This is a genomic window from Acinetobacter sp. C32I (genome assembly GCF_023702715.1).
In the GTDB taxonomy this organism is placed as follows: Bacteria; Pseudomonadota; Gammaproteobacteria; order Pseudomonadales; family Moraxellaceae; genus Acinetobacter.
Genome location: NZ_CP098480.1, coordinates 2,018,504 through 2,075,319, shown reverse-complemented (window position 1 = coordinate 2,075,319; position 56,816 = coordinate 2,018,504). Strand labels below are relative to the sequence as shown.

60 protein-coding genes, 6 tRNA genes, 1 other RNA gene and 1 riboswitch (2 of these 68 running past the window's edge) are annotated in these 56,816 nt (G+C 41.8%); of the genes, 36 read left to right on the top strand and 31 right to left on the bottom strand.

Annotated features, from left to right (window positions below; translation table 11 throughout):
* The 4 genes in view from NDN13_RS10020 to NDN13_RS10005 are tightly spaced (at most 12 nt apart) and all read left to right on the top strand, a layout consistent with a single transcriptional unit that may run on beyond the window.
* Positions 1–965 carry the end of a M3 family metallopeptidase gene (locus NDN13_RS10020; protein ID WP_251118121.1) on the top strand. 1,054 nt of this gene lie to the left of the window's left edge, so only the last 965 of its 2,019 coding nucleotides appear in the window; its start codon lies beyond the left edge, outside the window; its stop codon occupies positions 963–965.
* 12 nt (positions 966–977) lie between these two features.
* Positions 978–1,916 (top strand): ABC transporter permease, encoded by a 939-nt coding sequence (locus tag NDN13_RS10015; protein ID WP_171549427.1) that lies wholly within the window; start codon positions 978–980, stop codon positions 1,914–1,916.
* Positions 1,917–1,926: 10 nt separating this feature from the next.
* A complete protein-coding gene (locus NDN13_RS10010; RefSeq protein ID WP_251118120.1) occupies positions 1,927–3,069 on the top strand; it encodes an ABC transporter permease in 1,143 nt (380 codons plus the stop codon).
* 12 nt (positions 3,070–3,081) lie between these two features.
* Positions 3,082–4,815, top strand: a complete 1,734-nt coding sequence (locus NDN13_RS10005) for an ABC transporter ATP-binding protein (RefSeq protein ID WP_251118119.1) — start codon at positions 3,082–3,084, stop codon at positions 4,813–4,815.
* Between the two features lie 51 nt (positions 4,816–4,866).
* Here the strand turns inward: NDN13_RS10005 and rluB are convergent, their stop codons facing one another.
* The 3 genes from rluB to NDN13_RS09990 are packed head-to-tail and all read right to left on the bottom strand — an operon-like array spanning position 4,867 to position 7,247.
* Entirely contained in the window at positions 4,867–5,814 is a 948-nt protein-coding gene (gene rluB, locus NDN13_RS10000) for a 23S rRNA pseudouridine(2605) synthase RluB (protein WP_251118118.1), read from the bottom strand.
* Between the two features lie 42 nt (positions 5,815–5,856).
* Positions 5,857–6,456 carry an SMC-Scp complex subunit ScpB gene (scpB, locus tag NDN13_RS09995; protein WP_251118117.1) on the bottom strand — a complete coding sequence of 200 codons (600 nt, stop codon included), beginning with the start codon at positions 6,454–6,456 and terminating at the stop codon, positions 5,857–5,859.
* The gene (locus NDN13_RS09990) at positions 6,453–7,247 is read right to left on the bottom strand and encodes a segregation and condensation protein A (RefSeq protein ID WP_016541723.1); all 795 of its coding nucleotides are present in this window, start codon (positions 7,245–7,247) and stop codon (positions 6,453–6,455) included. Before NDN13_RS09990 ends, scpB begins: the two co-directional genes overlap by 4 nt.
* Positions 7,248–7,488: 241 nt before the next feature.
* On the opposite strand from NDN13_RS09990, the gene NDN13_RS09985 reads away from it, so the two are divergent.
* Both NDN13_RS09985 and NDN13_RS09980 read left to right on the top strand, forming a co-directional pair.
* Entirely contained in the window at positions 7,489–8,205 is a 717-nt protein-coding gene (locus NDN13_RS09985) for a GNAT family N-acetyltransferase (protein ID WP_251118116.1), read from the top strand.
* Positions 8,206–8,258: 53 nt separating this feature from the next.
* Positions 8,259–8,714: a hypothetical protein gene (locus NDN13_RS09980; RefSeq protein ID WP_251118115.1), complete on the top strand. Its 456-nt coding sequence runs from the start codon at positions 8,259–8,261 to the stop codon at positions 8,712–8,714.
* A 41-nt stretch (positions 8,715–8,755) separates the two neighbouring features.
* On the opposite strand, the gene NDN13_RS09975 is transcribed toward NDN13_RS09980, so the two are convergent.
* On the bottom strand, positions 8,756–9,373 hold the full coding sequence (locus NDN13_RS09975; RefSeq protein ID WP_004655282.1) for an L-threonylcarbamoyladenylate synthase: 618 nt from the start codon (positions 9,371–9,373) through the stop codon (positions 8,756–8,758).
* An 87-nt stretch (positions 9,374–9,460) separates the two neighbouring features.
* A complete protein-coding gene (locus NDN13_RS09970) occupies positions 9,461–10,123 on the bottom strand; it encodes an elongation factor P hydroxylase (RefSeq protein ID WP_251118114.1) in 663 nt (220 codons plus the stop codon).
* 96 nt (positions 10,124–10,219) lie between these two features.
* Here NDN13_RS09970 and NDN13_RS09965 point away from each other — a divergent pair, with 96 nt between their 5' ends.
* From NDN13_RS09965 to lysM, 6 genes are all read left to right on the top strand, one after another.
* Entirely contained in the window at positions 10,220–10,780 is a 561-nt protein-coding gene (locus tag NDN13_RS09965; RefSeq protein WP_004655280.1) for a YceD family protein, read from the top strand.
* Positions 10,781–10,855: 75 nt separating this feature from the next.
* Positions 10,856–11,041 (top strand): 50S ribosomal protein L32, encoded by a 186-nt coding sequence (gene rpmF / locus NDN13_RS09960; protein ID WP_004638135.1) that lies wholly within the window; start codon positions 10,856–10,858, stop codon positions 11,039–11,041.
* 197 nt (positions 11,042–11,238) lie between these two features.
* On the top strand, positions 11,239–12,231 hold the full coding sequence (gene fabD / locus NDN13_RS09955; RefSeq protein WP_251118113.1) for an ACP S-malonyltransferase: 993 nt from the start codon (positions 11,239–11,241) through the stop codon (positions 12,229–12,231).
* On the top strand, positions 12,228–12,962 hold the full coding sequence (gene fabG, locus NDN13_RS09950) for a 3-oxoacyl-ACP reductase FabG (protein WP_251118112.1): 735 nt from the start codon (positions 12,228–12,230) through the stop codon (positions 12,960–12,962). Before fabD ends, fabG begins: the two co-directional genes overlap by 4 nt.
* An 86-nt stretch (positions 12,963–13,048) precedes the next feature.
* Positions 13,049–13,285: an acyl carrier protein gene (gene acpP, locus NDN13_RS09945; RefSeq protein ID WP_004655272.1), complete on the top strand. Its 237-nt coding sequence runs from the start codon at positions 13,049–13,051 to the stop codon at positions 13,283–13,285.
* 207 nt (positions 13,286–13,492) lie between these two features.
* On the top strand, positions 13,493–13,966 hold the full coding sequence (gene lysM, locus NDN13_RS09940; RefSeq protein ID WP_004804950.1) for a peptidoglycan-binding protein LysM: 474 nt from the start codon (positions 13,493–13,495) through the stop codon (positions 13,964–13,966).
* A gap of 67 nt (positions 13,967–14,033) precedes the next feature.
* Here lysM and NDN13_RS09935 read toward each other — a convergent pair whose 3' ends face one another.
* Positions 14,034–14,801, bottom strand: coding sequence for a hydroxymethylpyrimidine/phosphomethylpyrimidine kinase (locus NDN13_RS09935; protein WP_251118111.1), 768 nt, complete (start codon positions 14,799–14,801; stop codon positions 14,034–14,036).
* A 93-nt stretch (positions 14,802–14,894) separates the two neighbouring features.
* Between NDN13_RS09935 and NDN13_RS09930 the strand changes: the two genes are divergently transcribed.
* Positions 14,895–15,569 carry an HAD-IA family hydrolase gene (locus NDN13_RS09930; RefSeq protein ID WP_251118110.1) on the top strand — a complete coding sequence of 225 codons (675 nt, stop codon included), beginning with the start codon at positions 14,895–14,897 and terminating at the stop codon, positions 15,567–15,569.
* Positions 15,570–15,618: 49 nt separating this feature from the next.
* Here the strand turns inward: NDN13_RS09930 and ribB are convergent, their stop codons facing one another.
* A complete protein-coding gene (ribB, locus tag NDN13_RS09925) occupies positions 15,619–16,278 on the bottom strand; it encodes a 3,4-dihydroxy-2-butanone-4-phosphate synthase (protein ID WP_004655262.1) in 660 nt (219 codons plus the stop codon).
* Positions 16,279–16,376: 98 nt separating this feature from the next.
* Positions 16,377–16,536: riboswitch (FMN riboswitch) on the bottom strand.
* Positions 16,537–16,721: 185 nt separating this feature from the next.
* Between ribB and NDN13_RS09920 the strand changes: the two genes are divergently transcribed.
* A complete protein-coding gene (locus NDN13_RS09920) occupies positions 16,722–16,937 on the top strand; it encodes a hypothetical protein (RefSeq protein WP_251118109.1) in 216 nt (71 codons plus the stop codon).
* 11 nt (positions 16,938–16,948) lie between these two features.
* A complete protein-coding gene (locus NDN13_RS09915; RefSeq protein ID WP_251118108.1) occupies positions 16,949–18,127 on the top strand; it encodes a hypothetical protein in 1,179 nt (392 codons plus the stop codon).
* 13 nt (positions 18,128–18,140) lie between these two features.
* Here the strand turns inward: NDN13_RS09915 and NDN13_RS09910 are convergent, their stop codons facing one another.
* The 12 genes from NDN13_RS09910 to NDN13_RS09855 form a co-directional block, all read right to left on the bottom strand.
* Positions 18,141–19,931, bottom strand: coding sequence for a patatin-like phospholipase family protein (locus tag NDN13_RS09910; protein WP_251118107.1), 1,791 nt, complete (start codon positions 19,929–19,931; stop codon positions 18,141–18,143).
* A gap of 189 nt (positions 19,932–20,120) precedes the next feature.
* The gene (panD, locus tag NDN13_RS09905) at positions 20,121–20,501 is read right to left on the bottom strand and encodes an aspartate 1-decarboxylase (RefSeq protein ID WP_004655255.1); all 381 of its coding nucleotides are present in this window, start codon (positions 20,499–20,501) and stop codon (positions 20,121–20,123) included.
* Between the two features lie 139 nt (positions 20,502–20,640).
* Positions 20,641–21,222, bottom strand: a complete 582-nt coding sequence (pth, locus tag NDN13_RS09900) for an aminoacyl-tRNA hydrolase (RefSeq protein ID WP_004804964.1) — start codon at positions 21,220–21,222, stop codon at positions 20,641–20,643.
* Between the two features lie 19 nt (positions 21,223–21,241).
* Entirely contained in the window at positions 21,242–21,538 is a 297-nt protein-coding gene (gene rplY / locus NDN13_RS09895; RefSeq protein ID WP_004655250.1) for a 50S ribosomal protein L25, read from the bottom strand.
* A 97-nt stretch (positions 21,539–21,635) separates the two neighbouring features.
* The gene (locus NDN13_RS09890) at positions 21,636–22,589 is read right to left on the bottom strand and encodes a ribose-phosphate pyrophosphokinase (RefSeq protein WP_004655249.1); all 954 of its coding nucleotides are present in this window, start codon (positions 22,587–22,589) and stop codon (positions 21,636–21,638) included.
* Positions 22,590–22,626: 37 nt separating this feature from the next.
* Positions 22,627–22,701: transfer RNA gene (locus tag NDN13_RS09885), tRNA-Gln, on the bottom strand.
* An 85-nt stretch (positions 22,702–22,786) separates the two neighbouring features.
* A tRNA-Gln gene (locus NDN13_RS09880) sits at positions 22,787–22,861 on the bottom strand.
* 18 nt (positions 22,862–22,879) lie between these two features.
* Positions 22,880–22,954, bottom strand: a tRNA-Gln gene (locus NDN13_RS09875).
* Positions 22,955–22,982: 28 nt separating this feature from the next.
* Positions 22,983–23,057: transfer RNA gene (locus tag NDN13_RS09870), tRNA-Gln, on the bottom strand.
* A 1-nt stretch (position 23,058) separates the two neighbouring features.
* Positions 23,059–23,889: a 4-(cytidine 5'-diphospho)-2-C-methyl-D-erythritol kinase gene (gene ispE, locus NDN13_RS09865; protein ID WP_251118106.1), complete on the bottom strand. Its 831-nt coding sequence runs from the start codon at positions 23,887–23,889 to the stop codon at positions 23,059–23,061.
* Positions 23,890–23,903: 14 nt separating this feature from the next.
* The gene (gene lolB, locus NDN13_RS09860; protein ID WP_251118105.1) at positions 23,904–24,485 is read right to left on the bottom strand and encodes a lipoprotein insertase outer membrane protein LolB; all 582 of its coding nucleotides are present in this window, start codon (positions 24,483–24,485) and stop codon (positions 23,904–23,906) included.
* Positions 24,486–24,489: 4 nt separating this feature from the next.
* Positions 24,490–26,208, bottom strand: coding sequence for a tetratricopeptide repeat protein (locus NDN13_RS09855; protein WP_251118104.1), 1,719 nt, complete (start codon positions 26,206–26,208; stop codon positions 24,490–24,492).
* A gap of 79 nt (positions 26,209–26,287) precedes the next feature.
* Here NDN13_RS09855 and hemA point away from each other — a divergent pair, with 79 nt between their 5' ends.
* Positions 26,288–27,571, top strand: coding sequence for a glutamyl-tRNA reductase (gene hemA / locus NDN13_RS09850; RefSeq protein ID WP_251118103.1), 1,284 nt, complete (start codon positions 26,288–26,290; stop codon positions 27,569–27,571).
* A gap of 7 nt (positions 27,572–27,578) precedes the next feature.
* Here hemA and NDN13_RS09845 read toward each other — a convergent pair whose 3' ends face one another.
* Positions 27,579–29,468, bottom strand: coding sequence for a DNA primase (locus tag NDN13_RS09845; RefSeq protein WP_251118102.1), 1,890 nt, complete (start codon positions 29,466–29,468; stop codon positions 27,579–27,581).
* A gap of 128 nt (positions 29,469–29,596) precedes the next feature.
* The gene (locus tag NDN13_RS09840; RefSeq protein WP_251118101.1) at positions 29,597–30,694 is read right to left on the bottom strand and encodes an outer membrane protein assembly factor BamD; all 1,098 of its coding nucleotides are present in this window, start codon (positions 30,692–30,694) and stop codon (positions 29,597–29,599) included.
* A 71-nt stretch (positions 30,695–30,765) separates the two neighbouring features.
* On the opposite strand from NDN13_RS09840, the gene rluD reads away from it, so the two are divergent.
* The 4 genes from rluD (at position 30,766) to NDN13_RS09820 (ending at position 34,111) form a co-directional block, all read left to right on the top strand.
* Positions 30,766–31,815 carry a 23S rRNA pseudouridine(1911/1915/1917) synthase RluD gene (gene rluD / locus NDN13_RS09835; protein ID WP_251118210.1) on the top strand — a complete coding sequence of 350 codons (1,050 nt, stop codon included), beginning with the start codon at positions 30,766–30,768 and terminating at the stop codon, positions 31,813–31,815.
* Positions 31,816–31,962: 147 nt separating this feature from the next.
* Complete coding sequence (gene pgeF, locus NDN13_RS09830; RefSeq protein ID WP_251118100.1) at positions 31,963–32,703, top strand: peptidoglycan editing factor PgeF; 741 nt, start codon at positions 31,963–31,965, stop codon at positions 32,701–32,703.
* An 83-nt stretch (positions 32,704–32,786) separates the two neighbouring features.
* Entirely contained in the window at positions 32,787–33,359 is a 573-nt protein-coding gene (locus NDN13_RS09825) for a flavodoxin family protein (RefSeq protein WP_251118099.1), read from the top strand.
* 308 nt (positions 33,360–33,667) lie between these two features.
* On the top strand, positions 33,668–34,111 hold the full coding sequence (locus NDN13_RS09820; RefSeq protein ID WP_251118098.1) for a DUF5958 family protein: 444 nt from the start codon (positions 33,668–33,670) through the stop codon (positions 34,109–34,111).
* A gap of 150 nt (positions 34,112–34,261) precedes the next feature.
* Here NDN13_RS09820 and smpB read toward each other — a convergent pair whose 3' ends face one another.
* Complete coding sequence (gene smpB, locus NDN13_RS09815; protein ID WP_016543190.1) at positions 34,262–34,738, bottom strand: SsrA-binding protein SmpB; 477 nt, start codon at positions 34,736–34,738, stop codon at positions 34,262–34,264.
* Between the two features lie 129 nt (positions 34,739–34,867).
* Between smpB and coaD the strand changes: the two genes are divergently transcribed.
* The 5 genes from coaD to NDN13_RS09790 all read left to right on the top strand — a co-directional run bounded on the left by coaD (position 34,868) and on the right by NDN13_RS09790 (position 36,487).
* Positions 34,868–35,359: a pantetheine-phosphate adenylyltransferase gene (coaD, locus tag NDN13_RS09810; protein ID WP_099948220.1), complete on the top strand. Its 492-nt coding sequence runs from the start codon at positions 34,868–34,870 to the stop codon at positions 35,357–35,359.
* A gap of 1 nt (position 35,360) precedes the next feature.
* Positions 35,361–35,624, top strand: coding sequence for a YfhL family 4Fe-4S dicluster ferredoxin (locus tag NDN13_RS09805; protein ID WP_005321387.1), 264 nt, complete (start codon positions 35,361–35,363; stop codon positions 35,622–35,624).
* 26 nt (positions 35,625–35,650) lie between these two features.
* An RNA gene (gene rnpB / locus NDN13_RS09800) (RNase P RNA component class A) lies at positions 35,651–36,006 on the top strand.
* 61 nt (positions 36,007–36,067) lie between these two features.
* A tRNA-Met gene (locus NDN13_RS09795) sits at positions 36,068–36,144 on the top strand.
* A gap of 266 nt (positions 36,145–36,410) precedes the next feature.
* Positions 36,411–36,487 (top strand) — tRNA-Met (locus NDN13_RS09790).
* Positions 36,488–36,601: 114 nt separating this feature from the next.
* Here the strand turns inward: NDN13_RS09790 and NDN13_RS09785 are convergent.
* Positions 36,602–37,633 carry a hypothetical protein gene (locus tag NDN13_RS09785; RefSeq protein WP_251118097.1) on the bottom strand — a complete coding sequence of 344 codons (1,032 nt, stop codon included), beginning with the start codon at positions 37,631–37,633 and terminating at the stop codon, positions 36,602–36,604.
* Positions 37,626–39,251, bottom strand: coding sequence for an NAD+ synthase (locus NDN13_RS09780; protein ID WP_251118096.1), 1,626 nt, complete (start codon positions 39,249–39,251; stop codon positions 37,626–37,628). Before NDN13_RS09780 ends, NDN13_RS09785 begins: the two co-directional genes overlap by 8 nt.
* Positions 39,252–40,101: 850 nt before the next feature.
* Between NDN13_RS09780 and NDN13_RS09775 the strand changes: the two genes are divergently transcribed.
* Positions 40,102–40,263 carry a hypothetical protein gene (locus tag NDN13_RS09775; protein WP_251118095.1) on the top strand — a complete coding sequence of 54 codons (162 nt, stop codon included), beginning with the start codon at positions 40,102–40,104 and terminating at the stop codon, positions 40,261–40,263.
* Positions 40,264–40,307: 44 nt separating this feature from the next.
* Here NDN13_RS09775 and NDN13_RS09770 read toward each other — a convergent pair whose 3' ends face one another.
* A complete protein-coding gene (locus NDN13_RS09770) occupies positions 40,308–40,844 on the bottom strand; it encodes a hypothetical protein (protein ID WP_251118094.1) in 537 nt (178 codons plus the stop codon).
* Positions 40,845–40,920: 76 nt separating this feature from the next.
* On the opposite strand from NDN13_RS09770, the gene NDN13_RS09765 reads away from it, so the two are divergent.
* Positions 40,921–41,646: a tetratricopeptide repeat protein gene (locus NDN13_RS09765; protein WP_251118093.1), complete on the top strand. Its 726-nt coding sequence runs from the start codon at positions 40,921–40,923 to the stop codon at positions 41,644–41,646.
* Between the two features lie 55 nt (positions 41,647–41,701).
* The gene (locus tag NDN13_RS09760) at positions 41,702–42,097 is read left to right on the top strand and encodes a hypothetical protein (RefSeq protein WP_251118092.1); all 396 of its coding nucleotides are present in this window, start codon (positions 41,702–41,704) and stop codon (positions 42,095–42,097) included.
* A 63-nt stretch (positions 42,098–42,160) separates the two neighbouring features.
* Here NDN13_RS09760 and hemJ read toward each other — a convergent pair whose 3' ends face one another.
* Together hemJ and NDN13_RS09750 are read right to left on the bottom strand one after the other, a co-directional pair.
* Positions 42,161–42,613: a protoporphyrinogen oxidase HemJ gene (gene hemJ, locus NDN13_RS09755; protein WP_251118091.1), complete on the bottom strand. Its 453-nt coding sequence runs from the start codon at positions 42,611–42,613 to the stop codon at positions 42,161–42,163.
* 21 nt (positions 42,614–42,634) lie between these two features.
* On the bottom strand, positions 42,635–43,864 hold the full coding sequence (locus NDN13_RS09750) for a beta-ketoacyl-ACP synthase II (protein WP_004805136.1): 1,230 nt from the start codon (positions 43,862–43,864) through the stop codon (positions 42,635–42,637).
* A gap of 289 nt (positions 43,865–44,153) precedes the next feature.
* On the opposite strand from NDN13_RS09750, the gene NDN13_RS09745 reads away from it, so the two are divergent.
* The 8 genes from NDN13_RS09745 to rimI all read left to right on the top strand — a co-directional run bounded on the left by NDN13_RS09745 (position 44,154) and on the right by rimI (position 53,290).
* Positions 44,154–45,494, top strand: a complete 1,341-nt coding sequence (locus NDN13_RS09745) for an EcsC family protein (RefSeq protein WP_251118090.1) — start codon at positions 44,154–44,156, stop codon at positions 45,492–45,494.
* Positions 45,495–45,665: 171 nt separating this feature from the next.
* The gene (gene rpsL / locus NDN13_RS09740) at positions 45,666–46,040 is read left to right on the top strand and encodes a 30S ribosomal protein S12 (RefSeq protein ID WP_004638184.1); all 375 of its coding nucleotides are present in this window, start codon (positions 45,666–45,668) and stop codon (positions 46,038–46,040) included.
* A gap of 160 nt (positions 46,041–46,200) precedes the next feature.
* Positions 46,201–46,671 (top strand): 30S ribosomal protein S7, encoded by a 471-nt coding sequence (rpsG, locus tag NDN13_RS09735; RefSeq protein WP_004655203.1) that lies wholly within the window; start codon positions 46,201–46,203, stop codon positions 46,669–46,671.
* A 177-nt stretch (positions 46,672–46,848) separates the two neighbouring features.
* The gene (gene fusA / locus NDN13_RS09730; protein WP_065343487.1) at positions 46,849–48,987 is read left to right on the top strand and encodes an elongation factor G; all 2,139 of its coding nucleotides are present in this window, start codon (positions 46,849–46,851) and stop codon (positions 48,985–48,987) included.
* A gap of 92 nt (positions 48,988–49,079) precedes the next feature.
* A complete protein-coding gene (gene tuf, locus NDN13_RS09725) occupies positions 49,080–50,270 on the top strand; it encodes an elongation factor Tu (RefSeq protein ID WP_004656295.1) in 1,191 nt (396 codons plus the stop codon).
* 476 nt (positions 50,271–50,746) lie between these two features.
* Complete coding sequence (locus NDN13_RS09720; protein WP_005210941.1) at positions 50,747–51,628, top strand: metal-dependent hydrolase; 882 nt, start codon at positions 50,747–50,749, stop codon at positions 51,626–51,628.
* Positions 51,629–51,850: 222 nt separating this feature from the next.
* Entirely contained in the window at positions 51,851–52,735 is an 885-nt protein-coding gene (locus tag NDN13_RS09715; RefSeq protein WP_241304117.1) for a metal-dependent hydrolase, read from the top strand.
* 93 nt (positions 52,736–52,828) lie between these two features.
* Positions 52,829–53,290: a ribosomal protein S18-alanine N-acetyltransferase gene (gene rimI, locus NDN13_RS09710; protein ID WP_251118089.1), complete on the top strand. Its 462-nt coding sequence runs from the start codon at positions 52,829–52,831 to the stop codon at positions 53,288–53,290.
* Here the strand turns inward: rimI and NDN13_RS09705 are convergent.
* The 4 genes from NDN13_RS09705 to trxB all read right to left on the bottom strand — a co-directional run.
* A complete protein-coding gene (locus tag NDN13_RS09705) occupies positions 53,276–54,091 on the bottom strand; it encodes an arginyltransferase (protein ID WP_251118088.1) in 816 nt (271 codons plus the stop codon). The genes rimI and NDN13_RS09705 overlap by 15 nt on opposite strands.
* Positions 54,092–54,119: 28 nt before the next feature.
* Positions 54,120–54,851 carry a leucyl/phenylalanyl-tRNA--protein transferase gene (gene aat / locus NDN13_RS09700; RefSeq protein ID WP_251118087.1) on the bottom strand — a complete coding sequence of 244 codons (732 nt, stop codon included), beginning with the start codon at positions 54,849–54,851 and terminating at the stop codon, positions 54,120–54,122.
* Between the two features lie 86 nt (positions 54,852–54,937).
* On the bottom strand, positions 54,938–56,494 hold the full coding sequence (locus NDN13_RS09695) for a methyltransferase regulatory domain-containing protein (protein WP_251118086.1): 1,557 nt from the start codon (positions 56,492–56,494) through the stop codon (positions 54,938–54,940).
* A gap of 116 nt (positions 56,495–56,610) precedes the next feature.
* Positions 56,611–56,816, bottom strand: the end of a protein-coding gene (gene trxB, locus NDN13_RS09690; protein ID WP_005273370.1) for a thioredoxin-disulfide reductase. 745 nt of this gene lie beyond the right edge of the window; the window shows 206 of its 951 coding nt (coding positions 746–951); its start codon lies off the right edge, out of view — the gene reads right to left on this strand; it ends in the stop codon at positions 56,611–56,613.

The following is a 56,816-nucleotide window of genomic DNA, read 5'->3' as shown; positions in this document are numbered from 1 at the left end:
AAATTGACCAAGAAAAACTGCGTGATTATTTCCCAACCTTAGCCGCACAAAAGTGGCTATTTGCGATTTCTTCTGATCTTTATGGCATCGAATTTAAGCCAGCCAAAGTTGGTGCATGGCAAGATGAAGTGGAATATTACGACGTCACTGATAAAAAAACAGGTGAAGTCCTTGGCAGTCTATACATGGATAAATTCCCACGTGAAGGCAAGTACGGGCATGCTGCGGTCTGGGGGGTATATGGCGGCAGTACGCTGAGCAAACGTAAACCCATTTCAGTGTTGGTCACCAACTTTAACCGCAAAGGTTTAAATAGTGACGAGCTGGAAACCTTTGTACATGAGTTTGGTCATGCCCTACATGGCATTTTATCGAAAACCCGTTATTCAGCTCAGTCAGGAACTTCGGTCGAACGCGACTTTGTCGAAGCACCATCACAAATGTATGAAGAGTGGGCGCGTCGTAAAGAAACCTTATCTAAAGTGGCCGATTATTGTGACCCTGCTTGTCCGCGTGTTGATGATGCATTAATCGAGCGTCTTAAATCGGTACATAATTATGGACGTGGTCTGCGTTATGCACGTCAAACCCTATATGCACAATATGACATGGCTTTACATGGTGCGGATGCACTCAAAGTACAGCCGATGGATGTCTGGAAAAAAATGGAATCGGCAACCGCATTGGGTTATGTACCGAACACCGAGTTCCCTGGACAGTTTGGACATTTGATGGGCTATCAAGCGGGCTATTATGGCTATATGTGGTCTGAAGTCTTGGCTTTAGATATGTTGTCTGCTTTTGGCGATAACCTGAATAATCCAGAAGTGGGACAACGCTACCGTCAGGCGATTTTGTCACAAGGCAGTCAAAAGAATGCAGCGCAACTGGTCAAAGACTTCTTAGGCAGAGAGCCAGATAACAAAGCCTTCTTTAATGAAATTACAGGTCAACGGGTCAAATAAGGATTTGCCATTATGCTTGCTTATGTCGTGCGTAGACTATGGCAAATGATCCCGACCATGTTGGGTGTCATTTTGCTGATTTTCTTCTTGTTTAACTGGGTGGGGGGCGATCCTGCATATATTTTGGCAGGAAAAATGTCCAACCCTGAGCAAATTGAAAACATCCGTAAACAGTTGGGGGTCGATCAACCTTATTATGTACAGCTGTGGATTTTTATTAAACAGATTCTGACTTTCGATTATGGTGCTAGTTGGAGTACAGGTGAATCTGTCTCACAGATTATTCTGACCCGATTAGGCCCATCATTGACCTTATTGATTCCATTGACCATTTTACAAACCGTGATTTCAATCATCTTGGCATTGGCGGTTGCATCAGTGCGTGGTTCATTGACCGATCGCATGGTGATGATGCTGTGTACCATTGGCATGTCGATCAGTATCTTGGTGTATATCATCATCTTCCAATATGTTTTGGCCTATCAGTTAAGTTGGTTCCCAGTACAGGGCTGGAGCGATAACTTCAGTCAAAATTTATTCCATTATGCTTTGTTGCCGATCTTAATCATGTTGGTGGTGAGTATTGCTCCAACACTACGTTTATATCGAAGTTTCGTGCTCGATGAAATTAACCAAGATTATGTGCGGACTGCGCGTGCCAAAGGTGTAGGCGAGTCTAGGGTACTGGGTGTGCATGTATTGCGTAATGCCTCGATTCCTATTGTCACCGAAGTGATGGCCAGTCTGCCTGCCTTATTGATTGGTGCTTTCCTGATTGAACGTTTCTTTGGTATTCCAGGCATAGGTCGGGAAATTATTATTGCGGTTGAACGCAGTGATTTTCCAGTGATTAAAGCCATTACCGTATATATCGCTGCAGTCACCATGATTTTTAACTTGATCGCCGATCTGATTTATAAGCTCCTCGATCCTCGCGTGCAGTTGAAATAGGAGGATGACGATGCTCAGTACAATTTTTAAAAGCAAAGCTGCCTCGAATGAATCTTCTGCATCAACAGGATTGTGGCATTTGGCCTTGAATCGATTGAAGTCAGATCGAATCGCCGTGGTGTCTTTTTTGGTGGTGTTATTTTATTTCATCCTGCTCGCTTTATCGATGACAGGGGTGATTGCCTCAAACTGGAATAAAGAAGTTGCAGTCAGCTATGCACCACCCACTTTCTTGGGTGCGGATACAGAGTCAGATCAAATTAAATCCAATAGTGAAAGCACAGCCGCTTTGCCTGAAAATCCAGTCGATCCCTTAAAAGACGTGATTCAGCAGCTGAATGCGGAAATTCAGGCTGAACAGCAAGGTGGTTCAGTCATTGATAATTATGGCGTGGTTGATCCTTTGGCTGAAGATATGCAACAGATTGATCAACAACTCGGTGGGCATTTACTCGATCAAAAACAAGAGCTCAAAACCACTTTGCCTTTTGGGGCGGATAAGTGGGGACAAGATGTGTTGTTAAAAACCATTAAGGGCGCTGAAACCTCAATTCTGGTCGGTTTATTGTCTGCGTTATTGGCAGTGGTGATTGGTACTTTTTTGGGTGCAATTGCAGGCTATTTTGGTGGCTGGGTCGATGATGTTTTGAACTGGTTCTATAACATTTTTACCTCGATTCCTTATTTGTTATTGGTTCTGGCTATTGCAGCAGTCCTGCAACAAAAAGGCATTCTGTCGATTGTGTTGATCTTGGGTTTAACTGGTTGGACAGGGGTATTCCGTTTGATCCGTGCCGAGTATATGAAACATAAATCACGTGAATATGTACTTGCCGCCAAAGCCATTGGGGTGAGTCATCTACGCCGTATGTTTGTACATATCTTCCCAAACGTGAGCCATATTGCCTTGGTACAGATTTCGATTTTGGTGGTGTCATTCATTAAATCCGAAGTCATTCTGAGCTTCCTTGGTTTTGGTGTACCTGTCGGCGTGGTGTCTTGGGGCAGTATGTTGAATGAAGCGCAAAGCGAATTGATCTTAGGTAAATGGTGGCAATTGGCTGCGGCATCTATCGCAATGGCGGTGTTGGTCACTGCATTCTCGATGTTTACCGATGCCTTACGTGATGCTTTAGATCCTAAGTTGAAATAGTGGAGAGACAAAATGCAATATCAGAATGAAACAACGCTATTACGTGTCGATGATCTCCGTGTCAGCTTTAAGGGTGAAAATAAGCAGTGGATTGAAACAGTCAAAGGGATTTCATTTTCAATTCCTAAAAATAAAACTGTAGCACTGGTTGGGGAATCGGGTAGTGGTAAATCGGTCACTTCCCTAGCGGTGATGGGGCTGTTGCCAAAAGGGCAAAGTCAAATTGCCGAACAGAGTCAAATTTGCTTTGAAGGTAAAGATTTACTCAATTTATCGGCCAAAGAGATTCGCAAAATTTGTGGTAAGGATATTGCCATGATTTTTCAGGAACCGATGTCCTCGTTGAATCCTGTCTTTACCGTGGGAGATCAAATTGCTGAAGTGTTATGTATTCATTTAGGCATGGGACGCAAACAGGCCAGAGCACGGGTACTTGAGTTGCTGAAAGAAGTTGGTATTCCTGCACCAGAAACCAAGATCGATGCTTATCCGAGTCAGCTTTCAGGTGGGCAACAACAACGGGTCATGATTGCGATGGCAATTGCCTGTGAGCCGAAGTTGCTGATTGCCGATGAGCCAACCACAGCCTTAGATGTCACCATCCAAAAGCAGATCATTGATTTATTAGAGTCATTACGACAACGCCATGAAATGTCGATGCTGTTTATTACTCATGATTTAGCCTTGGTGGGTGAAATCGCAGATGAAGTGATCGTGATGCGTCATGGTGAGATTCGGGAAAGTGGTTCAGTTGAACAGGTGCTGGAACAACCAAAAGATGTGTATACCCGTGCTTTGTTGCACTGTCGTCCACAGCTCTCGACTCGTCCATACCGTTTGCCTGTGACCAGTGATTTTATGCAGTTGGATGAAAATGGACAACTGATCGAAGCTACCCATCTATCTGATTTAAACCTGAAACAACGTGCGCGTGGTCTGACTGGCGATGAACAAATTGTTTTAGAGGTCAAAGACCTGAAAAAGTCATTTTATAGTCGTAAGGGCTTGTGGGGGCAAGAAGAATTTGAAGCGGTTAAAGGTGTTTCTTTTCAGTTGGCCAAAGGTAAAACCTTGGGGCTAGTTGGGGAGTCTGGTTCAGGTAAAACCACGATTGGTTTACTGTTGATGCGTTTGCATGAAGCCACAGGCGGGCAAGCCTTGATTGGTGGAAAAGATATTCTGGCCATGAGTGAGAAAGAGTTTTGTCAGTACCAACGCAAAATTCAAATCATTTTCCAGAACCCTTATGCTTCACTCAATCCACGCTTTACCATCGGGCAGATTTTATTGGAACCGATGCGGATTCATGGCATAGGTCAAAATGATGCTGAGCGAAAAAAGATGGCCTTGGAACTGTTAGAGCGCGTCAGTTTGCCTGTGCAAGCCTATGATCGCTATCCACATGAATTTTCAGGTGGGCAACGGCAGCGGATTGCGATCGCACGTTGCTTGACCCTAAAGCCTGAAATTTTAATCTGTGATGAATCGGTTTCTGCACTGGATGTCTCTGTACAGGCGCAAGTACTGAACTTATTACAGGATTTACAGGACGAGTTTGGTCTGAGTTATATTTTTATTTCGCATGACTTATCAGTGGTGAAATACATTTCTGATCAAGTCATGGTCATGAATCATGGCGAATTAGTTGAAATTGCCAACTCGGATGAACTGTATTTACATCCACAGCATGAATATACCAAAAAGCTGCTGAATGCGATCCCGCAAGGTATGGTTCAGTATGCTTAAAGCCAATAAAAAACGCTCTTATTAGAGCGTTTTTTATTTCAGGATTAAGAATTAGAACTTCTTAAAGCCTTTATTGAAACCAATGGTTTTACGACCATTGTTATTATTTGCATTGCCACTAGGACGTTGTTGCTGTGACTGATCTTGTTCATCATCACGACGTTGTTGACGCAAGTAACCACCACGACGTGCTGCCATCGGCTTTTCAGACATACGTTCAGTACGACGTTTTGCCATACCAAATAAACCTGTGCCTTGACGTGGTTTTAACTCCACTGATTTTGCCAAGTTGTCGATATCGCTTTTATCCAATTCCATCCAACGACCTGTACGTAATTCACGTGGCAAAATGACAGTGCCGTAACGAGTACGTAATAAGCGGCTGACTTTCAAACTTTGTGATTCAAAGATACGACGGACTTCGCGGTTACGACCTTCTTTAACCACCACCTGATACCAACGGTTGATGCCATCACCACCGATTTCAGAGAATGATTCAAACTTGGCTGGACCATCTTCAAGCTCAACACCTTTTAGCATGTTATTGCGAATTTGTGGTGTTACTTCGCCCATGACACGAACTGCGTATTCACGCTCAACTTCGTTTGAAGGGTGCATTAAACGGTTAGCAAGTTCACCATCATTGGTGAATAACAATAAACCGGTACTGTTAATATCCAGACGACCCACCATGACCCAACGGTCATTGGCGATTTGAGGTAAATGATCAAATACAGTTGGACGTTTTTCAGGGTCATTGCGTGAGCAAATTTCACCTTCAGGCTTATAGTAAATTAACACGCGACGACGAATTTCGTCTTCAATTTGGAATTGTACTTTACGACCATCGATACGGAGTTCATCACCTGGTTCGATACGTTCACCGACTTGGGCAATACGGCCATTAATGCTGACACGACCAGCAGCAATGACTTCCTCCATATAGCGACGCGAGCCTAACCCGACTCTCGCTAAAACCTTTTGTAATTTTTCACTCATGACAGCACAACCTTAGACATAATGATCAACAGTTCACCTTTCTCAGGACTTCGGCGCATGTGCGTCGAGTGTCATGAATGCTTCCTTGGCGTTCTGCAGGGGAGGCAATTGACCTAGCGAAGCTAGACCAAAAGCATTTAAAAATTGGGGCGTTGTGATTAACAACGCAGGTCTTCCAGGTAAATCTCTGAAACCAGCTTCTTTAATCCAGTTCCAGTCGAAAAGCGTTCTTAAATTTTGGCTATTGTTGGATACACCACGAATCTGCTCAATATCGGCACGTGTGACTGGTTGATGGTAAGCAATCACTGCGACAGTTTCGAGTAATGAAGGTGACAACTTGGTTGGGCGCTCTGGCCAAACCTGTGCAATAACATTTCGATATTTGGCACGTACCTGAAAGCGAAAACCTTGTGCCGTTTCAATTAACTCGATTGAACGACCATGTTGTAACATCGCCAGTTGTTGTAAAAACGTGCGTAATTGCTGTTTATTATATTGGTTTTGAAAGGCTTCTTTTAGACGTACAAGCGAAACTGGGGAGTCACTGGCAAATAAAATCGCTTCAATTTGCAATAATACTTCATGATGAATGTCCTCAAACGACATGCCTTCATTTTGCTCAAATTGATCTAAACTCATGCACTCACTCCTTGAATGGTTAAAGGAGCTTCAATGCCTGTATGGATAATCTGAATTCTTTGTTGACGTGTCAGTTCAAGCACCGCCATAAATGTAACCACCATCCCCATACGACCTTGCATGGGATTTAATAATTCAATAAAACTCAATGCCTCACCTGATGCGAGCTGGCTTTCAATAAAGGCAATACGTTCTTCTAATAACACAGGCTCTTGCGCCACCACGTGGGTGATGGGTTCAGGGCGGTTAAATACACAAAATAAAGCATCATGTAAGGCGGCAACATCATAGCCTTCATAAATCGGAGCGATGTGCCCAATACTGACATTAGTGCTAAAAGTATCACGCTCGAAGATTGGCATCTGTCCCAATCGTTCCGCAGCCTGCTTAATACGTAGATAAGTTTCCAAACGATCAATTAATTCTTGTTTTGGATCTTTCTCGAATTGATCAACAGCAGCTGGTTTGGGTAAAAGTAAGCGTGATTTTAAATCCGCAAGCAATGCGGCCATCACCATATAATCAGCCGTCAGCTCAATATTCAGCGATTTCATACTATCCATATAGGACAGATATTGAGTGGCAATCGGAGAGATATCGACCTGTAATAAATCAAAGCCATTTTTTTGAATCAGGTAAATCAGAAAGTCTAGCGGGCCTTCAAATTGTTCCAGCAAAATTTCAAACGCGGCAGGCGGTATATATAAATCTTCAGGTATGACTTCCTGCCACTCGTCAAGCACGCGAATGGAAGGAGTGGACTCCAAAGTTTGGGGGAGAATTTGGTTCATTACCGTTATAAGCCACGCGAATTTTCAAAAGCATGAAAGATATAATTTTTTGTGCAAAGAAAGGCACATGCTACAAGAGCAGCTCTATTCTAATCGAAATTGCCAATTTAATAAATTACCTACTTACAAAAACCTTAAAGTTCTCAGGGTATTTTCTGTATTTATGCAAGATTACATAGGCCATAGAAAAAACTTATGCTTAAATTAGCAACGAAAACCATTCTTTCTATTATAAATCACGATGAAACATTATTTAAAAACACAACAGAATCAATTTGGGCAAACTGTCGGCTTTGCCATCGATCATCAACCTAACCAACCGATTAAACATAATCTAGATGGGCAATCGGTCAAATTGATTCATATTTCAGGTGAAATCTCTGATCAGGCTGCGAATCAAATTTGGGATGCTGTTGCAACGGAAGAAAATGCAGCCTGTTGGACGTATTTGCCTTATGCAGCACCACAAAGCCAAGTTTCACTGAAACAAGATTTGCAAAATTTATTTGGTTTTAAAGGTTCGGCTCATTTTTTAATTGAAATTGATGGCACGATCCAAGGTTGGATTGCTTTGTTAAACCCGAGGTTAGAGCAGGGTGCTATTGAAATAGGCAATGTTTATTTTTCGCATAAAATGAAGAAATCTAAAGCCTCAACTGAAGTGATATTCCTATTATTGCAACAATGCTTTGCATACGGGTTTAGACGAGTTGAATGGAAATGTGATGATTGTAATGCACCGTCTAAAGCCGCTGCATTACGTTTTGGTTTTCAGTATGAAGGTTTATTTCGTCAAGATCGGATGACTAAAGGGCATAACCGTAATACTGCATGGTTTTCAATCATTGATGAAGAATGGCCTGATTTAGAAAAAATTTATCAGCAATGGCTTAGTCCTGATAATTTTGATGCGCAAGGCTTTCAGAAGCAGCGACTTTCTGATTTTTTTGAAATATAAATCTAGATTGTTATCCGTCATTTTAACGAGCACTATTGCGGTATATCACTTAAATGAAAAGAAACATAATTGTAGGGCTATTACTCATAGTGACTGTGATCATAATTGGAGGCTTTGCCATTTGGCAGCATCCATATGTACAAAAAGAACTTTTAAGACAATATTTAGGTCGAATGATTGTAAGTGGCATCAATCATTATTCGAAGCCTGCAGCAGCTAAATGGGGTCTGGATATGCAGGCGTCTAATCTTTATCCTCAAATTATTGTAACAATGAAACTTAGAGACTATAACAACGATACTGGTGTAAGCGTTGTGCAGCTTCAACAGCAAAGCTGTGCAGTTCTTGAATTTTTTCAGAATCTTAAACAAAGTACCAGAACTAAAGTTTATGGTCTTTTAATTGAAGATAGACTCTCATTTCAAATAGAAGTTTTTAATGAGTCCAACCAGAAAATACAAAATGCGAGTCAAGTTCTGGCGGAATGTCCTAACTTTCCGTATGCCTAATCTAATGCGCGGCTGTAAAAATAATAAATAAATGTCAGTACTTATTCAAAGGCACTGACATCACCGACACCACGACGTACGATTTCAGGATTTTCTCCAGATAAATCCACGATACTGGTAGTGGATAAGGTACCAAAGCCGCTGTCGATAAATACATCTATGCGTTTGCCTAACTGATTTTCAATATCATAAGGATCATCTAGCGGATCTTTTTGGTCAGGCAAAATCAAGGTACTGGTTAACAGTGGCTCACCGAGTTCTTGTAATAAGGCTTGTGCAACAGGATTACTTGGAATACGCAACCCGATGGTTTTTTTCTTTGGATGCATTAAACGCTTTGGTACTTCGCTGGTTGCAGGCAAAATAAAAGTCGTAACCGCTGGCGTATTGTTTTTCAATAAGCGATACATGGCGTTATCGACTTTGGCATAGGTTGCAATATCAGATAAGTCACAACACATAATGGCATATTGATGCTTAGGGCCTAGGCCACGAATTTGTGCAATCCGTTCCATTGCACTTTTATTCCCGATTTGGCAACCAATCGCATAGGCTGCATCTGTCGGATAAACCACAACATCACCCGCACGAATACGCTCAACGGCTTGTGTGATTAAGCGAGCCTGTGGATTCTCAGGATGAATATGTAAATGCAACATCGTTGAACTCCCTGATCTATATGGCTAAATTCAGTATGAAACGTGTTGAGGTCAAGTTGCAAGCACTAGATGTGACAATTTTGTCTTTTAATCAAGGTGTTCGCGTTTAAATTCATTCAGTTGTAACGGTGTGCTATTTCGGGTGCAATGACAGATGTAATCAATGAAATGCGCTGCGTCCCGAGGCAATTTGGCTTCACCAGAAAAATAACGCTGTACTTGTGCATAGACATGGTCTTTAAATTGTTGGCCGTTGCCACCATCACCCGTTAAATTATCTAAAGACACACGAAATTTCCGACCAAATGCAGTCGCAAATAGCCATTCAATCGCTTGCGGTTTGATTTCCACTTGTTCAAATAAAGCTTGCTGTTCGGCCGTTCGACCATCTGGTGCATACCAATAACCGAGATCGGGCAATAAGCGGCGCTTCTCTCCAGAAATACTCCAATGACTAATCTCATGTAGGGCACTATTAAAGAAACCATGGGCAAATTGGATTCTTGCGGCTTGCTCATTGGTCGCTGGGAAATATTCTGGTTCAAAATCACCTTTAACTAGTGTGACATTATGGTGGGAAAACCAGTGATTAAAGTGTAAAATAAGCCAATCGACCTGTTCTGGTTCTGATGTTAACTTTTGCCAAGATGAGCGTTGCACTTGATCTGGTGTTAATACAGGAGCAGAGGTTGAATGGGTGCTTACAAGTAATGAAGTTGTTACTTCAAGTTGCGGCTGCAACAGGTGCATTGCTTAATTTACCCCGAGTTCTGTCTAAAGAAGTGCAAAATTGTATCTTAATCTTTGACAGAGTACCGATGAATTTGTAGAATTGCCGCCTTAATTATGTCAGCAAATACCTTTCCGGCACAGATTGAGCCGTTTAAATGGGCTGAACAGGGCTTTACATGGTCAGGCACACTGCCATTGTCTCGCTTTGCTCGTATCGCTCGTGAAGCTGTTGGATCAATTAATGATCGATTGATCAACGTAGACTGTAAGCTATCAATGGATGCATATCATCGCATTGTATGGCTAGATGGACGTATTGAAACGAAAGTTCCAATGGAATGCCAGCGTTGTCTGGATACTGTTGAAACTGAACTTGTTTCAGATTTTCATTTGGCTTTGATCGATGATGAGTCACTGATAGAGCGCTTGGATGAGGATGCTGATTTCATCGTTTTAGGTGAAAGCGAGTCTTCGAAAAAAGGTGATTTTGATACACCTGCTTCGATTGATTTGCTCGCACTACTAGAAGATGAACTGTTATTGTTGATGCCTTTATCTCCCAAGCATGATGTTTGTGAGCATAAACATCGACCTACCATTCAGGACGTTGTCGAAGAAAAGCGGGATAACCCGTTTGATGTTTTGGCAAGTTTGAAGGGTAAACTTAACTCATAATTTGTGATATAATGTTGAGTTAAGACAACTGAATTTGTTTCTGATCCATTTTTTCGATCTTTGTAAGGAGCCATCATGGCCGTTCAGCAAAACCGTAAAAGTCGCTCTCGCCGTGACATGCGCCGTTCACATGACGCTTTAACCGAGAATGCATTATCTGTAGACCAAACTACTGGTGAAACTCATCGTCGTCACCACGTGACTAAAGACGGTATTTACCGTGGTCGTCAATTATTCGCTAAAGCAGCTGATGCTGAATAATTGAACCATATGCATTAAGCGTTAGCTTAAAGTATAGAAAAAATGGGAGCGAAAGCTCCCTTTTTTGTTGTTTTTCGCAATTAAAAAACGATTTAATCAATGGTAAATTGCCGCATCGGGAAAGAGTCTGTTGTCATTCTCATGTAAAATCATGTGTGTTGATGAAATTGGCGATAGACCATTTTAAGGATTTTTATATGTCGACTAAACGACTTGAGCAGGCTGCTCAAGCAACAAAAACAGCATTTGTTTTTCCAGGCCAGGGCTCACAAAAAGCGGGCATGCTGGCTGAACTTGCAGAGCAGTTTAGTGTCGTTAAAGATACATTTGCAGAAGCATCAGAAGCGCTAGGTTTTGATCTTTGGCAGATTGCCCAAAGCGGTGAGGGTTTAGACCAAACTGAAAATACCCAACCTGTGTTGCTGACTGCAAGTATTGCATTGTGGCGTGTTTGGTTGGAACTGGGTGGTATTGCACCGAAATACTTGGCTGGACACTCTTTAGGAGAGTACAGCGCATTGGTTGCAGCAGAAGCAATGACTTTGGCTGATGCAGTGAAACTGGTTCATTTACGTGGCAAATTGATGCAAAGTGCTGTGCCTCAAGGGACAGGCGCAATGGCTGCAATTCTTGGCTTAGCTGATGAAAAAGTGATTGAGCTTTGTCAAAAAGCCAATGCTTCTGCGGCTGGACAAGGGTCGGTTGAAGCGGCAAATTATAATGCACAAGGTCAAGTTGTAATTGCAGGCAGCACCGCTTTAGTTCAGCAAGTGATGGCGGATGCAAAAGAACAATCAGGGAAGGCGATCGCATTGCCTGTTTCTGTGCCATCACATTGTAGCTTGATGAAACCTGCTGCAGAAAAGTTTGCTGAAGCTTTGGAACAAACTGCCATTGAGCTACCACGCCTTCCTGTAATACAAAATGTCAACGCGGAAATCGCGACAGATGTTGCTCGGTTAGGTCAGGCATTAACCGCTCAATTGTACCAATCGGTACAATGGACACGGACTATGCAATATCTGCAAGATCAGGGTATCCAGTACGTGGTTGAATGTGGACCTGGTACGGTACTGAGTAATCTTGCCAAGCGATTACCGAACATAGAAAAAGCATTTGCGATTGATAGCAAAGCACGTATGGAAGATGCCCTAAACGCAGTGTTAGTGGCAGAAGGAAAAATTGCATGACACAACAACGAAAAGTTGCGTTAGTGACAGGAGCAAGCCGTGGTATTGGCGCAGCGATTGCACAGCAACTCATTCAAGACGGTTTTTTTGTAGTGGGTACCGCGACGTCTGAAGCAGGCGCGCAAAAACTCACAGCAAGCTTTGCTGAGCATGGAACAGGCGCTGTACTCGATGTTCGTGAAGGTGAGGCAATTGACACATTGGTATCAGAGATTGAGCAAAAATATGGTTCAGTGCTGGTACTGGTGAACAATGCAGGCATTACCAAAGATAACTTGTTGCTGCGTATGTCAGAAGATGATTGGGACGATATTCTCAATATCCATCTGAAAGCTGTTTACCGCTTATCTAAGCGCGTATTGAAAGGCATGACCAAAGCACGTTTTGGCCGCATTATTAATATCAGTTCGGTGGTTGCACACTTTGCTAACCCTGGACAAGCGAACTACTCAGCAGCAAAAGCAGGGATTGAAGCGTTCAGTCGTAGCTTAGCCAAAGAGATGGGGAGCCGTCAGATTACAGTGAACAGTGTTGCACCTGGTTTCATTGCCACTGAAATGACTGATCAGTTAAGCGAAGATATTCGTAAAAAAATGACTGATCAAGTAGCTTTAAATCGTCTAGGTGAACCTCAAGATATTGCTGATGCAGTGAGTTTTCTTGCCAGCGATAAGGCTAGTTACATTACTGGTACAGTTTTACACGTAAATGGTGGTCTATACATGGCCTAAGTGGCGATGTATAAACTTTTAAAAAATCTTATATTCAATTAAACTAGTGGCAAATTAAAACGCCACAAGCAATGAGGAGAATTCCTGTGAGCGATATCGAACAACGCATCAAACAAGCTGTAGCTGAACAATTAGGTATGCGTGCTGAAGAGATTAAAAACGAAGCATCTTTCATGGATGACTTAGGTGCTGACTCTTTAGATTTGGTTGAACTTGTAATGTCTTTCGAAAACGATTTCGACATCACGATTCCAGATGAAGATTCAAATGAAATCACAACTGTTCAATCTGCAATCGATTACGTAACTAAGAAACTTGGTTAATTATCTTGCATGATAAAAGCCACCGTAAGGTGGCTTTTTTATGCTTATCTGTTTTACAACAGGATATTTTTCATTAAGTTATAACGCATATACATATATTTACAAGACCGCGTTAAATTGAAACTCGAGTGATTTATTTTTTCTGTATAACTAGATGTAGGTCTATTTTGACTATAAATGCGGTTAATAATTACAGAGGAAATAACAATGGGTCTTTTTGATTTTGTTAAAGGTATTGGTAAGAAAAATACAGCACCAGCTGAACCACAAGCTGCACCAGCAACACCAGCTGAACCCTCAGCTCAAGAGATTGCAAATAAACTATTAGGTTTGATTAAAAGTTTAGGTCTTCCAATTGATGGTTTGTCGGTCACATATAATGGCAATACCGATACGGCAACGATTAAAGGGCAGGTTAAAACCCAAGCAGATAAAGAAAAGATTGTACTTGCGGTCGGAAATATTGATCATGTTGCACAAGTGGATGATCAACTTACAGTGGAAACACCAGAGCCAGAAAGTAAGTTTTATACCGTGAAATCAGGAGACAATTTGTCGAAGATTTCAAAAGAATATTATGGTGATCCAAACCAGTACAATAAAATTTTCGAAGCCAATCGACCATTACTTAAAAATGCAGATGACATTTTTCCAGGTCAAGTACTGCGTATTCCACAGTAATTGACCCGAAATAAAAAAGGCGCAAGATGCGCCTTTTTTATTGAAGATTCATTTGCTGAGGGATGTTTTAAAAGCGTTTTGGAATCTTTTGCCCATTCGGTACAGGGGTTTCTGCCTGTTTTAGCACGCCAAACAACCATGTTTCTGCATGTTGAACCGCAATTTTTAAAGAATCACCCAGCGCCAAACGTCCTGCAATAAAGCTTGCCAATGAACAACCTGAACCGTGGTATTGACCTTCTAAGCGTGGGCAGCGGCTTTCTGCAAGCATTTTGCCATCGGCATAGAGTACATTGCGGATATGATCAGGGGTATCTTCATGCCCACCTTTGACCAATACTGCTTTTGCACCCATTTCAAACAGTTTATGTGTGGCCTGTTCAATATCATCTAAACCCGTTAAGGCTCTTAGTTCAACGGTATTTGGCGTGATGACTGTTGCCAGAGGAATCAGCTCAACAAAGGCTTTGACTAAGGTTGCTTGGTCACCCAATGAACCCCCGCTATTTGCGACCAACACAGGATCAAGCACATAGAGATAATCTGGGTGTTCACGCAAGAATTCAGCCAGTGCCGCAATATTATCAGTAGTGCCTAACATACCTGACTTCACACATTTAATCGGTAAGTCACCGACCACGGCATTGGCTTGTGCCAGCAATAATTCCTTTGAAGTGGCTTCAAAACCAAATACTTGTTGTGAGTTCTGAATGGTTAAAGCGGTACAGGCAATGGCTGCATGTGCACCACTTTGTCCAATTGCTTCAATATCTGCCTGTAGGCCAGCCCCACCAGATGGATCTAAACCTGAAAAACAAAGTACGGTCGGACGCACTGCAATTTCCTTTTATTCTTCAATCTACGGTAGTATAGGGAAGTTTCGAGAAACTCTCGACTCTGTTGTGTAAGACTGCAAGAGATTGAACGAATGACGATCAAAAATATTCTCATCGATTTAGATGGAACCTTAACCGACCCCAAAACTGGGATTCATGGTTCAATCCGTTTTGCGCTAGAAAAATTAGGCCAACCTGTAGCAGATGAAGTTGATTTGGACTGGACCATTGGGCCACCGCTCAAAGCATCTTTGGCAAAATTACTGAATACTCAAGATGATGCGTTGGCTGAGCAAGCTTTGCTGGCTTACCGTGAACGTTTTTCGGTAACAGGTTTGTTTGAAAATGAAGTATATCCAACTGTGGTAGATACTTTGCAACAGTTACAGGCGCAGGGCTATGCTTTGTTCTTAGCAACGGCTAAACCGATTATTTATGCCAAGCAAATCTTAGCTCATTTCCAGTTGGATCAGTATTTTACTGAAATGTATGGTAGTGAGCTGACTGGTGAAAGAACCAATAAAGCGGACTTAATTGCCTATATTCTTGAACAACAACAACTGGATGCACAGCACTGTATTATGGTAGGGGACCGCCAATATGACATTATTGGCGCGCGAGCCAATGGCATTGAAACCATTGCGGTCAATTATGGTTATGGTCGAGCAGAAGAATTGGCTCAGGCGCAGCCAGTGACGCAAATTTCACAGTTTAGTCAGCTCATTGAAACAGTGGCTGAACTGAATGCAGAACGAAAAGTGTCATAACTATCGATGACATAAAAAAGCCTCGAATCATCGAGGCTTTTTATTTTAATCAGACATTATGTTTGAGACGATATTGCACCAGTTCTTCAATGCTAATTACAGTCAAGCCATGGGTTTGTGCATAAGCAAGTACTTGAATCCCTGAAGCCATTGAACCATCTGGATTAGTTAATTCACACAGTACTCCAGATGGTTTTAAACCTGCTAAACGCGCTAAATCAACAGTCCCTTCCGTATGACCACGACGGCTTAGCACACCGCCTTCACGTGCACGTAAAGGAAAAACATGACCCGGGCGACTGAGATCGCTCGCCACAGCCCCTTCTTTGGTGGCTGCCAAAACGGTGGTAACGCGGTCTTTGGCTGATACGCCTGTGGTTACACCTTGTGCTGCTTCAATGGTCACCGTAAATGCGGTTTTAAACTGGCTTGAATTATCAACCACCATGGGTGGGAGTTCTAAGTGGTCAGCCAAGGCTTCGGTTAGGCATAAACAGACGATGCCCGAACCATCCCGAATCATTTGTGCCATGGTTTCGACGGTTAAGGTTTCAGCAGCAATAATCAAATCAGCTTCGTTTTCACGGTCGAAGTCATCCATCACCAATACAGGTTTGCCTTGGCGGATATCTTCTAAAGCTTGTTGAATACGTTGTTCAGCAGGGGAAAGGGCTGAAAAGAACAGTTCGGGTTGGATTAAACTAGACATAATGAAACGCTCTCGTAAATAGGATACGGTTGAACATTTCAGGACTGATGTAAAAAATAAGCGTGCACAAAAACAACGCAAAAAGCGTGTTTCAGTGGTTTCGTCTTCTTTCATCCGGACTATACCGTCGGCTTTGGTCTCTCACCAAATCTGCGAGTATATATAAATATATATACAGGCTCGTGGGCTGATTAGGTCATTTGATTGTGATGCCTAACTTACCACCGGTGGGGAATTACACCCCGCCCTGAAGCGATGTGCCTTGATTATAGCCAGATTTTTATGAGAAAAGGCAACTTTTTATAGAATGAATCGTTCTATAAAAATGAAAAAATAAGCTGAGTCGTCACGCCAGTCTTGCAGCCGATCTGTGAAACTGGCAATGGCTTTAAATTGAGCATACACTCGAAAGATAAAACAACAATAATGCGGAGCGTTTGGGCATGGAAAAGATAGAAAAATCTGAGCTGGAACAATTAGCACAACAATTACATCGGCCTGTGATGAGTCTTAAAGCATTTTCTCAATTGACCCAACAGGATTTGACTTGGCTCAATCAACAATTACAACACACCCTAGATAATGAAGATCAGAAAATGAATCAGAGTTTGTATCAAACTCCTTTTTTTCTGCGTTGGCTGTTTCGAGATAAGGCATAGGGAGCACAGCCATGACTCGACTTGCAGTACAGGCAGAGCTTATCAAATTGGCGCGTATTTTGAAGGTTGATGCATCAGAATTGGCTTTTTTGCAGCCTTTGGCACCCGAAAATTTACGACAATTCCGTTTTGCCATATTAGAGCGATTGCAAAACCAGCAGAAAAAACGCTTCCGTTATTTAGCTGCATGGGTGAATTGGTTGCCACGCTGGATCAGTGTGTTTATGGTCAAACATTTCTTAGAGCCCTTTATTGTCGCCCAAATTGCAGTGTATTTATCGACAGAGAGTTCTTATCGCATCGTAAAGCATCTACCTGCTAAAACGGTTGCAGCAATTTCAGTGTATTTAGACCCGCGCTTGGCAAGAGAATTATTGGGCTATCTCACCACCCATCAGATTACAGACATCACTAAAGTTCTACTGGAGCAACGGGATTTTGTCACGATCGGTCGCTTTGTCAGTATGTTGTCAGATGCGGTATTACAAGATGTGGCGCAAGTGGTCGAGAGTGAAAGTGATCTATTGGAAATTGCTTTTTTTATTGAGTCACGTGAGCAAATTGACCATCTGGTGCATGTGTTGCCGAAACAGCGGATTGAGAAAGCCTTATTGATTATTGGTGATCCAGCCCAGCGCTTAGTTTGGCCTAAAGTTTTGGCCTTGATGAGTTATATCAGTTATGGCTTGAAGCAGGAGTTAGGTGATTTAGCAGTTTTGCAAGGGGAGCCTGTGGTCAATGCCATTATTCAAGCCACACAGGAAGATCAGTTATGGGAAGATATGTTACCTGTGGTCGCTTGCCTGTCAGCGCAAGCACAGAGTTTTGTTGCCAATTTGCCTGCATTAAGGCGAGTAGAGATTATCCAGAGTATCGTAGAGGCCGCTGATCGTTGTGATTTATGGACCGATATGCTGGTGATTGTGAATTATATGCATGATGAGGCAAGAGAAGTGGTGGCGACAGCGATTGCACAAATTGATGAGCACGTGTTGCATCATATTGCTTATGCATCATTGTTACGTTCACAATGGGAAGTGACTTTTGACATCATCCGACGTATGCCTGTTGAAAAGCAGCAACAATGTCATGCTATTCTTGATGGCTATATGCAGCAATTAGATCCTGAAACCTACCGGTATTTAGATGCTTTACTGGATCGTTACCAGATTCAGTCTTCTCATATATAACTCAACGCATTGCTTATGTATTCGGTAAAGTTTCCCGAATAGGCAATAGCATTTCAAGCGCGTGCTCATAACCGCGTTCAACCAGTTCATCCAGTTTGTGCCAGTCAAACATACCGATCCCCTCAATTGGCATGCGGATATGTAAATTGGCGCGTTCAATCGCAGCACTTTGAATCATGGTATCGCTGGCTAGGGTAGCGGTACGCATCAAGATTTCTGCCAGTCGTGGTGCGTGCAACAATTTATCTTTAATAATTTTATTCCAGTTGAGCAGGGCGCTCTGATCTGGTTCTTCTAAACCAATTCCGGGAACTCGAATATCATCATGCAGGCTGACATTGCTGGCAATAATGGTGCCTCGTTCTAGGTTTTGCATGACATCGGTGGGGAGATTGTTAATCACGCCGCCATCGCAGAGTAGATTTTCATGCCATGCGACGGGTGGTGCAACACCGGGCACACTCATGCTGGTACCGACCCAAGTGGCGAGTTCACCTTGATCATGAATCACGGCTTGTCCTGTGGTGAGATTGGTAGAAATACAATAATAAGTTTGTCTGAGTTCTTCGATCCGTCGCTGCCCAAAGATGGCATGCAGACGACTGTGGAAACGCTGTCCCCGAATGAGGGAAACCCGTGGCATGGTGTAATCATTGAGATAATTACGTGCCACAAAAGTCTCATAGGCGATATGGGTCATTTCTACACTGTCAAAACCACAGGCTACCAGTGCTGCGACAAAGGCTCCCATACTGGTACCACCGACAATATCAATCGGGATATGCAGTTGTTCCAAAGCCCGAATCAAACCGATATGGGCAAAACCTCGCGCACCGCCACCACCAAGGACCAAACCTACCCCTTGACTGGAAATCTGACGCGCCACTGCACAGATATCATTCTGTGCCCAAGGATGGACAAAGTAATGGGCACGAGCATGATAGAGCTGTTTCCAGATCAGGGTATGTGGTGAAGGATCACCTTCGGAACGCAATAACACCAATTCAATGGGGCTTTGCCAGTCGTGTTGACTGAGGACATGTGAGAGAGGGGTTTGGGTTGGTGTTTGGTTGGCCTCCGCCAGAATCAAAATTCGATCCGCCTGATGTAAACAGCGCTTTGACCATTCATCTTCACTATTATCGGCAGCATAAAGGACATAGCAATGTTTTTCTTCTAAGCTGGCGAGCCACTGTCTTAGTTGTAAATCCTCAGGGCTATAATCTAATGGGGTTTGGCTAAAACCTACCCCAAATAGCGCATCAATATGCGCTGCAGTCACCAAACGTACATGCGGCCAGCGTTGTAAATGTTCGGTTAGTTTTTCAGCCAGATGGGTGGCAGGGATATGTGCAGAGACAGGGATGACTGAAAGTGTTCGGCTACTTCCCATTACATGACAATGTTGCTGTTCAGGTTGAGAGCGGTTGATGATCAAGCGAGATAAGGCAAACAGCACTTTGGGATGTTGATGAATGAAATCCAGAAATTGTTGTTGTGGAATTCCGACAAGGGCTGTATCTCGAACAGCATTGACTGTGCAATGATGTGGCTGATTGGAAATCACACCTGTTTCACCGACAAGTTCATGACGACCATAATAGGTCAATAGCCCTGCTGTGCTGGTGAGTTTGACGCGTCCATAGGCAACAATATAGACATGATCGGCAATATCATGGGCACAATACAGTTGTTGTCCTGTTTGTAAATGACGGATATGGCAAAAGGGCAGCAATGTCTCAAGCATTGCATGATCTAGATCAGCAAAGAGACTGACTTTACGAATAACACTAATAATATCCATATTGTTCAAATTATCTTTATTGTCTTTTTATTGAACAAATTTTAGGGCTATTTTACAAGTTTGCTTAGGTAAAACTTGGCCTTATTTTTCAGTGTTTTTGTATTTTGTCCGAGTGCTTGAGTGGGCTGTATTCTTGCAATAAAAAAGCCATGAGCTGCGGCTCATGGCTTTTGAGGAATCTTTTATGGTTTATGCAATTTGTACAGGAATACAGTTGGCAGTGTGGTTCACTGTATTGTCTGGATTTGCATAAACTAAACGTGGTTTGTGAAGATTGGCTTCAACTTCAGTAAAATCACCAAAAGTCGCAATAATCACTAAATCACCAACATCAGCCTGATGGGCTGCGCCACCATTCACTGAAATAATACCTGAGTCATCTTCACCGCGGATTGCATAAGTGGTGAAACGTTTGCCGTTAGTGACGTTCCATACGTGGATTTCTTCGTATTCACGAATCCCTGCTAAGTCCATTAATACGCCATCAATTGCACAAGAACCTTCATAATGAAGCTCTGCATGAGTCACAACTGCACGGTGAATTTTACATTTTAATAAACGAGATAGCATGGCTAGCGTCTCCTGAGTAAGACCTAAGATGATTATCTTATGGTTGACTTGTCACGTTTTCCGCGGGCTATAGGCGGTTTGATGCGCATTTTGCGCTTAAAAATGCAATATGGCAAGCGGGATTGATCAACAATTCAGTTTAAGCGGGTTTGTAAGCGTTAATTTGATTCATTGCCTGAGACACTTGTCCATCAACAAGCATTTTCACTTGAGATAGGGCATGGTCAATGGCTGCATCCATTAAGCCTTGTTCACTGCTAGGTGCTTTACCAAGCACATGACCGGAAACGCGTTCTTTGGCACCTGGATGTCCAATTCCAATACGTAGACGATGGAAATTAGCACCGATATGCGGAACGATATCGCGGAGACCATTGTGTCCACCGTGTCCGCCACCTGTTTTCAAACGAATAATGCCAGGATTCATATCCAGTTCATCATGCGCAATCAGGATTGCTTCAGGTGCAACTTGATAAAATTTCGCGAAAGGGACGACACTTTGACCAGAACGGTTCATAAAAGTGGTAGGGAGTAATAAACGGACGTCATGACCTTCGATTTGACCACGACCACTGTATCCATGAAACTTAGGATCAGCTTTTAAAGAAATGCCATAACGATCTGCAAGCTGTTCAACGAACCAGAAACCTGCATTATGGCGGGTTTGGGCATATTCCTTGCCGGGATTGCCCAAACCAACAATTAGCGAAATATTTGACACTAATTTACGCCTTTAACACTTATGCGCGTTTGAAGTCAGCGTGCATAGGCGTGTTTTTAGCTGGGTGACGTTGTAACGCTTGGATTTTAACGTTTTCAACTTTGTCACCGATTTTGATTTCGATAACTTCTTCGAAGAAAGCGTTGTTTTCTAAAGCTTTAACGATTTCACGAAGCTCTAAAGTAATGGTTACAGGCTCAGCGCTACCACCGTAGATGATTGCTGGAATTTGAGCAGCGTGGCGAAGGCGGCGGCTCGAACCTTTCCCTTGTTGTGCTACTTCACGTGCTTGAGCGTTTAATACGAAGTTTGCCATGGGCATATCCTCATTGAGTTTGAATAACTAAACTTGCGACCAGTTTAGTGATAGAAAAACCCTAGCGAGCTAGGGTTTAAGAAAAAAAGCTGGGCTATTATAGATAACTATCGAACATTGCGCTAATAGATTCTTCGTTATTGATACGACGAATTGTTTCAGCAACCATGCTTGCAACAGAAACTTGGCGAATTTTGCCTAGGTTCAGTGCCTCATCTGAAAGAGGAATGGTGTCTGTAACAACCAATTCATCAATCACAGAGTTACGAAGGTTATCAATCGCTTTGCCAGATAAAACAGGGTGAGTCGCATAAGCAACGACACGGCGTGCACCAAATTGTTTGAGTGCATCCGCAGCTTTGCAAAGCGTACCTGCTGTATCTACCATGTCATCAACGATGACACAGTCACGATCTTTTACATCACCAATCAAATGCATCACTTGTGATTCATTTGCTTTTTGGCGACGTTTATCGATGATAGCTAAATCGATATCACCCATTTGTTTTGCAACAGCACGGGCACGAACGACACCACCGACGTCAGGCGAAACAACCACAAGATTGTGGTGTTGTTGCTGGCGTAAGTCAGCAAGTAACGCTGGCGTACCATAGATGTTGTCAACAGGAATATCGAAGAAACCTTGAATTTGGTCTGCGTGTAAGTCGATCATTACCACACGGTCAATACCTACCGTTGTTAGCATGTCTGCAACAACTTTAGCAGTAATAGGTACACGAGCAGAACGCGGACGACGATCTTGACGTGCATAACCGAAATACGGAATTACTGCAGTGATACGACCAGCACTTGCGCGACGCAAAGCATCAGCCATAACCAAGATTTCCATTAGGTTATCATTGGTAGGCGCACAAGTAGATTGAACGATAAAAACGTCTTTACCACGAACATTTTCAGTAATTTCAACTGAAATTTCTCCATCAGAGAACTTGCTTACAGAAGCAGCACCGAGTGGAATATGTAAATGGCTTACGACTTTTTGGGCGAACTGTGGATGAGCACTTCCACTAAAAACGACAAGATTGGGCATGAAGCACCCTTGGCGGTTGGCTTATAATGAATTTGGATGGCAGGGGCGGCTGGATTCGAACCAACGGATGCCGAGATCAAAACCCGGTGCCTTACCACTTGGCGACGCCCCTAATGCGGCAGAACTTTAATGGTTTTACAGGATAATGTCAATATATTTGAGCAAATATCAATGCAAAACAAGTCTGTCTAAAGATATGGCAGGGGCGGCTGGATTCGAACCAACGGATGCCGAGATCAAAACCCGGTGCCTTACCACTTGGCGACGCCCCTAAATTCGATGAAATGTAATGGCAGGGGCGGCTGGATTCGAACCAACGGATGCCGAGATCAAAACCCGGTGCCTTACCACTTGGCGACGCCCCTAATATTACATACATCTACAGGTGAAAATTGGCAGGGGCGGCTGGATTCGAACCAACGGATGCCGAGATCAAAACCCGGTGCCTTACCACTTGGCGACGCCCCTATCAGGTAACTTCAAAATGTTTGAGAGGTGATTCTGCTAAACTGTTGACCAAGTAAGCTTTACAAGGCGCGTTTTGCAAAATTTGCTCTATATCCATTTCATCGGTTACTTCAGTAAAAACACAAGCACCTGTACCTGTAAGCTTTGCTAGACCAAATTGATCTAAATATTGCATCGCTTCATCTACTTCAGGGTATAACTGTCGAGCCAGAGGTTCAAAGTTATTTCCAAAATTAGAAGGTTGTAACTGATAGGCGCAAAATGTAGTGATCTTAGAATCTCTTGTCAATGTTTTTTGCGAAAAAAGCTGTTGAGTGCTGATAAAACAGTCAGGTTTTAAGATTATGAATTTTTTTTGAGCTAAGTCTATGAATGATAAATGTTCACCGATGCCTTCAGCCCATGCATTTCGACCTAAAACGAAGATCGGAACATCCGCCCCCAACTGTACCGCATACTCGGCCAATTGTTGTTCATTTAGATCGCACTGCCAGAGTTGGTTGAGCACAATCAGAGTGGTGGCGGCATTGGATGACCCGCCACCGAGACCTGCACCCATAGGAATATTTTTTTCAATGGCAATGTTTAGGCCACAGATTTTTTTTGCATGTGGTTTGAGTAGCTGTGCAGCACGATAGATTAAGTTTTGTTCAAGAGTGACTTCGCTTAGACCCTCAATTTGAATAGTTGGCTCTGCAATCGGTTCAAACGTCATCCAATCATATAAATCAATCAGTTGGAAAATGGTTTGTAATTCATGATAACCATTGTCACGACGACCCGTGATATGCAGAAATAAATTCAATTTGGCAGGAGAAGGCACTCTAATCATATAAACAATCTAAATTATCGGTTTTGAATAACCATTGTAATACGGTTTTCTTTGTCATCGGCAAGCGCTTGCTTCAACAAAAGTTTATTGGGAAGGATTTGCGCATCGTTATAACTAAAATCAACCGTCCAGCCATCTTCAACCAATTGCTTTAAACGGTTACTTTCATCTTTGCTGGTTTGGGCGTTTTGAGTGGCTGGCTTGGCTTGTACCCAATAGGCAAGATGCATAATCGGCGCTTGCCAACCGGTCGCCTTCTCAAGTAGTTCTTCAGGTGTTTCAGCCGTAATCAGGCCTGTTTTGGCGCTGTTTAAGGTCACTTGCCCTGGTTTCCCTTCAATTTGGGTTTTACCAACCCCTAAAATTCCGGTGAGCTCAATATCAAACTGATCTTGTTGCTGTACCCATGTAAAAAAAGCACTGCCAGATTGTTGTGGTGTACGCACACCAATTTTGCCTTGCAGGCTAAAGTTGTTTTCATCTTGCACTTGAGGGGAAGTCACGACTTTATTTGGCTGGCTGAAATGTTGACAGCCCGTTAATAATAAAACGCTGCTGCTACATACCGCGACGCATAATTTTGAAAACAAGCGCATGGGTTTAACTCTTTTTTACGGTGATGGGTAAGATTAAGCTATCAAGTTGTTGTAATTGTGGGGCATTGGCATGTTTTTGTTTCAATTGCTGTAACACCTCGCTAAATTGCGTGAGTGCCCCTTGCATATACAAGGCTTTGGCATAACGAATGCCGATATTGACATTTTCACTTAAGGAATAGGCTTGGCCCAAAACTTTGGCCGCGGTATCAAAATCATTTTGCAGGAAGGCAATATAGCCCAAAGTATCTAAAATTGAAGCCTGTTCAGGGGCAAAATCCAGTGCCAACTCTGCATATTTTCGTGCCTCTTTGAGACGGCGGTTTTGCAGCGCTAAGGTATAGGCATAGGCATTCAGATAGGTGGGGCTATTTGGCTCAATGATTAAGAGTTGCTTTAATGTTTTGTCTAGTTTATCTCGATCAGTATATGGGTCGAGTAATAATACTTCGGCATAAATCAACTCTGGATCGTCGGGTAGACTCTTAATCGCTTCATCCAGTAAGGCCAAAGCTGCCTTTTTATTATCCATCTTCTTTAAAATATCGGCCTGTGCCTGATACAGGAAGCTGGCATGTTGTGGATAGTTTACTCGTTCCTGCGTCAAGAAACGTAAGGCATCATTCAGTTGCCCTTGTTTCTCAAAAATCGAAATCATATTGCGTCGCGAAACGATATATAAACTACCATCCACCAAGCGATAATAGGCTTTTGCGGTTTCATAATGCTGTTTACGCTGTGCATTGATCGCAAGGTAGTAATACGCTTCATTCTGATATTTTGCCGATGAGCGCAATTCAACCAGATATTGCTCGGCTTTTTCGTATTGTTTTAAGTCAATACTGGTTAAACCTGCAATAAACAAGGCTTCTTCGGCCTTGGGATGGTCCTTGATAATATCTTCAAGTTTTTCCAAGGCTTCTTGCTGCTGATTGATTTGAATGTAATAACGTGCTTCTGCCATGCGAACATCAACATTATTTTTGTTTTTACGACTGGCTTTTTCAAACCATTTACGTGTTTCTTCATCATCCTGCAAAGCCATTAACAGGTTGGCTTTCATCAGAATAAAACTGGTCGATTTTGAGCGTTTGCGCAATGCCCGATTGATATTATTCAGTGCTTGTTCATACAAGCCATCTTGTGCTTCTAAACCTGCGATCAAGGCCAGAATTGAAGGGTTATTACGTTCCTCGCTGGCACGGAGTGCATTCAGCAAGATTTCTCGATCCTGAGCCTGTTCAGGGGCAATCCCTGCTAAAATTTCTTCTAGATCGGCGGTAGGATCAATATTGAGAATCTTATCCAGCGTTTTTGCTGCTAACTCATATTCATGGGTCTTGAGTGCAATATGAGACAAATAAAACAGTGCGGGAACATCTTTCGGTTCTTGCTCAACCCAATGCGTGGCAATGTTTAAAGCTGATTGCAAGTCATTGTATTCTAGAGCAATATCTAGGGCGCGCTGTTTGATTGTGGTTGAATTGCTGCGAATCGCAAGTACCGTATAATTGTGTAATGCGGTTGCAATATCATCATAAGCAAGGGAAAATTCAGCCACCATGCTTTGTTGTAGGGCATGTTCAAAACTCTTGTCTGCATACATGTCGTGTATTGCTTGTGCAGAGACATAAGAGCTCATGCTACCTAACAACAAGATTGTGGTAGAATACCGTCTAATCGTCTTGCCGCTAAAAAGGGTACGGCGATATAGCTGACGCAATTTTTATTGATCCAAAGTAATGCTTTTTATGACACCGATGTTGCACAATAACATAAATTTAGCGAAATGATGATCTGATATGTCTTTCTTTGCATTGGGCGTCAACCATCAAACAGCTTCTGTTGAACTTCGCGAACAAATTGCTTTCAATGCAGAGCGATTAGCTGCGCTATTGCTTGAACAAAACCAACATTCATCGCTGAATGATCTGGTGGTGGTGTCAACCTGCAACCGCACCGAAGTCTATGCCATGACAGAAGATGCTGATAGCATTCTGACTTGGCTGGCCCAAGTGAATAATATTGATGTAAAACAGTTAATTCATCATGTTTATCGTTACGAGAATGCCCAAGCAGTTACACATTTAATGCGTGTTGCCAGTGGTTTAGACTCGTTGATGCTAGGTGAACCGCAAATTTTAGGGCAAGTGAAAAGTGCATTGGCCCTGTCTAAAGATGCAGAAACCGTTTCACCTGAATTGAATAGCGTCTTTGAATATGCCTTTTATGCAGCAAAGCGCGTCCGTTCTGAAACCTCGGTAGGAAGTCATGCTGTTTCAATGGGTTATGCGGTTGCGCAACTGGCCTCACAAGTGTTTAGCCACACGGAAAAACTGACAGTGATGGTGGTCGCGGCAGGCGAGATGAACAGCTTGGTCGCCAAACATTTGGCCGAAATGGGGGTTGCTAAAATCCTGATTTGTAACCGTAGCCGTGAACGTGCAGATCTGTTGGCACAAGAAATTGCCCATCAAGTTGATGTGGAAATTATTCCCTTTGCTGAGCTTGCACAAAACTTGCATAGAGCGGATGTGGTCTCTAGCTGTACAGGTAGTTTGCATCAAGTGATTGAATATTCAGACGTTAAAACTGCATTGAAAAAGCGACGCTACCAACAAATGTTGATGGTTGATTTAGCCGTTCCACGTGACATTGATCCCAAAGTGGAATCATTGGATAACGTGTATTTGTATGGTGTTGATGATTTACAAAGCGTAATTGATGAGAACCTGGCGCAACGTCGTCAGGCCGCAGTTGAAGCTGAAATTATGGTCAATCAATTGGCGACCCAATTGATGACCCAACAAAAGGTCAAAGAAGCCAGTGGTACCATTCAGGCTTATCGTCAACATAGTGAAGAAGTCAGTCAAAAAGAGTTGGCGCATGCTTTAGAATCACTGCAACATGGTCATGCAGCAGAACAGGTGATGCAAGAGTTTGCACATCGCCTGACACAAAAGTTGATGCATCCCACTTCAATTCTACTCAGAGAAGCGGCGAAAGCCGAAAACCCAGATTATTTCGAATGGCTACAGCAACATCTGCAAGATGTGTTTGAACACGAACGTAAGCCACGCCAGTAATGGATAATTAAGACAATAAACGCAAACTAATCTGTTTGGTCAATTCATTCAGTTGTTGACGTAAATTACGCGATTCAATTAAAGAAATTGGCGATTTTAGTTTTAAGCGCAAATACTTCTCTTGTAGCCCTAGCGCATATTCTTTCGCAAGTTTATCGGCAACTTCAGGTGCTTGGGTTAAGGATTGGATATTGGTACGCTGCATAATATCAGCCAGTTCATGGCTATAACTACTACAACCGCCCAGCACATAATAGGTTGCCAATTCCTGATCATCAGGAAGATCATCAAATACAATATTCAGCGCCGCTAAAATCTTGGCCAATAATTCATTTTGATCAATCACCGCGCGTAGCTCTTCAAAATGAATATACAGGAAGGGATGATGCATCAGAATTGCTACCGCAAAATCTTCATCTTTGGTCTGAATATTAAAAGATAAAGAGGCATCGTGGCTGATTTGCGGGGTAAAGCGTTTGCCTAGACCGAGTTTTTCACGGAAAGACTGACTCAGCAAATAACGGAATGAGCCATGTTTGGGTAATAACTCCGTTAATTCACGCAGTTCACCCATGACCAGACTTTTGCCTTCAGGGGTACTGACGTCATGCTGTCCTGTTAAATGAGCAAACACAAAGTCAGATAAAAGCGGCGCTTGCTGTAATAATTTTTGGAAGTTTTCTAAGCCTTCACGACGAATCAGCGAGTCAGGATCGTGCTCATTAGGAAGTACAAAGAATTTTAATTCACGACCATCATTGAGTAGTGGTAGTGCAATTTCCAAGGTGCGTCGTGCCGCTTTTTGACCTGCGGCATCGCCATCAAAGGCAATGGTAATTCGAGAATTTTGTTTAAACAGGGTGGTTAAATGATCGGCATTACTGGCTGTTCCTAGTGTTGCGACAGCACCATTAATTCCATATTGCTGCAAGGCAATCACGTCCATATAACCTTCGACCATCAACCAGTCATTGGCCTTGAGTTTACGGCCTTCATATAAGCCATAAAGCAATTGATTCTTATGGAACACTTCCGAATCAGGCGAGTTGATATATTTGGGCTTAATCTCATCGTTTAAGGCGCGCCCCCCAAAACCTACCACACGGCCTTTATGATCACGAATCGGGAAGATGACACGTTCACGCAATAAATCGAAATCTCGACCACTGTCACTGGAACGAATTAAGCCAAGTTGTTTTAAACCTTCAATATCTTGTGGAAAGGCTTTTTCTAAATGCTGCCAGTCTTCAGGGGCATAACCCAAACGCCAAAATTGAATGGTCTGTGTGGATAAGCCACGCTGTTTAAAATAGTTCTGTGCCTTTTGACTATTTGGGAGTTGGCGTTCGTAGAATTGCGCTACATTTTCCAATAAATCGTAAAGATTACCTTCCTGCACCTGTTCATCGATAATACTGAATGATGGATCGAACTGGGCAAAAGGATCATCCATATAACGATCCATATCGATAAAATGTCCGTCGATAAACTCCTCAGTCTCGGGTGCGGGTGTGGCATTCTCGACTACAGGTACAACTGTTGGCTGTGGAGCCGCAACTTGCTGAGGGCTGCGTTTATAAGAGAGTTTTTTATTGTCCTGATTGTCTTTGGGGAGTTCGATGCCTGTTTTATTCGACAGTTCTTTCATCACATCGACAAAATTACGACCATCAATATCCATCAAGAAGCGAATGGCATTGCCGTTGGCCTGACAGCCGAAGCAATGAAAATATTGCTTATCACGATAAACATGGAAAGAGGGTGATTTTTCCTGATGGAAAGGACAACAGCCCGAATAAGTACGTCCCGTCTTTTTTAACTTCACACGCTGACCGATCAAATCGACGATGTCGGTTCGATCTAAAATTTGATCAATCGTATGTTGTGGAATTGCCATGTGTGTTTAACCATTTAAGACGGGGGAGTAGAACATTGTTGCATTGCAAAATGTCAGGAATCATTGTTGCATAAAATAAAAAACAGGCAAGGGAGACTTGCCTGTTTGATGTATCAGGTGATTGCAAATTAGTTTGCAGCATCATCCTCAGATGTATTGCTCGCTTCTGGCTTATCGAGTAGGCCAAAACTTAAACGGTTTTTCCAGCTGGGTTTACTCTCTGTTGCCGCAGGTGCTTCTGGCGCAGCAACAGGTGCTGGAGCCGCTTGTTTTGTTTCTGGTTTATCCAATAAACCAAAGCTGAGACGATTGGTTAAGCTACGTTGTTCCACATCGCTTTTGGCTTCATCTTTAACTTGTACAGTTTTTGATTCACGTCCGAGCAAACCGAGTGTAGCGCGGTTGACCCAACTACCTTCTTTACGTGCAGCACGTAAATTCACTTCACCATTCGATTTGACCAAGTTTGGATAGTTGAGTTTTAAAATCTCAATATATTGTTGTGAGGTCGCTTGATCGCCCAACTTTTGATAGCTATACGCTAAGGTTGCTAATGCTTCTGGTGTTTGTGGGGTCTGTGGATAATGTTCAATCACCCATTGTGCCCGTTCAGCTGCAGCCAACCATGCTTTACGTTCAATATTGAAACGTGCAGCGTTCATTTCACTTTCAGCCAATTCTTGACCGATAAATTTCATGCGTTGTGCCGCATCTACCGAATATTGGCTACTTGGGAAACGACGAATTAATTCGACAAAGTTTTGATATGCGAGTTTGACATAGCTCACATCACGGTGTGATTGCTGTAAAGATGTATAACGAATCAAACTGTCGTAGTTCATTTCCATATTGGCTACGCCACGAACATAGTAGGCATAATCAACATTGGGATGTTGTGGATTTAAGCGAATGAAACGATCTGCAAGTGCAATCGTACCTTCATAATCTTTTTGTTTAAATTTCGCATAAAGCAGCTCAAGTTGAGCCTGTTGCGTATATTGACCCGTTGGATAATAGGTATCTAAAGCTTCCAGTGACTTGACGGCATCCGTATATTGATTGCGTTCAAGTGATTTTATTGCCTTTTCAAAATAAACCTGTTCACTCGATTGTGGTCCTTTATCAACCACTTCTTTCTTGCTTGGATTGCTGCTACAGCCCACAAATGCAGACGCTACACCTAAAGATAGTGCAAGCACCGTAATTTTATAACGTGGTAGCGACATAAAAACTCCTCTGTTATTCTGGGCAATGAGCTACAATGGTGCTATTAAACCATTTTTGTACCGATCATCAAATGACTTCAGCACAATCTTCCAATTCAAACTTCTCTGAAACAGATTTCTTACTCGAAGATTCTGTCGATGCAGATAATCATAATTCCGACTCAACTGCAACACGTTTATCGTTGCAAATTCAACTTGATGAAAACTATTTAGGTCAACGTATTGATCAGGTTGCCGCAATGGTTTGGAGCGATTTTTCTCGCGAAAAACTCAAGCAATGGATGAAAGATGGTCATCTGTTGGTAAATGGTAACATTGTTAAGCCCAAGTACCGCTGTGAAGGCAATGAGCTGCTTACCCTTGAAGTCGAACTTGAAGCGCAAACTTCAAGCCAGCCAGAAAATATTCCATTAAATATTGTCTATGAAGATGACGATATCATTGTCATCAATAAAGAAGTGGGCATGGTGGTGCATCCGGGCGCAGGCAATCCAACCGGAACCTTAGTCAATGCCTTGCTTTACCATGCTCCGAAACTGGCTGAGCTTTCTCGTGCAGGTTTGGTACATCGTATTGATAAGGACACCAGTGGCTTATTGGTGGTGGCGAAAAATCTAGAAGCGCAATTCTCACTCAGCAAGCAATTGGCGAAGAAAACGGTTTACCGCGTTTATGATCTGGTTGCTTATGGCAACATTATTGCTGGTGGCACCATTGATGAACCGATTAAACGTCATCCTGTTGATCGTATCAAAATGGCGATTTTACCGGGCGGACGTGATGCTGTGACGCATTACAATGTGAAGGAACGCTTCCGTGACTTTACCCGCGTTCAGGCACAACTGGAAACAGGCCGTACCCATCAGATTCGTGTGCATTTTAGCTATTTGGGACATGGTTTGGTCGGTGATCCTGTTTATGTGAATCGTGTACGTTTCCCAGCGGGTGCTTCGGAAAAACTCACGGATATGTTGCGTAGCTTTAAACGTCAGGCATTGCATGCCGCAAAGTTGGGGCTGGTTCATCCTCGCACAGGTGAGGAAATGATGTTTGAAGCACCGTGGCCAGAAGATTTCACCCAATTGCTTGAAGTGTTGCGTAGTGAAAATGAAGCGTATTAAGTAAAGCTCTACCTCCCTCCAAGTCTCCCTCCTTAAAGGAGGGAGACTTTCTTGAATTCAATGTCTTACAGTGCTTTAAACTCCCTTTTCTTATTGGGGAGGGTCAGGGAGGGGCTGACGGTAGAACATATAGCTCAGGAGATAGTTATGGAATTTGTACAAGGCTTGCCGAAAGGGGTCTATGTGGCACAAACGCGGATTGAACATGCTCAAACCATTGCAACGTCGAATCAAAATCTAGCAGGATTTAATTTGGCTTTGCATGTCAATGATGATGCGCAACGTGTTCAGCAGCACCGTATGTTATTACTGAATCAGTTATCTGCATTTGGTGTAGATAAAATCACGTGGATGACACAAACACATAGCACGATTTGCCATACCATCAATGAACAGATTCCATTTGTAGCCCTTGAAGGTGATGCTTTGGTCACACAAAAAGCAGGTCATGCCTTAATGATGATGACGGCTGATTGCTTGCCTGTGGTGTTGGGGAATGCCGAAGGGACAGAAGTTGCCAACCTACATGCTGGTTGGCGTGGCTTGGCCAATGGCATTGTCGAAAATACTGTGGCTGAAATGCAGTCTCAGCCGAGCTGGGCATGGTTGGGCGCAGCGATCAGCCAACCTTGTTTTGAAGTGGGAGCTGAAGTCAAAACCGTTTTCTGTGACAAATATACTGAATTGGCTTCTGCATTTATTGCGGGTCAAGTTGAAGGGAAATACCAAGCTGATTTATATGCGATTGCTCGTTTTATTCTTAATCGCTTAGGTGTAAAGACGGTTTTAGGCGGAGATCAGTGTTCTTATCAACAGGCCCAAGACTATTTTTCTTATCGCCGTGATCCGAAAACGGGACGAATGGCAAGCTTGGTGTTTATGCAATAAATTGCAGGCTTTACACGCTGGATTCGCCTTGCCGCATTTAAAAATGTTAAACTTGATCTAATTCATTGGTTTTTAAATTTTCCATGTCTGTTATAGAACACGTGATTTCCCAAGTTAAAGTTTGTGTGGTTTATCATAGCCCTTATGGGCATACGGCCAAAGTTGCGCAATATATTGCTCAGGGCGCAGAGCAAGCGGGTGCAGAAGTGCATCTGCTTTCTGTGGCTGCACCACAATGGGATTTACTCGACCAAGCTGACGTGATTGTAATGGGGTGCCCGACCTATATGGGAAGCCTGACCTCTGCGCTGAAGCAGTTTATGGAGGATTCTTCTAAACGGTGGTTGGCGCGTACTTGGCAGGGTAAGTTGGCAGCGGGTTTTACCAATGGTGGTGGGCTCAGTGGCGATAAGTTGGCGGTGTTGCAGCAAATTAATTTATTTGCGATGCAACATGGTATGTTGTGGGCAGGCTTACCGTTTATGCCAACAGGCAGAAGCCCTTCAGATATTAACCGGATGTCGAGCTTTTTGGGTTTAATGACCCAATCGGATAATGCCAGTGTGGAAGTAACACCACCTGAAGGGGATCTGGAAACTGCACGCAAGTTTGGGAAATATTTGGCTGAATTGCGATTAAAACATGTTGTGGCTTGATTTTCAGTAATATAATCATAAGTGAACTATTGACTATCTTTTTGTTCGTAATAGTTCCTCGTCATATCTAAAGGCTTCCTCATATCCGAGCATTCAAAAATAGCCCACTTATACTGTTCGTGGGATGTATACATTTCAAGGGCGGAATGAAGTAGCTTTAAGGCTAATCAACTAAGCCAAATTGTAGAGGGTAGAGCTGGCTTGAAAAATATTGGTTGATGGTAAGTATTAATAATTAAAAAGATGTAGTTAATATAATTAAACAAAACATAGCTGCATATAATTTCACTTCGAGGATATATAAGTAAATGAAGAATGAAATAGCTATTTATTTGAATAAGGTTGTACAAGGAATTATACCATTAAATGATTCTTTACAATGGTTTAACAACTTAGATAATGAACAAAGAATTCAGATGCTAGAGACTTTAATTTATTATGTACAGCAATCAGGAATGTCTGCGAGTTCAATAAAAAACTTTCTTGAGCCTGCAAGATTATTCTCGGGGTTAAAAATTGGACACACACCTGTTCAAATATTGAAAAGTATAGAGCAAACTGGTCTTATGAGTACATCAGCTTTAAAGGTTGGATTATATAAGTTTTTAAAGCTACCAAAAACTGAACAAAATCAATCTTTTTTACTTCTTGTAGGTATTCTTAATTATAATTTTCATATGAAAAAAAATTCTGATCCAAGAAAATGGTGGTATGAAGATTTATCTCAAGATAAAAATTTACCTGGGATATAGATAAGTTGGTATATAGAAAATAGACATTATTTACTATTTGCAAGATTAAGTTTTTGATAGTTAAACAATATATTTTTTATATAAGGCAAACTATTTTTTATCTTTAAAAAATAGTAGCTTATAAAAAACCTCCCATTGGAGGTTTTTTTATTATTTATGCAGCAGACGTGATTTATCACGTTGCCAGTCACGGTCTTTTTCAGTGGCACGCTTGTCATGTAATTGCTTACCTTTCACTAGTGCAATTTCAAGCTTGACCAAATGGCCTTTCCAGTAACATGCCAAGGGTACGCATGAATAACCTTTTTGATTGACTGCACCCAGAAGCTTTTCCAACTCACGACGAGAGAGTAGCAATTTACGCGTACGCGTTGCTTCTGGAACCACGTGAGTTGAAGCAGACAATAAGGGCTGAATTTGTGAACCCAATAAAAAAGCTTCACCATTTTTAAAAATGACATAACTTTCAGTCAAGCTCATACGCCCAGCACGTAAAGACTTTACTTCCCAACCTTGTAGGGACATGCCTGCTTCAAATTTTTCTTCGATAAAGTAATCGTGGCGCGCTCTTTTATTTTGAGCAATCGTGCCACCATTATGTTTTTTTACAACTGTTGCTTGCGCCATAATTTAAACTTCCACAATTGGCTCTATTGTGCCGTAAAACGCAACCTTTTTCCAATGTTTAGGAATTTCGCGTTTAGAGCCAAGATTTGTTAAAATACGCTCCTTATCTCATTAACTAGAGTACAACGCATGTCTAAAACACGTGTGATTTATCCGGGGACTTTCGATCCAATAACCAATGGACATGTTGATTTGGTTGCAAGAGCATCAAAAATGTTTGATGAAGTTGTGGTTGCAATTGCGATTGGTCATCATAAAAATCCAGTGTTTAGTTTAGAAGAGCGTGTTGAATTAGCCAAAGCATCTTTGAGTCATTTGACCAATGTTGAATTTGTCGGTTTTGATGGTCTCTTGGTCAACTTCTTCCGTGAACAGCGTGCAACAGCGGTACTCCGTGGTTTAAGAGCAATCTCAGATTTTGAATATGAATTCCAACTGGCAAATATGAACCGTCAGCTTGATCCACATTTTGAATCTGTATTTTTAACTCCCTCTGAGCAATATTCATTTATCTCATCGACTTTGGTGAGAGAAATTGCTCGTTTAAAAGGTGATGTGACTAAGTTTGTGCCTGCCGTTGTGGTTGAGGCCTTTGAACGTAAACATCAACAAGGTTGGTAGCGTGTCGTTATATATTACAGATGAATGCATTAACTGTGATGTCTGTGAACCTGTATGTCCCAATGAAGCCATTTATATGGGTGAGCTGATTTATGAGATCGATCCTGCACTCTGTACAGAATGCATCGGTCATCATGATCAACCACAGTGCCAGTTGTTTTGCCCCGTTGATTGTATTCCGCTCGATCCTCAGCATGTCGAATCGCATGATGACTTGATGGCGAAATACAAAAAGCTCACTGCGCAAAAAAATGCGAGCAATTAACGGCGAACTTTGATAAGATGCGCCACGAAGTGGGCCGGACGGTCGCTGCTGTGGAGGTCTCCGTGACTGAAACAGGGGAGGAAAGTCCGGGCTTCATAGGGCAAGGTGCCAGGTAACGCCTGGGCGGCGAAAGCCGACGGCAAGTGCAGCAGAGAGTAGACCGCCTCATTCGTGAGGTAAGGGTGAAAGGGTGCGGTAAGAGCGCACCGCGTGTCTGGTAACAGTTCACGGCAAGGTAAACCCCACCAGAAGCAAGACCAAATAGGAATCCTGAGGCACGGCCCGTGCTGGATTCGGGTAGGTCGCTTGAGCGTATGAGTGATTGTACGCCTAGAGGAATGATCGTCCTCGACAGAACCCGGCTTATAGGCCCACTTCTAAAATTTTTTAAAATTGTGCTTGACATGTGTATTGAAAGTTAAGATAATGCGCGCACAGTTTTAGGCTATGTAGCTCAGTTGGTTAGAGCACCGCACTCATAATGCGGGGGTCACAAGTTCAAGTCTCGTCATAGCCACCATTTTATAGACCACGCTCCTGCGTGGTCTCTTTTTATCTGCAGTTTTTATAACATTCAAAAAAACAATCTTTTGCCTCGCTATTTGTTGTTTATTTTCGCTTTAATAAAAGCTCTATCATCCTCAAATTTTGTCATGGTTAAATAGATGTGTTGAATTTTGATCAATTAAAGATTAAAAGCCTAAAAACTGTTCATATGTTCTATATTTTCAAGGTCATAGACTTGACCAGCTATGCGGAACACTAGATAATGCGCACACAGTTTACGGCTATGTAGCTCAGTTGGTTAGAGCACCGCACTCATAATGCGGGGGTCACAAGTTCAAGTCTCGTCATAGCCACCATTTTAAAAACCACGCTCCTGCGTGGTTTCTTTTTGTCTGGATTTTGCTCGAAACAATAATGCATCAGACATGCAAAAGCCTGTAAATGAGTTATTCATTTACAGGCTTTATTTTTTATAGATGCTTTTCGATGCTGGCGAGGGTTTGTGGGCTTTCATAGAACGGTTTTAGGATCAGTGTAATGATCGGTTCTAATACGCCGTGCTCATCTAATGCTTTCACAACTTTTGGATAGAATCGCACAGCCTCATTCAGCAGGTCGGTTTCTTCCAAGCCAATTGCCGCAAAAACATCGGCTAAGCTTTCATCTTTATAGAAGTCATAAAACACTTTAACGCCATATAAGATTAAATCTTGTATGAAGGTGGACTGGCGTAATTCTTTCCAGTACTCATAAATCATGACAAAGAATTCTTCGACATCCAGTGGTGTGACTTGTTTGGTATATTCGGAGAGGGGTTGAGCTTTGTTATCGTCCCAAATATTGCGGGCAAGACTTTCAAGGTCATCATTTGAAAGTAGGCTAAGATCGACCAGTTGTTCTTGAATGAATCGACCAATGCTTTCTTCAATTTTTTGTTCAATACGTTGCTGTTGACGATGCGAAAAGCTTTTGAGTTTTTGTTGCCATTCGTATTTGCTTGCAGAAATACGTTCTTCATCCGATTGAGCAAACAGTTTCGGTAATTTGTTTTGTAGTGTTGTGGTGGCAATGTATTGGCACAACTGCTGAATCGAAGGGCTTTCTTTTAAAAACTGATTTAAATAATGGCGAATATTTTCCAGCTCTAAAAACTTGGACAGCCACATTTCAAACTGGTGATCTGAGAATACGTCTTGTAATTGTGCAGATGACTGTAACGAAAACACATGCAGTCTTTGAGCAATTTCCCCAATAAATTCTAATAAGCCTGCACCGAGCTGCATTTCAAAGGCATAGCGCTTTACTACTGCCTGAATTTGCGCTAATTCAACCACTTCCTTAAGTTGAATATTGGGTGCATGTTGTAGAAACAGTTGAATAAATTGCTGGAAAAAATCAGCAGAAAGTTGGGTGGTGAGTTGGTTTTTATAAAATGCAACTTGCTCAAGCATTAAAGCTTGAGCAAGTAATTGTGACTTTTCAGAAACAATTTTTTCAGTCATTCGCGGTCCATCCGTTGACGATCGGGTAGCGTCGTTCGCGACTGAAGGCACGTGAACTAATACGTGGTCCAATCGCGCCCTGACGACGCTTGTATTCATTACGATCCACCAAACGAATCACTTTCTCGACTACTTCGGTTGGGTAGCCTTTGGCGATAATATCTGCTTGGCTGAGATCTTCTTCAATATAAGCATATAAGATGGCATCAAGTACATCATAAGCAGGTAATGAATCTTGATCTTTTTGATCTGGACGAAGTTCTGCTGATGGCGGACGTGTAATCACACGCTCTGGAATCACAGGTGTTTCTTCTAGCGTGTTACGGTATTTTGCCAGTTCAAATACAATGGTTTTGTATACATCTTTGAGGACTGAGAAACCACCGACCATGTCACCATACAGAGTGCAATAGCCCACTGAGATTTCTGATTTGTTGCCTGTAGAGAGCACCAGGTTGCCAAATTTATTTGATAAACCCATCAGTAGGGTGCCACGAGTACGTGCTTGTAAGTTTTCTTCAGTCGCGTCAGCAGGTGAGTTGCCAAAGAATGGGAACAAGGTTTGCATGAAGCTGTTTACGATTGGGTGAATTTCGGCAATACCAAAGGTGACACCCATACGACGTGCTTGTTCAGTCGCATCTTCAACACTCATTTGTGAGGTGTAGGTATATGGCATCATCACTGCTTGGACTTTCTCTGCACCAATCGCATCAACAGCAATCGCTAAGGTTAGGGCTGAGTCGATTCCACCAGATAATCCTAGAATGACACCTGGGAAGCCTGAGCGTTGCACGTAGTCACGTGTAGCCATCACGAGCGCTTGGTAAATTTCAGCAAAAGTTTCTAATGCTGGAACTGCTTCGCCTGTTTTAAATTGCTTTTGGTCGGCATCATATTCAGCATAGGCAAGCGCTTCTTGAAAGCTTGGAATTTGCAATGCAAGTTGACCATTATTGTTGCTCACAAAACTTGAACCATCAAAAATCAGATCGTCCTGCCCACCGACTTGGTTGACATAAATCAGATTGAGATTTAACTGTTTTGCCAGTTCATTTAAGGTCTGGATACGATGTTGTGGTTTACCTACTTCATAAGGCGAAGCATTTAACACCAACACAGTTTCAACATTGAGCTGACTGAGTTGTTTGACGGTATTGAGTGACCAAACATCCTCACAAATCAGCACGCCAAACTTGTGACCTAAATATTCGAACACAAGATGTTGGTGACCTTCTTGGAAATAGCGTTTTTCATCAAACACGCCATAATTTGGTAAGTTGTGTTTGTTATAAACACCCAAAACCTGTCCATCTTTCATCACTGCAGCAGAGTTATAATGATGACCATCTTCAGTTTGGTGCACAAAACCGAACACCATTAGGATATCTTTCACTTCACTGAGTTGAGCAAACGCTTTTTGAGTGCGTTTTTGTAGATTTGGACGGAGTAATAGGTCTTCAGCAGGGTAACCGAGCGTAGAAAGTTCAGGGAAGATGATCAAATCAGCCTGTTGTTGTTTCGCTAAATTTGCTTGCTCAACCATCTTTTGAGTATTTGCATCAATATTGCCAATGTGCGGAGAGAATTGAGCAAGGGCAACTTTAAAATTTTTCATTCAAACCTAATCCTGAGTTTTAACAAGTTCTGATATACAAGTTTTTGATTTATATGGGTATAGTTATTAAAAACAAGTGTATATCATGGCGCCAAACATTTTATATCTTAAAGAAAAATGACAAGTTTACTAATATATACTAAATGCACATTTTTCTGCGTAAAAATAACAAGTTTTTCTGTATAAAACAGCAACATTTCTCAATGTTTGCGTGATTATGGTGCATGATTGTGAATAAATTGAATAGAGCAATATAAAGTTTTTTTCACGTCATTTTCGCATCAGGGCGTGACATATCCATTACAGTGCTGATGAATATAAAAAATCTGAGAAAAAATAATCACTTTTGGATATTTATTTGCTCTATAAAAATATTTGGAACACGTGTACTTTTTTAAAAAATCAATAAATTCATTGTATTAATGTGTTTTTGTGTATTTTTTATACCGTTTATCGGGAATATCTTTGCGACACTTGAGTGTACATTTGTGCACTGCTATTATCCTAATTAATGTGAGCGGTTGTACACTTTGATGTTTATCTAGTGTACTCAAACACGAAAATGAAGAGGTAACAACAATGTCCGTTTTATTATTTCCTGTGATTGCATTTGGATTGGCTGTGGTCGTGGGCCGTGTAGGTACCGTGATGTTCCAAGAAAAAGATCAACAAGTTTAATTGATCACTCAATTTTGATTGATTCATGCGTGAGGTAAAGACGATGTCGGTTTTATTATTTCCTGTGGTTGCATTTGGTTTAGCAGTCGTTGTTGGCCGTATTGGTACAGTAATGTTCCGCGAGCAAGATCAACAATCTTGATTTATTCATTTCAATAAGAGGTAGACCATTATGGTTTCAACAATTTTATTGCCTGTCATTGCTTTTGGTTTGGCCATTGGTGTAGGGCGTATAGGTACCATTGTTAAGGATGCAATGCGCGTAGATTTTTCGACTGATATGGATGATAGTCATGAACACCCAATTGAAACAGGTAAAGGCACTGCTGCATAAGTTCAAGTGCGAATTACTCACTTAAAAAGCCCTGTAGATGCAAATTACAGGGCTTTTTCATTTTTGAGAATAATATTGGGAATTCTGTTCAAAAAGATATCGCGTGCAATATCACCTTGTTGCTCAATGTTATAACTAGAAAAAGCTTTACCTTGGATCAATTGATATTGATAAGGGTTATAGTGTTTAAAGCTGAGATAATAGCCTGCTTGAAGGATGGCACCTTTAACAATTACATTGGTATGTTGTTGAAACTGTAAAATATGCGCCAGTTCATGAATGAAAATTCCCTGCAAGGATGTGGAGCAGGTTGAGTAGTCTGTACGGAAATATTTTTGATGGACGAACAGGTTGCCATTGGGTGCCATAAATATGTTGGCTGGTTGCCAAGGCAAATAGGGAATATTAAAGATTTTGATTTTTGCGTAGTCAATTAAATGGCCAAAGACAGGACGCGCCATTTCAATTTCGCCAGAGGTCAAACCACGATATTGAAATTGATTCATTTTGAGATAAAAGATTAAGCTGGAAATGAAGCGAGCTTTTAATCCTTGTATCGTGTGCTGAAGTGGTTTGTTCATCTGAACTAGGTGTCTAGAAAACGTGAAATCTGATTTATTCTAGAATAAAAGCGAACTGAGCAGGGTGAATTTTGGTATGCGAAGCATTAAATTAATGGTTTTTTCACTCTGCTGGGTGAGCAGTGTGGTTTATGCGGATTTAGAGATACAGCACTATAGAAATTGTACGGGATCACCATTGAAAGCCTTACAAGCTGATAGCACGCTTTTTTTCTTAACCATTGATGCTTATAAAAACAACCAATACAACTACGCTGCAATCTTGGATACATCTGAAACTGAAATGACGCAGTGTCTTATTGTTGATCAAAACCGAAACGTGATTTTAGATACCATACCCAGCATGATTTCTAATAGTTGCAGTGGGCAATGGGATAAACAAAGTCATACACCCGTTTGGATGGCAGATATTGGTGGCGGCAAAGACGGGGTTAACTACTTTCACTACTTAGCTTCGCAACAGTTAAAACAACTCAATAAAAGAGATGTATCTGAGATCAAGCAAATTATTGCAGGCATGGATTGCCAATTATCTACCTATAGAAAACAGGATGCAGCAGAGCTAAACGATTCTGCATTTTTCCTCTATCAATTGGGTTATGATGATGCTTCATTAAGATTTTTAAACCATGTCATAAAATTAGATCCGAATAGAACGGTGGCTTACTTAAATCGAGCGGATGCTTATTTAGCTTTAAAAAAGATAGGTCAAGCCAGAAAAAATTACATGATGTATGCTGATCAAATGAAAAAGTTGGGCTTATCCAACAAGGTCCCGTTAAGAATAAAGAAATATTTATAAGTTGAAGATGAGAGCAGAAATATAGAGCAGTCATTGCTAGCAAGAGATGAAATGAATGATGAAACAAACTTTATGGCTGTGCCTGTTTTTATCTGTGTGCGTACAGGCCTATGCAAGTAATGAATATTACTGTTTTGCTGATGGTAAAAAATCAATTTTATTGGTTTCACCAGAATATTTAAAGACACTGTCGATCAAGTATTATCCCTATCTCAAAGATATCAAGCTTTCTGAGCCAGTCCATATTGAAGAGGTTGAGATGGGTGAAGTCGCTCAGCCCGAAGTTTATAAGACCATGAATGAGCTGATTGATGGCAAAGTGACAGGGCAATATACCTTTGTGTCGCAAGGCTATATTCTTTATGACGTAAGCTATCGAAATCTGAAAACAAAAAAAGAGACTCACTTTGAGCAAGTGTCTTTAAACTTGAAGGGGATACGCTGTTTGTAGTTTGGATTGGAGTTAATGCTGTAGCCTAAGCTACAGCATTAGAAAAAGAAGCGTTCTGTTGAGTTAAAACTGAGGTTTTACGACGACTAAAATGACCACTGCAAACAAGATCAAGGTCGGCATCTCATTAAAGAAGCGCCAAAACTTATGTGACTTATAATGCGCATTGCCAATCAGTTTTTTACGGTAATAACCACAGACAAAATGGTAAATCACCAATAATCCCACCAGACCGACTTTGAGGTAAAACCATAAGGCTTCATGGTAATGTTGGGTTGCATCGCCCCAATCCACCAGAAAGTGGGCGGTAATGAGTGTGGCAATCATGGAGGGCCACATAATACCACGATACAACTTACGTTCCATGACTTCAAAGCGTTGATGACTCACGGCATCTTCGCTCATGGCATGGTAAACAAAAAGACGTGGTAAGTAGAACAATGCAGCGAACCAACACACCACAGCAATAATATGTAATGCTTTTACCCACAAGAAAGCATCAGAAGGTGCATCCATCGATAATCCTGCTAAATGGGATTATGCATCCCACTTCTTGAAAATGAGGCAAGCGTTTACACCGCCAAAGCCAAAACTGTTACTCATGACAGTATTCAGTTTTGCATCACGTTTTTCAAGTACAATATCGAAACCTTGTGCGCCTTCATCAAGCTCAGTCACGTTGATGTTTGGTGCAATAAAGTCATTTTGCATCATTAACACCGAGTAAATCGCTTCCTGAACACCCGCAGCACCTAAGCTATGACCTGTCATCGATTTGGTCGAGCTAAGTGGAGGAACTTGTCCTTCACCAAATGCGCGCTCCATGGCTTTAAGTTCAGTCACGTCACCCGCTGGTGTTGAAGTACCATGCGTGTTGACATAGTCAATTTGCTCTACACCATGCTGTTTTGCTTCATCCAATGCCATGATGATACAACGTGTTGCACCTTCACCACTTGGTGCAACCATGTCAGCACCATCACTGTTTGCAGCATAGCCAATCACTTCAGCGAGGATATTCGCACCACGTGCTTGTGCATGTTCAAGTGATTCAAGTACGACGAAACCACCACCGCCTGCAATCACGAAACCGTCACGGTCTTTTGAATATGGACGTGAAGCAGTTTCTGGGGTGTCATTATATTTTGAACATAAGGCGCCCATTGCATCAAACAATAAGCTTTGTGACCAGTGATCTTCTTCACCACCGCCAGCAAGCATTAAATCTTGTTTACCCAATTGAATCAGGTTGTAGGCATAACCAATCGCATCGGCAGAGGTTGCACATGCGCTGGTAATCGAGTGCGCCACACCTTGCAGTTTAAATGCAACACCAACGTTCGCCGTAATGGTGTTACTCATATTGCGAGGTACAAAGAAAGGGCCAATTTTACGCGCGCCTTTTTCCTCTAATAGTTTGATCATTTCTGCAACAGATGCAGTTGAGTTACCACCAGAGCCGCCAGCAATACCGTAACGTGGATTGTTTGCCAAATCTTCTTGTTTCAGTCCGGCGTGTTCAACTGCTGCGACTGCTGCGTTATACGCATACATCGCACAGACGCCCATAAAGCGTTTTAGTTTACGATCAATGCCATCAAAATCCTGTTCAGCGGCTGCGCTGACATGGCTCTTGAAATTTAGTTCTGCATAAGTTGGGTTTAAACGTGTGCCTGAGATTCCATTTTTTAAAGAATGAGTGACCTCTTCTAAAGAGTTACCGATACATGAGTTAATGCCCATACCAGTGATTACAACACGTTTCATTTACAGATCCCTTTTATGGTAATACTAAGCCTGTACATCTCGCTATGAATACAAGTCAGGAGAAAAATAACGATTAAAATGGCTTATGAGTGAATGACACCATGATAGCAGAAAGGTTTTTTATTTCTTATGGCAAATTTTATGCCTATTTCCAGTTGTGTAAATATTCGTAAATATTCGTGATGTTGTGACGAAACGAAATGAAAGTACACAGATAAAAGTTGAGATAAATCTGCATTCAACCTAGTATTTACCTAGAAATGCACAGATTACACGACAGAGGTACTTGATGACAAAATCTAAAAACAAGCAATCTTCAGGTTTATTTGCACAAGCCTTTGGAGTGGCTAAAAAGCTCAGTTCTGAATTACAGAAACTTCAAGTTGCCCCAACCACTTCTGGTGCAGAACTTGCAAATTCGACCCAGATCGTTGAAGGAAAAGCACGTTTCAAAAGTCCATTTGAGATAGAGAAATATGAAAGTCCGCAACACATGCTACGTCAGCAGTTTCCAAAGCTGTCTCACCAACTGTTAGGTCGTCATTACAGCAGAGTCAATAATGTGGCGTCATTTGTATCTCCTGATCTGGGAGAGAAAGTGTCTGACTATTTATTTCAGTGGTTGAATGAGTTTAGTTCGAACAGTTCTCTGACTGAAAAAATTCTTGATGAAGCAGGGGTGAAAGATATTATGGAACTCACTCAGGATACGGGCCGCTCACAGCGTCTAAGCCAGGCGCTGATTGAACAAAATAAATTGCTTGCAGCAGCCCAAGGTGCCATTACGGGTGCAACAGGTGTCTGGGGTGCAGCACTGGATATCCCTGCTTCGATTGTATTGGCGTTGAGAACAATTTATCAAACAGGGCGTTCCCATGGTTTTGATCTATCTGAAGATACTGACCAAGAAATTGTTGCCTTTATCTTTAAAGAAATTGATTTAAGTCTGGTGGCAGAAAAGCAAACCTTATTGCTTGCCTTGAAAGCGTTGAAATCTATGTTGGAGACGCATGACTTGCAGCAATTTCAACAATTGCTGGGTTCGAATAATGATATTGAGTTGGTAAAAAAATGGCTGGTGGATGAAAGTGGTCAGTTTAAATGGAACTGGTTAAACCGTATTCCTCAAGCATCGGTGATTGGTAAATTGACACCTGTTGCAGGTGCAGCGCTGGGTGGTTTCTATAGTTGGAGGCTGTTAGAAGACGTTGGACATAAATCTCAATCTGTTTTTGGTGCGGCGCGTTTTTATATCAATGAATATCCGAAGGAAAAGCTTTCGCCTTTAGAAGCTTACTTCAAAGCGGAAGCAATGTTGCAAAAGCGTCCACGTCTATTAAGTGCAGCCAGCGTTGAAAGCAATAAAGCTTCAGCTGATGAACAGAATGATGTGATTACCAAAGTCACGGTTCAAGTCAAAGAACATACAGCGGTTACAGTTTCTGTTGATGATAAGGTGGAAGAGGGTATTCAACAATTGGCGGAACAACATGTGGTTGAGCATTCGCATAGCGAACAACAGCCTGCATTAAAGGCTCAGCCTGATGAATTATTGGCTGAAGAGGATGCTGAAATTGGCACTGAAAACAAGTCAATTGATATTGAACCAGCGTCCACAAAACACAGTTAATACGATGTTGTGATGTCATAGATATCGAAAAGCAACAAAATTATAGAAATGGTCAACACTTGCCTTGTCCCGCAATGTTGACCATTTTTACTTCTTAGCTTACAATTATGTGCCCTTAAAAAGAGGTTCTTTTCTTTTTTTAAGGTTGTTTAATAACGGGAGAATTGCCAAATGGCAACAACAAATCAGTTGATCCGTAAGGGTCGTACGACTTTGATTGAAAAATCAAAAGTTCCTGCGTTGAAGGCTTGTCCACAACGTCGTGGTGTATGTACACGTGTTTATACTACTACACCTAAAAAACCTAACTCAGCAATGCGTAAGGTTTGCCGTGTTCGCTTAACTTCAGGTTTTGAAGTATCTAGCTACATCGGTGGTGAAGGTCATAACCTACAAGAGCACAGTGTTGTTCTTATCCGTGGTGGTCGTGTTAAAGACTTACCAGGTGTACGTTACCATACCGTTCGTGGTTCTTTAGACTGTGCTGGCGTTAAAGATCGTAACCAGTCACGTTCTAAATACGGTGCTAAGCGTCCTAAGAAGTAATTCTAGGAAACTAGCCCAAGCAACCCTTTAGCGTTTCGCTTGTTTGAATTCTTCATGGATTTGTAATTCAAGCGACGTATAGTAAGGCCAGCGTCGTGTACATGACACTTGTACAAACTGCTGGATTATCCTGAAGTGTCATATTATTAGGTGTATTAAAATGCCAAGACGTCGCGTAGTCGCTGCTCGTGAGATCCTTCCAGATCCAAAATTTAGCAGCCAAACAATCGCTAAATTCATGAACCACGTAATGCAAGATGGTAAAAAATCTATTGCTGAAAGTATCGTTTACGGTGCTTTAGACCGCGTTCAAGAAAAAAACAAAGTAGACCCAGTTGAATTTTTCGAGACTACTCTTGAAAAAGTTCGTCCTATGGTTGAAGTAAAAGCACGCCGTGTTGGTGGTGCTACTTATCAAGTACCTATGGAAGTACGCCCATCCCGTCGTACTGCTCTAGCTATGCGTTGGTTAGTAGATGCTGCTGCTAAGCGTTCTGAAAAAACGATGGCTTTACGTCTTGCTGGTGAGTTGCTTGATGCAGCTGAAGGTAAAGGTGCAGCGATCAAAAAACGTGAAGACGTGCATCGTATGGCTGAAGCCAACAAAGCCTTCTCTCACTACCGTTTCTAAGCGGATAAAACAGTCCCTAATCAGGAGAATATTCATGCGTACCGCAGCTCGATTCAACATCGCTCTTTACCAAAGTGGGGGCTTTGCGGGTATTTAAGTTGCCTGCTTGGATATTCGTGCGCATCAATTTAATTGGTGCGTCCTGTTTTAAATATAACATTTAGGAATGTAGACATCATGGCTCGCCAAACCCCAATTAGTAATTACCGTAACATCGGTATTTCTGCGCACATTGACGCAGGTAAAACAACTACAACTGAACGTATTTTGTTCTACACAGGTGTATCTCACAAAATTGGTGAAGTACACGATGGTGCAGCAACAATGGACTGGATGGAACAAGAGCAAGAGCGTGGTATTACAATTACCTCTGCTGCTACAACTTGTTTCTGGTCTGGTATGGCTAACCAATTCCAACAACACCGTATCAACGTAATTGATACACCGGGACACGTAGACTTCACAATCGAAGTTGAACGTTCTATGCGTGTTCTTGACGGTGCGTGCATGGTTTACTGTGCAGTTGGTGGTGTACAGCCTCAGTCTGAAACTGTATGGCGTCAAGCGAACAAATATAAAGTGCCTCGTTTAGCATTCGTGAACAAGATGGACCGTACTGGTGCAAACTTCTTCCGTGCTGTTGAGCAAGTTAAAACTCGTTTAGGTGGTAATCCTGTACCTATCGTTGTGCCAATCGGTGCAGAAGATACGTTTGCAGGTGTTGTTGACCTTATCGAAATGAAAGCGATTATCTGGGATGAAGCATCTCAAGGTATGAAGTTCGAATACGGTGATATTCCTGCTGACCTCGTTGAGACTTCTCAAGAATGGCGTACTAAGATGGTTGAAGCTGCGGCTGAAGCATCTGAAGAGTTAATGGACAAATACTTAGAAGAAGGTGATCTTTCTAAAGAAGAAATCATCGCTGGTCTTCGTACACGTACATTGGCATCTGAAATCCAAGTTATGCTTTGTGGTTCAGCGTTCAAGAACAAAGGTGTTCAACGTATGTTGGATGCTGTAATTCAATTCTTGCCTTCTCCAACAGAAGTTAAAGCAATTGAAGGTATTCTTGACGACAAAGATGAAACTAAAGCATCTCGTGAAGCATCTGACGAAGCGCCGTTCTCTGCACTTGCGTTCAAAATCATGAACGATAAGTTCGTAGGTAACTTAACATTCGTACGTGTTTATTCTGGTGTTCTTAAACAAGGTGATCCGGTTTATAACCCAGTTAAATCTAAGCGTGAACGTATCGGTCGTATCGTGCAAATGCATGCGAACGAACGTCAAGATCTTGATGAAATCCGTGCAGGTGATATCGCAGCGTGTGTAGGTCTTAAAGACGTTACTACGGGTGATACATTGTGTGATGAGAAAAACATCATTACCCTTGAGCGTATGGAATTCCCAGAGCCAGTAATTTCATTGGCTGTTGAACCAAAAACTAAAGCTGACCAAGAAAAAATGTCTATCGCTTTAGGTCGTTTGGCTAAAGAAGATCCATCGTTCCGCGTTCGTACAGACGAAGAATCTGGTCAAACAATTATTGCTGGTATGGGTGAGCTTCACCTTGACATCATCGTTGACCGTATGAAGCGTGAATTCGGTGTTGAAGCGAACATTGGTAAACCAATGGTTGCTTACCGTGAAACGATCAAAAAGTCTGTTGAACAAGAAGGTAAGTTTGTTCGTCAAACAGGTGGTAAAGGTAAATTCGGTCATGTATATGTTCGTTTAGAGCCTATGGATGTTGAAGAAGCTGGTAAAGAATACGAATTCGCTGAAGAAGTTGTCGGCGGTACTGTACCTAAAGAATTCTTCGGTGCGGTTGATAAAGGTATTCAAGAACGTATGAAGAATGGTGTATTGGCTGGTTACCCTGTTGTGGGTATCAAAGCGACATTATTCGACGGTTCTTACCACGATGTCGACTCTGATGAATTGTCGTTCAAAATGGCAGGTTCATACGCTTTCCGTGACGGTTTCATGAAAGCGGATCCTATCCTTCTTGAACCAATCATGAAAGTTGAAGTAGAAACTCCAGAAGACTACATGGGCGATATCATGGGTGACTTAAACCGTCGTCGTGGTATGGTTCAAGGTATGGACGATCTTCCTGGTGGAACAAAAGCAATTAAAGCAGAAGTTCCATTGGCTGAGATGTTTGGTTACGCAACTCAAATGCGTTCTATGTCTCAAGGTCGTGCGACGTATTCTATGGAATTCGCTAAATACGCTGAAACTCCACGTAACGTGGCTGAAGGCATCATCGCTAAGTTCCAAGCTGGCGGTAAAAAAGGTGACGACGAGTAATCTTTCGATTACTATATTACCCAACTAAATTTAGTTAAAAAACCAAGTGCTCATGGGCGACCCTCATGAGCAGTTTATAAAGGAAGATCATCATGGCTAAAGCCAAGTTTGAACGTAATAAACCACACGTAAACGTGGGTACAATTGGTCACGTTGACCATGGTAAAACAACTTTAACTGCTGCGATTGCAACTATTTGTGCAAAAACTTACGGCGGTGAAGCGAAAGATTACTCACAAATCGACTCAGCTCCTGAAGAAAAAGCACGTGGTATTACAATTAATACTTCACACGTAGAATACGATTCTCCAATCCGTCACTACGCTCACGTAGACTGCCCGGGCCACGCCGATTATGTTAAAAACATGATTACTGGTGCTGCTCAGATGGACGGCGCGATCCTTGTATGTGCTGCGACTGATGGTCCAATGCCACAAACTCGTGAACACATCCTTCTTTCACGTCAGGTTGGTGTACCTTACATCATCGTATTCTTGAACAAGTGTGACCTTGTTGATGATGAAGAATTACTTGAATTAGTAGAAATGGAAGTTCGTGAACTTCTTTCTACTTATGACTTCCCAGGTGATGACACTCCAGTTATCCGTGGTTCAGCACTTGCTGCACTTAATGGTGATGCTGGTCAATATGGTGAGTCTTCAGTTCTTGCTCTTGTTGAAGCGCTTGACTCTTACATCCCAGAACCAGAACGTGCGATCGACAAAGCATTCTTGATGCCAATCGAAGACGTATTCTCTATCTCAGGCCGTGGTACAGTAGTAACTGGTCGTGTAGAAGCTGGTATCGTAAAAGTTGGTGAAGAAGTTGAAATCGTAGGTATCAAAGATACGGTTAAAACTACAGTAACTGGCGTAGAAATGTTCCGTAAATTGCTTGACGAAGGTCGTGCAGGCGAGAACTGTGGTGTTCTTCTTCGTGGTACTAAGCGTGAAGACGTACAACGTGGTCAAGTACTTGCTAAACCAGGTACAATCAAGCCGCACACTAAATTCGACGCAGAAGTATACGTACTTTCTAAAGAAGAAGGTGGTCGTCATACTCCATTCCTTAACGGTTACCGTCCACAGTTCTACTTCCGTACAACTGACGTAACTGGCGCGATCAAATTACAAGATGGCGTAGAAATGGTAATGCCTGGTGACAACGTTGAGATGTCAGTAGAGTTAATCCACCCGATCGCAATGGACCCAGGTCTACGTTTTGCGATCCGTGAAGGTGGTCGTACTGTAGGTGCTGGTGTTGTTGCTAAAGTAACTGCATAATCGCTTAGAGTGATAAAAAAACACCCCTTTGGGGTGTTTTTTTATGTCTGTGGTTTTCTTATATCGAAAGTCGACTAATTAAGTAAAATTCTCCTCACATCGAAAATCAGTGTTATTTATTTTCTTTTTCTTTTTCTTTTTCTTTTTCTTTTTCTTTTTCTTTTTCTTTTTCTTTTTCTTTTTCTCTTTCTCTTGCGTCGGAAATTTTAATATTTAATTTAAATTTCCTTTTACGTCAGAAAAGTAGTTTCATTGGTTTCTTTTTTCTCTTGCGTCGAGAATTAGTGTTACTTATTTTCTTTTTCTCTTGCGTCGAAAAATTTAATACTTAATTAAATTTTTCTCCTCATGTCCTAAACTGATACTACGCTGTCCCAAACTGCACTTAATTGATTCGCATAAAACCGTAATATAAAACTTAAGAAAACGAACAAAAGTGCTCAGTGGAGATATTTCACTGAAAAGGAGTAGGCAGCATGAATGCTAAAGTGAATGTTTCGAATCGTGCAGGTGCAAGTTTCCCAGTACGTCGTATGAATTTTGATTTTAATGAAGTTCCTGAATATTGGGTCAGTGGTTCTGCTGGATTAACTCATTTTATGACAGGCTTATCTGCACTATTTCCAGATGGTGAAAAACTCTTTATCGACTCCGTACGTGCTGTACGTTATCACCCAGCCATTAAAGACAATGAAAAGCTGCAAAAAGAAATCAGTGCTTTTATTGGTCAAGAGGCGATGCATACTCAAGAGCATGTCAACTTTAATGCCTCAGCTCAGAAATATGGTCATGATGTCGAGACACTTGAACGAAGAACAGGTGTCGTGATTCAAACAGGTCGTAAATTATTTGCTAAATTGGTCAAGCCATTTGGGATGACACAAGAAATGGTGGATTTGACTGCAACCACAGCACTCGAACATTTTACTGCAACCATTGCTTCAGAATTATTGCGTAATCCGCATATTCAAGAATTAATGCAAGACAAGACCATGGAATACATGTGGTTATGGCATGCGGTAGAAGAAAATGAACATAAAGCAGTTGCGTATGATGTGTATGAAGAAATTTTTGGTCGCGGCGTAAAGGCCTACGCATTGCGTAATACTGCACTGGTTGTTTCGATGGTTGCAATTTTTCTCACTCAATCTTCTTTTGTATTGAAGCTCTTGAAAGATGATGGAAAATTAAACCTGAAAGAATTGGGTATGATTTATCAATATGCCTATAGTCCATCAAAAGGCATTATCTCTGGAATGGCGGGTGAAATGTTGGCCTACTTCAAGCCTGGTTTCCATCCAAATGATTTGGATACCGTACAATTATTGCAAGATTGGAAGGCAAAATTAGGTCTGTAAACGCTGTTTATTTTAGCCTCGTAATTCCTGAAAAGGGACAATAAGTATTGTCCCTTTTTTATTTTAATCTTTCATTTCATACAGAATTTTGAGCAAACTGACATGTCCTAAGATGATGCTTTTCTGACCTTATCTGCACTTATTTCATGCACTGAAAAGAGCGTATAAATAAAGTATGGAATACGATCAATGAAAAATATTCATCGGATAGGAGAACAGGGTATGAATGCTAAAGTCAATATTTCAAACCGAGCTGGCGCCAGTTTCCCTGTACGCCGCATGGATTTTGAATTTGGTGAGGTACCACGTTATTGGGCCAATGGTGATGCTGCTTTAACTCATTTTATGACTGCGCTTTCGGCACTGTTTCCAGAAGGTGAGCAATTCTTTGTGAACAGCACCCGTGCAGTACGGAATGATCCCAAACTTGCAGATGAGCGACTTCAGAAAGAGATCAGTGCCTTTATTGGTCAAGAAGCCATGCATTCAAAAGAGCATCTTGCATTTAATGCTTCAGCTGAGGCTTATGGTTACGATGTTCGTAAAATGGAAGGCCAAACAGGTCGTTTAATCAACCGTACCATTGGAATGACAGCAAAACTCTTAAAACCTTTCGGTTTCACCAAAGAAATGATTGGTTTGACGGGAACCTGTGCCTTGGAGCACTTTACTTCAACCATTGCAGAAGAACTATTAAGTAATCCAGACATTCAAGCGATGTTTATGGATGAAACCATGTACCATTTATGGATGTGGCATGCGGTTGAAGAAAACGAGCATAAAGCGGTTGCTTTTGATGTCTATCAAGCCATGTATGGTCAAGGCCCTAAAGCGTATTTTATGCGTTCATTGGCCTTAGTTATTGCAATGGGGCTTATCTTTATTACCCAATCTTATTTTACCGCCAAGCTTCTACAAACAGATGGCAAATTGACATGGCGTGATACCAAATACATGATCAAATTTATGTATGGCTATAAAGGTTTTATGACCCGCCAAATCCCGACTTTGTTAGATTTTTTAAGACCGAAATTTCATCCGAATGATGAAGATACCACAGCACTTTTAAATAAATGGCGTGCTGAATTAGGTTTTAATCTGAGTTAAGTGTATAGGGCAGCGAAAACTGCCCATTTTTTTATTCAAATTTTGCTTTAAATTGCCGATAATCTGCACCAGTATTTTATAGAGTGATAGATCGTGATTCGATTGATGCAAGAAAATGACTTAGAAAGTGTGGCGGGGATTGAGCGATTGGTGCAAACCCATCCATGGTCAAAGCAGCAGTTTCAGGAGTCTTTCGCCTCATATCAATGTACGGTGTATGAACAAGCCAATCAGGTTGTGGGATTCTGTATTCTGCAGCCCGTTTTGGATGAAGCAAATTTATTGTTGATGGCGATTCACCCAAGCCAACAGGGTAAAGGACTGGGTTATGAATTATTAGAAAGTTCAATTCAGCAATTAAAAAACAATCCAATTCAGATTTTTTTAGAAGTTCGTGAAAGTAATACAGCCGCAATTCGTTTGTATGAAAAGTCAGGTTTTCACCAAATTGATTTGCGTAAAAATTATTATCCAAACCACGATGGTTCAAGAGAGCATGCTGTGATTATGGTCAAAACATGCACGGATGATTTTGCAGCGTTATTTAATAATTAAATTATTCCACTCAGAAGGTAGCGTACTCATCAATGAATTGCCGAGCTGATGGATTTCATGGTCTGAAAGTGGGCGATTGAGTCGACGCCATTGTCCATCGAGTAATAATTCCAGTGGCGTATATTGCGATTTATAATTCATTTTGGATGAATGCGGTACCCAATAACCGAGATAGAGATAATCCAGATTCAGTGTACGTACATATTCGATTTGTTTAAGGATCGCAAACACACCTAAGGAGCGACGTTGTTCATCTGGATCAAAGAAGGTATAGACTGCTGAAAGTCCATCATCCATCAAATCGCAAGTTGAAACACCAATCAGTTTTTGGTCTTTCCATAATTCTATAAAGAAGCTTTCTGTACAGCTATGCACCAGAAATTTTTCAAACTGGTCTAGGCTGGCTGGGTACATATCACCATCTGAGTGACGTTCATTGATATAACGTTCGTACAGATCATAATGCTGTTGAGTTGCTTGCGAGGTCGGCAAAATACTCATTTGCAAATCTTGATTGCGTTTCCATGCCTTTTTTTGGCTGCTGTTCATTTTAAATTCTTGAACGGGAACACGGCAAGATAAGCATTGGCGACATAAGTGACATTCAGGGCGGTAGACAAAATCACCGCTACGACGAAAACCAACACGAGAAAGCTCTGACAAAGTCACCACATCGATACGGTGAATTGGATCTAGGAACACCATTCGAGCTGATTTGTTATCAAGATAACTGCAGTCGTGCGGTGGCGTAATATAGTACTGTAAGTCATTTAAAAGGGACTTGGGTTGATATGATTTCATTAATCTGTCCCTCCAAGGTGTTCATCCGTTAACCGTCTAATTTTGCAAAAACTGCTATTGTTTTACTTGAAAATACACGTTCTTGATAACTTTTCCAATTGATAGAGGGGGCAATAATTACATCTTGTAACGATTTAAGATAGGCTTGGCGAGAAAGTGTACGTGCACCGAGGCTTAAAAGGTGATCATTGACCAATTGGCAATCAATCCACGGCAACTGATTTTCTTGTCCAATCAGCATTAAGGTATAGAAAGCCATTTTAGAAACATCGGTTTCGGTACTAAACATCGACTCACCAAAGCAGCCTTTACCAATACTGACACCATAGAGCCCGCCAACCAATTTATCCTGCTGCCAGACTTCAACACTATAAGCATAGCCTGCTTGGAATAATGCACAATAGCCTGCAATGATATCTTCACTGATCCAGGTTTCATTGGCATAACTGCGTGGCATTGAGCATGAGCGAATCACTTGTTCAAAAGCATGATTGATGGTGATTCGATAATCATACTTTTTCATATTGCGGATTAAAGATTTACTGGGTTTGTAAGCATGTGGCTCGATAATGCAACGCGGCTCAGGACTCCACCAGCAAATTGGCTCATCTTGATTGAACCACGGGAACAGCCCATGGGTGTAGGCTTCAAATAAAGTAGAGGGGCTAAGGTCTGCACCAATACAAATAAATCCTTGCCCTTCAGGATCAGCTTCGATTGGATTCGGGAAAATATATTGCGAGGGTGGGAGTTGTTGCATAGTAGAAAAAATCAATCAGACTGATTCTAAGCTAACTGAAGTTATGGGGAATGGCAATCTTTAGCAAAGCCATTCCCCATATGCGATTAATCAAACAAACGTAAATGTTTAGCAATTTGTAGTTTGTTACTGTCCAAGAAAATTTGCGCCTTGCCTTGAATAATCTCAAGACTCTTGGCTTGGTCAGAGACGGTTTTGCCATCTTTATCTAAGACCAGCCAATTGAGTTGGCTGATCACATCTTGTACATATTGCGCAAATTCACTTGCTGATGCTAAGCCGTCAATAAAATGTGCGCGATAAAACAGTTGATGGAAATGCTCTGTCGGGATGCCAATACCAGTAATTGGGCTGATCAGGACATTATAGTTCTGATGGAAGCTGGCTTGCTTGAGTAGATAGTGATTCAAACGCTGACATTGCTCTAATGTCTGTTGTTCGGGTTCTAGGCTTTGGCAAGGTTGCGCTAAGCCTAAATGCGATAAAATCACCAGGGCATTGAGAATTTTTGCATAACTCAGCGTAGGCAGACTTTGTTCTAATTCTGCAATCGTTAGGGCTTGGTAGTTGGCCTGTTCGAACTTGTCACCAATGGGTTGGTAGATTTCTTCAATTAAATTAAAGGTACCTAACAGTCCACTGATACTGGTTGGGAGTTGCTCTTTGGCTGTGAGCAATACAAAGGCAGTTTTACGTAGTCGTTCTTGTACTTGTAGTGGGGTGAGGTTGTTTTTACCTCGAATAAATAAATCACGTCTAAATTGGGTGTTGGCAAAATAGTCGCGGCACTGCTCTTTAAAAATAGGGTGTTCAATTTCATTCAAAAAAGCTTGATGCTGTTCTGAAAAATTAATGTTATCGAGATGGGTGCTTAAATCGGTTGAACCTGCATAGGACAGCTTAATTTCGTCCAAAATACGCACAATTTGCTGAAAGGAAAAACATTGCCAATCTTGATTTAGATATTCGTGAATCAAATAATTTGGATTTTGCTGTTTTAAATCAGCGACTTTTTGTAGGGCATTGGGATTACGTTGCGCAAAAATTGGATTCTGTTTAAGTAGATCCTCACTGAAAGTAAGGGCTTCATTGACCTTTTGCAATGGATTGGTGCTTTTACTATTGAATTTAAAATGACTATGGAACAACTCGCGAATTGGCATATTGGCTGCCCAACCAGTAACGCAGTTATAGCTGATATAGACAATACCGTTGGGTTTTAGGAATTTACGGATAAATTTAAGAATAATGTGCTGGTTTTCATAACTAATCCAGCTCCAGATTCCGTGCAGACTGATGGAATCAAACATGGGTAAGTTGGAACGATTCAGTAATTCCTCAAAACTATCATCATAGAAATAATGTTCGGTTTTGCTCTGTTCAGCCAGTTGATTGGCATGTGCCGCATGAGCAGGGTTGAAATCTGTCCCGTAAAATGCCGCTTCGTTACAGGTGGCATGAATATTGATACTGACACCTTGTCCAAAACCAAGTTCGCAATGATTGTGATTTTCCTGAAAGTCGGGGCTGTCGATACCATTTAACAGCAAGCAAAATTTCTGAAAATTCGGGCTGAGGTCTCGATAATAACCGTAGGTATAATTTACTTCTGTTTGATAGCCATTCGTCCAGGTCGTTGTCATTGAAATATCCTATAAACTGATTGTTAGAGTGTTTAAAAAGTCATCAATTTTTTGATTGTATGGATACTGGCAAAAAAAAACCACCAAAGATTGGTGGTTTTGCGATATTGGCCTAATTAGTTTAAATTATCGAGATATTTCTCTGCATCTAAGGCCGCCATACAGCCTGAACCCGCTGAAGTAATGGCTTGACGATAGATACTATCTGCGACATCACCTGCAGCAAATACGCCTTCTACAGAGGCAGCAGTGGCGTTGCCCGCTGTACCACTATGCACTTGGATATAGCCATCGCGCAGATTCAACTGACCATCAAACATGC

Bases quoted from the DNA above. Each gene is read 5' to 3' on its own strand.
- rpsG (WP_004655203.1), top strand. From the start codon at position 46,201: ATGCCAAGACGTCGCGTAGTCGCTGCTCGTGAGATCCTTCCAGATCCA.
- ribB (WP_004655262.1), bottom strand. From the start codon at position 16,278: ATGTCTAGTTTAATCCAACCCGAACTGTTCTTTTCAGCCCTTTCCCCT.
- NDN13_RS09750 (WP_004805136.1), bottom strand. From the start codon at position 43,864: ATGAAACGTGTTGTAATCACTGGTATGGGCATTAACTCATGTATCGGT.
- NDN13_RS09845 (WP_251118102.1), bottom strand. From the start codon at position 29,468: ATGGCAATTCCACAACATACGATTGATCAAATTTTAGATCGAACCGAC.
- fusA (WP_065343487.1), top strand. From the start codon at position 46,849: ATGGCTCGCCAAACCCCAATTAGTAATTACCGTAACATCGGTATTTCT.
- NDN13_RS09785 (WP_251118097.1), bottom strand. From the start codon at position 37,633: ATGACTGAAAAAATTGTTTCTGAAAAGTCACAATTACTTGCTCAAGCT.
- NDN13_RS09780 (WP_251118096.1), bottom strand. From the start codon at position 39,251: ATGAAAAATTTTAAAGTTGCCCTTGCTCAATTCTCTCCGCACATTGGC.
- panD (WP_004655255.1), bottom strand. From the start codon at position 20,501: ATGCTATCTCGTTTATTAAAATGTAAAATTCACCGTGCAGTTGTGACT.
- smpB (WP_016543190.1), bottom strand. From the start codon at position 34,738: ATGGCGCAAGCAACAGTTGTAAAAAAACATAATGGTGGCACGATTGCT.
- NDN13_RS09970 (WP_251118114.1), bottom strand. From the start codon at position 10,123: ATGCACCTGTTGCAGCCGCAACTTGAAGTAACAACTTCATTACTTGTA.
- hemA (WP_251118103.1), top strand. From the start codon at position 26,288: ATGTCTTTCTTTGCATTGGGCGTCAACCATCAAACAGCTTCTGTTGAA.
- NDN13_RS09745 (WP_251118090.1), top strand. From the start codon at position 44,154: ATGACAAAATCTAAAAACAAGCAATCTTCAGGTTTATTTGCACAAGCC.
- NDN13_RS09990 (WP_016541723.1), bottom strand. From the start codon at position 7,247: ATGAACCAAATTCTCCCCCAAACTTTGGAGTCCACTCCTTCCATTCGC.
- NDN13_RS09720 (WP_005210941.1), top strand. From the start codon at position 50,747: ATGAATGCTAAAGTGAATGTTTCGAATCGTGCAGGTGCAAGTTTCCCA.
- NDN13_RS09775 (WP_251118095.1), top strand. From the start codon at position 40,102: ATGGTTTCAACAATTTTATTGCCTGTCATTGCTTTTGGTTTGGCCATT.
- fabD (WP_251118113.1), top strand. From the start codon at position 11,239: ATGTCGACTAAACGACTTGAGCAGGCTGCTCAAGCAACAAAAACAGCA.
- rluD (WP_251118210.1), top strand. From the start codon at position 30,766: ATGACTTCAGCACAATCTTCCAATTCAAACTTCTCTGAAACAGATTTC.
- NDN13_RS09760 (WP_251118092.1), top strand. From the start codon at position 41,702: ATGATGAAACAAACTTTATGGCTGTGCCTGTTTTTATCTGTGTGCGTA.
- hemJ (WP_251118091.1), bottom strand. From the start codon at position 42,613: ATGGATGCACCTTCTGATGCTTTCTTGTGGGTAAAAGCATTACATATT.
- NDN13_RS09695 (WP_251118086.1), bottom strand. From the start codon at position 56,494: ATGACAACGACCTGGACGAATGGCTATCAAACAGAAGTAAATTATACC.
- NDN13_RS09765 (WP_251118093.1), top strand. From the start codon at position 40,921: ATGCGAAGCATTAAATTAATGGTTTTTTCACTCTGCTGGGTGAGCAGT.
- ispE (WP_251118106.1), bottom strand. From the start codon at position 23,889: ATGATTAGAGTGCCTTCTCCTGCCAAATTGAATTTATTTCTGCATATC.
- coaD (WP_099948220.1), top strand. From the start codon at position 34,868: ATGTCTAAAACACGTGTGATTTATCCGGGGACTTTCGATCCAATAACC.
- NDN13_RS09930 (WP_251118110.1), top strand. From the start codon at position 14,895: ATGACGATCAAAAATATTCTCATCGATTTAGATGGAACCTTAACCGAC.
- NDN13_RS09820 (WP_251118098.1), top strand. From the start codon at position 33,668: ATGAAGAATGAAATAGCTATTTATTTGAATAAGGTTGTACAAGGAATT.
- rplY (WP_004655250.1), bottom strand. From the start codon at position 21,538: ATGGCAAACTTCGTATTAAACGCTCAAGCACGTGAAGTAGCACAACAA.
- lolB (WP_251118105.1), bottom strand. From the start codon at position 24,485: ATGCGCTTGTTTTCAAAATTATGCGTCGCGGTATGTAGCAGCAGCGTT.
- NDN13_RS09920 (WP_251118109.1), top strand. From the start codon at position 16,722: ATGGAAAAGATAGAAAAATCTGAGCTGGAACAATTAGCACAACAATTA.
- NDN13_RS09840 (WP_251118101.1), bottom strand. From the start codon at position 30,694: ATGTCGCTACCACGTTATAAAATTACGGTGCTTGCACTATCTTTAGGT.
- NDN13_RS09705 (WP_251118088.1), bottom strand. From the start codon at position 54,091: ATGAAATCATATCAACCCAAGTCCCTTTTAAATGACTTACAGTACTAT.
- NDN13_RS09910 (WP_251118107.1), bottom strand. From the start codon at position 19,931: ATGGATATTATTAGTGTTATTCGTAAAGTCAGTCTCTTTGCTGATCTA.
- NDN13_RS09975 (WP_004655282.1), bottom strand. From the start codon at position 9,373: ATGTTGCATTTACATATTCATCCTGAGAATCCACAGGCTCGCTTAATC.
- NDN13_RS10005 (WP_251118119.1), top strand. From the start codon at position 3,082: ATGCAATATCAGAATGAAACAACGCTATTACGTGTCGATGATCTCCGT.
- tuf (WP_004656295.1), top strand. From the start codon at position 49,080: ATGGCTAAAGCCAAGTTTGAACGTAATAAACCACACGTAAACGTGGGT.
- NDN13_RS10010 (WP_251118120.1), top strand. From the start codon at position 1,927: ATGCTCAGTACAATTTTTAAAAGCAAAGCTGCCTCGAATGAATCTTCT.
- NDN13_RS09890 (WP_004655249.1), bottom strand. From the start codon at position 22,589: ATGCCCAATCTTGTCGTTTTTAGTGGAAGTGCTCATCCACAGTTCGCC.
- NDN13_RS09915 (WP_251118108.1), top strand. From the start codon at position 16,949: ATGACTCGACTTGCAGTACAGGCAGAGCTTATCAAATTGGCGCGTATT.
- lysM (WP_004804950.1), top strand. From the start codon at position 13,493: ATGGGTCTTTTTGATTTTGTTAAAGGTATTGGTAAGAAAAATACAGCA.
- pgeF (WP_251118100.1), top strand. From the start codon at position 31,963: ATGGAATTTGTACAAGGCTTGCCGAAAGGGGTCTATGTGGCACAAACG.
- NDN13_RS09965 (WP_004655280.1), top strand. From the start codon at position 10,220: ATGTCAGCAAATACCTTTCCGGCACAGATTGAGCCGTTTAAATGGGCT.
- scpB (WP_251118117.1), bottom strand. From the start codon at position 6,456: ATGAGTTTAGATCAATTTGAGCAAAATGAAGGCATGTCGTTTGAGGAC.
- NDN13_RS09770 (WP_251118094.1), bottom strand. From the start codon at position 40,844: ATGAACAAACCACTTCAGCACACGATACAAGGATTAAAAGCTCGCTTC.
- aat (WP_251118087.1), bottom strand. From the start codon at position 54,851: ATGCAACAACTCCCACCCTCGCAATATATTTTCCCGAATCCAATCGAA.
- NDN13_RS09825 (WP_251118099.1), top strand. From the start codon at position 32,787: ATGTCTGTTATAGAACACGTGATTTCCCAAGTTAAAGTTTGTGTGGTT.
- NDN13_RS10015 (WP_171549427.1), top strand. From the start codon at position 978: ATGCTTGCTTATGTCGTGCGTAGACTATGGCAAATGATCCCGACCATG.
- NDN13_RS09985 (WP_251118116.1), top strand. From the start codon at position 7,489: ATGAAACATTATTTAAAAACACAACAGAATCAATTTGGGCAAACTGTC.
- NDN13_RS09715 (WP_241304117.1), top strand. From the start codon at position 51,851: ATGAATGCTAAAGTCAATATTTCAAACCGAGCTGGCGCCAGTTTCCCT.
- rpmF (WP_004638135.1), top strand. From the start codon at position 10,856: ATGGCCGTTCAGCAAAACCGTAAAAGTCGCTCTCGCCGTGACATGCGC.
- rpsL (WP_004638184.1), top strand. From the start codon at position 45,666: ATGGCAACAACAAATCAGTTGATCCGTAAGGGTCGTACGACTTTGATT.
- NDN13_RS09980 (WP_251118115.1), top strand. From the start codon at position 8,259: ATGAAAAGAAACATAATTGTAGGGCTATTACTCATAGTGACTGTGATC.
- fabG (WP_251118112.1), top strand. From the start codon at position 12,228: ATGACACAACAACGAAAAGTTGCGTTAGTGACAGGAGCAAGCCGTGGT.
- rluB (WP_251118118.1), bottom strand. From the start codon at position 5,814: ATGAGTGAAAAATTACAAAAGGTTTTAGCGAGAGTCGGGTTAGGCTCG.